Annotated in this window: 48 protein-coding genes (2 of these 48 running past the window's edge); 25 read left to right on the plus strand and 23 right to left on the minus strand. The window is 66.2% G+C overall.

The features are described from left to right. The 10 genes in view from ACQPYR_RS24190 to ACQPYR_RS24235 are tightly spaced (at most 20 nt apart) and all read left to right on the plus strand, a layout consistent with a single transcriptional unit that may run on beyond the window. Nucleotides 1-251, plus strand: the final stretch of a protein-coding gene (locus tag ACQPYR_RS24190) for an ABC transporter permease (RefSeq protein ID WP_433621239.1). The gene continues 601 nt to the left of window position 1, outside the view; the window shows 251 of its 852 coding nt (coding positions 602-852); its start codon lies beyond the left edge, outside the window; it ends in the stop codon at nucleotides 249-251. Nucleotides 252-263: 12 nt separating this feature from the next. After that, the gene (locus tag ACQPYR_RS24195) at nucleotides 264-1,424 is read left to right on the plus strand and encodes an MCE family protein (protein ID WP_433621240.1); all 1,161 of its coding nucleotides are present in this window, start codon (nucleotides 264-266) and stop codon (nucleotides 1,422-1,424) included. Next, a complete protein-coding gene (locus ACQPYR_RS24200) occupies nucleotides 1,421-2,437 on the plus strand; it encodes an MCE family protein (RefSeq protein WP_433621241.1) in 1,017 nt (338 codons plus the stop codon). Before ACQPYR_RS24195 ends, ACQPYR_RS24200 begins: the two co-directional genes overlap by 4 nt. Further along, nucleotides 2,434-3,459 (plus strand): MCE family protein, encoded by a 1,026-nt coding sequence (locus ACQPYR_RS24205; protein WP_433621242.1) that lies wholly within the window; start codon nucleotides 2,434-2,436, stop codon nucleotides 3,457-3,459. The genes ACQPYR_RS24200 and ACQPYR_RS24205 overlap by 4 nt, the downstream gene beginning before the upstream one ends. Then, entirely contained in the window at nucleotides 3,456-4,682 is a 1,227-nt protein-coding gene (locus tag ACQPYR_RS24210) for an MCE family protein (RefSeq protein WP_433621243.1), read from the plus strand. Before ACQPYR_RS24205 ends, ACQPYR_RS24210 begins: the two co-directional genes overlap by 4 nt. After that, complete coding sequence (locus ACQPYR_RS24215) at nucleotides 4,679-5,722, plus strand: MCE family protein (RefSeq protein WP_433621244.1); 1,044 nt, start codon at nucleotides 4,679-4,681, stop codon at nucleotides 5,720-5,722. Before ACQPYR_RS24210 ends, ACQPYR_RS24215 begins: the two co-directional genes overlap by 4 nt. Continuing rightward, a complete protein-coding gene (locus ACQPYR_RS24220) occupies nucleotides 5,719-7,101 on the plus strand; it encodes an MCE family protein (RefSeq protein ID WP_433621245.1) in 1,383 nt (460 codons plus the stop codon). The genes ACQPYR_RS24215 and ACQPYR_RS24220 overlap by 4 nt, the downstream gene beginning before the upstream one ends. Continuing rightward, nucleotides 7,068-7,805 (plus strand): hypothetical protein, encoded by a 738-nt coding sequence (locus ACQPYR_RS24225; protein WP_433621246.1) that lies wholly within the window; start codon nucleotides 7,068-7,070, stop codon nucleotides 7,803-7,805. Before ACQPYR_RS24220 ends, ACQPYR_RS24225 begins: the two co-directional genes overlap by 34 nt. Beyond that, a complete protein-coding gene (locus ACQPYR_RS24230; RefSeq protein WP_433621247.1) occupies nucleotides 7,802-8,311 on the plus strand; it encodes a hypothetical protein in 510 nt (169 codons plus the stop codon). Before ACQPYR_RS24225 ends, ACQPYR_RS24230 begins: the two co-directional genes overlap by 4 nt. A gap of 20 nt (nucleotides 8,312-8,331) precedes the next feature. After that, nucleotides 8,332-9,567, plus strand: a complete 1,236-nt coding sequence (locus ACQPYR_RS24235; protein ID WP_433621248.1) for a CoA transferase — start codon at nucleotides 8,332-8,334, stop codon at nucleotides 9,565-9,567. A 57-nt stretch (nucleotides 9,568-9,624) separates the two neighbouring features. Here ACQPYR_RS24235 and ACQPYR_RS24240 read toward each other — a convergent pair whose 3' ends face one another. The 3 genes from ACQPYR_RS24240 to ACQPYR_RS24250 form a co-directional block, all read right to left on the minus strand. After that, nucleotides 9,625-9,984, minus strand: coding sequence for an Rv2640c family ArsR-like transcriptional regulator (locus ACQPYR_RS24240; protein ID WP_433621249.1), 360 nt, complete (start codon nucleotides 9,982-9,984; stop codon nucleotides 9,625-9,627). A 121-nt stretch (nucleotides 9,985-10,105) separates the two neighbouring features. Beyond that, nucleotides 10,106-10,684, minus strand: a complete 579-nt coding sequence (locus ACQPYR_RS24245; protein WP_433621250.1) for an HdeD family acid-resistance protein — start codon at nucleotides 10,682-10,684, stop codon at nucleotides 10,106-10,108. A 67-nt stretch (nucleotides 10,685-10,751) separates the two neighbouring features. Further along, entirely contained in the window at nucleotides 10,752-11,162 is a 411-nt protein-coding gene (locus ACQPYR_RS24250) for a VOC family protein (protein ID WP_433621251.1), read from the minus strand. Between the two features lie 201 nt (nucleotides 11,163-11,363). Here ACQPYR_RS24250 and ACQPYR_RS24255 point away from each other — a divergent pair, with 201 nt between their 5' ends. Then, nucleotides 11,364-12,350 (plus strand): glycosyltransferase family 9 protein, encoded by a 987-nt coding sequence (locus ACQPYR_RS24255; protein WP_433621252.1) that lies wholly within the window; start codon nucleotides 11,364-11,366, stop codon nucleotides 12,348-12,350. A 10-nt stretch (nucleotides 12,351-12,360) separates the two neighbouring features. Here the strand turns inward: ACQPYR_RS24255 and ACQPYR_RS24260 are convergent, their stop codons facing one another. Further along, nucleotides 12,361-12,684 (minus strand): ArsR/SmtB family transcription factor, encoded by a 324-nt coding sequence (locus ACQPYR_RS24260; protein WP_433621253.1) that lies wholly within the window; start codon nucleotides 12,682-12,684, stop codon nucleotides 12,361-12,363. A gap of 183 nt (nucleotides 12,685-12,867) precedes the next feature. Here ACQPYR_RS24260 and ACQPYR_RS24265 point away from each other — a divergent pair, with 183 nt between their 5' ends. The 3 genes from ACQPYR_RS24265 (at nucleotide 12,868) to ACQPYR_RS24275 (ending at nucleotide 15,364) form a co-directional block, all read left to right on the plus strand. Continuing rightward, nucleotides 12,868-13,554, plus strand: a complete 687-nt coding sequence (locus tag ACQPYR_RS24265; RefSeq protein ID WP_433621254.1) for a M23 family metallopeptidase — start codon at nucleotides 12,868-12,870, stop codon at nucleotides 13,552-13,554. A gap of 165 nt (nucleotides 13,555-13,719) precedes the next feature. Then, nucleotides 13,720-14,796, plus strand: coding sequence for a hypothetical protein (locus tag ACQPYR_RS24270; protein ID WP_433621255.1), 1,077 nt, complete (start codon nucleotides 13,720-13,722; stop codon nucleotides 14,794-14,796). 25 nt (nucleotides 14,797-14,821) lie between these two features. Beyond that, nucleotides 14,822-15,364 (plus strand): YaeQ family protein, encoded by a 543-nt coding sequence (locus tag ACQPYR_RS24275; protein WP_433621256.1) that lies wholly within the window; start codon nucleotides 14,822-14,824, stop codon nucleotides 15,362-15,364. Nucleotides 15,365-15,374: 10 nt separating this feature from the next. On the opposite strand, the gene ACQPYR_RS24280 is transcribed toward ACQPYR_RS24275, so the two are convergent. Next, the gene (locus ACQPYR_RS24280) at nucleotides 15,375-15,701 is read right to left on the minus strand and encodes a hypothetical protein (RefSeq protein WP_063042219.1); all 327 of its coding nucleotides are present in this window, start codon (nucleotides 15,699-15,701) and stop codon (nucleotides 15,375-15,377) included. Nucleotides 15,702-15,958: 257 nt separating this feature from the next. On the opposite strand from ACQPYR_RS24280, the gene ACQPYR_RS24285 reads away from it, so the two are divergent. After that, on the plus strand, nucleotides 15,959-16,294 hold the full coding sequence (locus ACQPYR_RS24285) for an RNA polymerase-binding protein RbpA (protein WP_433621257.1): 336 nt from the start codon (nucleotides 15,959-15,961) through the stop codon (nucleotides 16,292-16,294). 75 nt (nucleotides 16,295-16,369) lie between these two features. Here the strand turns inward: ACQPYR_RS24285 and ACQPYR_RS24290 are convergent, their stop codons facing one another. From ACQPYR_RS24290 to ACQPYR_RS24330, 9 genes are all read right to left on the minus strand, one after another. Further along, a complete protein-coding gene (locus ACQPYR_RS24290; protein ID WP_433621258.1) occupies nucleotides 16,370-17,236 on the minus strand; it encodes an ABC transporter permease in 867 nt (288 codons plus the stop codon). After that, nucleotides 17,236-18,219, minus strand: coding sequence for an ATP-binding cassette domain-containing protein (locus ACQPYR_RS24295; protein WP_433621259.1), 984 nt, complete (start codon nucleotides 18,217-18,219; stop codon nucleotides 17,236-17,238). Before ACQPYR_RS24295 ends, ACQPYR_RS24290 begins: the two co-directional genes overlap by 1 nt. 237 nt (nucleotides 18,220-18,456) lie before the next feature. After that, complete coding sequence (locus ACQPYR_RS24300) at nucleotides 18,457-32,103, minus strand: amino acid adenylation domain-containing protein (RefSeq protein WP_433621260.1); 13,647 nt, start codon at nucleotides 32,101-32,103, stop codon at nucleotides 18,457-18,459. A gap of 387 nt (nucleotides 32,104-32,490) precedes the next feature. Next, nucleotides 32,491-34,185, minus strand: coding sequence for an apolipoprotein N-acyltransferase (lnt, locus tag ACQPYR_RS24305; protein WP_433621261.1), 1,695 nt, complete (start codon nucleotides 34,183-34,185; stop codon nucleotides 32,491-32,493). Continuing rightward, entirely contained in the window at nucleotides 34,175-35,767 is a 1,593-nt protein-coding gene (locus tag ACQPYR_RS24310; protein ID WP_433621262.1) for an amidohydrolase, read from the minus strand. The genes lnt and ACQPYR_RS24310 overlap by 11 nt, the downstream gene beginning before the upstream one ends. 81 nt (nucleotides 35,768-35,848) lie before the next feature. Then, the gene (locus ACQPYR_RS24315) at nucleotides 35,849-36,082 is read right to left on the minus strand and encodes a hypothetical protein (RefSeq protein WP_433520479.1); all 234 of its coding nucleotides are present in this window, start codon (nucleotides 36,080-36,082) and stop codon (nucleotides 35,849-35,851) included. A 129-nt stretch (nucleotides 36,083-36,211) separates the two neighbouring features. Continuing rightward, a complete protein-coding gene (locus ACQPYR_RS24320) occupies nucleotides 36,212-36,688 on the minus strand; it encodes an FxsA family protein (RefSeq protein ID WP_433621263.1) in 477 nt (158 codons plus the stop codon). Between the two features lie 84 nt (nucleotides 36,689-36,772). Next, the gene (locus tag ACQPYR_RS24325) at nucleotides 36,773-37,432 is read right to left on the minus strand and encodes a response regulator (RefSeq protein ID WP_040691387.1); all 660 of its coding nucleotides are present in this window, start codon (nucleotides 37,430-37,432) and stop codon (nucleotides 36,773-36,775) included. 176 nt (nucleotides 37,433-37,608) lie between these two features. Then, on the minus strand, nucleotides 37,609-38,376 hold the full coding sequence (locus ACQPYR_RS24330) for a glucose 1-dehydrogenase (RefSeq protein ID WP_433621264.1): 768 nt from the start codon (nucleotides 38,374-38,376) through the stop codon (nucleotides 37,609-37,611). An 87-nt stretch (nucleotides 38,377-38,463) separates the two neighbouring features. Between ACQPYR_RS24330 and ACQPYR_RS24335 the strand changes: the two genes are divergently transcribed. Next, nucleotides 38,464-38,787, plus strand: a complete 324-nt coding sequence (locus ACQPYR_RS24335) for an ArsR/SmtB family transcription factor (RefSeq protein WP_433621265.1) — start codon at nucleotides 38,464-38,466, stop codon at nucleotides 38,785-38,787. A 76-nt stretch (nucleotides 38,788-38,863) separates the two neighbouring features. Continuing rightward, nucleotides 38,864-39,517, plus strand: a complete 654-nt coding sequence (locus ACQPYR_RS24340) for a TetR/AcrR family transcriptional regulator (protein WP_433621266.1) — start codon at nucleotides 38,864-38,866, stop codon at nucleotides 39,515-39,517. Between the two features lie 5 nt (nucleotides 39,518-39,522). On the opposite strand, the gene ACQPYR_RS24345 is transcribed toward ACQPYR_RS24340, so the two are convergent. Continuing rightward, the gene (locus ACQPYR_RS24345; protein ID WP_433621267.1) at nucleotides 39,523-40,290 is read right to left on the minus strand and encodes a TSUP family transporter; all 768 of its coding nucleotides are present in this window, start codon (nucleotides 40,288-40,290) and stop codon (nucleotides 39,523-39,525) included. Between the two features lie 55 nt (nucleotides 40,291-40,345). Between ACQPYR_RS24345 and ACQPYR_RS24350 the strand changes: the two genes are divergently transcribed. From ACQPYR_RS24350 to ACQPYR_RS24360, 3 genes are read left to right on the plus strand one after another with little or no spacing between them, the layout of a single operon-like run. After that, nucleotides 40,346-41,524: a sensor histidine kinase gene (locus ACQPYR_RS24350; RefSeq protein ID WP_433621268.1), complete on the plus strand. Its 1,179-nt coding sequence runs from the start codon at nucleotides 40,346-40,348 to the stop codon at nucleotides 41,522-41,524. Between the two features lie 55 nt (nucleotides 41,525-41,579). Further along, complete coding sequence (locus tag ACQPYR_RS24355; RefSeq protein ID WP_433621269.1) at nucleotides 41,580-43,109, plus strand: TldD/PmbA family protein; 1,530 nt, start codon at nucleotides 41,580-41,582, stop codon at nucleotides 43,107-43,109. 8 nt (nucleotides 43,110-43,117) lie between these two features. Continuing rightward, complete coding sequence (locus tag ACQPYR_RS24360) at nucleotides 43,118-44,509, plus strand: metallopeptidase TldD-related protein (RefSeq protein ID WP_433635229.1); 1,392 nt, start codon at nucleotides 43,118-43,120, stop codon at nucleotides 44,507-44,509. Here ACQPYR_RS24360 and ACQPYR_RS24365 read toward each other — a convergent pair whose 3' ends face one another. Further along, entirely contained in the window at nucleotides 44,510-44,893 is a 384-nt protein-coding gene (locus tag ACQPYR_RS24365) for a PPOX class F420-dependent oxidoreductase (protein WP_433621270.1), read from the minus strand. It abuts the gene before it with no gap. Nucleotides 44,894-44,936: 43 nt separating this feature from the next. Continuing rightward, nucleotides 44,937-45,485, minus strand: a complete 549-nt coding sequence (locus ACQPYR_RS24370) for a PadR family transcriptional regulator (RefSeq protein WP_433621271.1) — start codon at nucleotides 45,483-45,485, stop codon at nucleotides 44,937-44,939. A gap of 200 nt (nucleotides 45,486-45,685) precedes the next feature. Here ACQPYR_RS24370 and ACQPYR_RS24375 point away from each other — a divergent pair, with 200 nt between their 5' ends. Next, nucleotides 45,686-46,324: a glyoxalase gene (locus ACQPYR_RS24375; protein WP_433621272.1), complete on the plus strand. Its 639-nt coding sequence runs from the start codon at nucleotides 45,686-45,688 to the stop codon at nucleotides 46,322-46,324. A gap of 6 nt (nucleotides 46,325-46,330) precedes the next feature. On the opposite strand, the gene map is transcribed toward ACQPYR_RS24375, so the two are convergent. Then, nucleotides 46,331-47,098, minus strand: coding sequence for a type I methionyl aminopeptidase (gene map / locus ACQPYR_RS24380; protein ID WP_433621273.1), 768 nt, complete (start codon nucleotides 47,096-47,098; stop codon nucleotides 46,331-46,333). Nucleotides 47,099-47,294: 196 nt separating this feature from the next. Between map and ACQPYR_RS24385 the strand changes: the two genes are divergently transcribed. Continuing rightward, entirely contained in the window at nucleotides 47,295-48,923 is a 1,629-nt protein-coding gene (locus ACQPYR_RS24385) for a hypothetical protein (protein ID WP_433621274.1), read from the plus strand. Nucleotides 48,924-48,960: 37 nt separating this feature from the next. Continuing rightward, the gene (locus ACQPYR_RS24390) at nucleotides 48,961-49,224 is read left to right on the plus strand and encodes a helix-turn-helix domain-containing protein (protein ID WP_433602950.1); all 264 of its coding nucleotides are present in this window, start codon (nucleotides 48,961-48,963) and stop codon (nucleotides 49,222-49,224) included. A 1-nt stretch (nucleotide 49,225) separates the two neighbouring features. On the opposite strand, the gene ACQPYR_RS24395 is transcribed toward ACQPYR_RS24390, so the two are convergent. Beyond that, complete coding sequence (locus ACQPYR_RS24395; protein WP_433621275.1) at nucleotides 49,226-49,603, minus strand: PPOX class F420-dependent oxidoreductase; 378 nt, start codon at nucleotides 49,601-49,603, stop codon at nucleotides 49,226-49,228. A 94-nt stretch (nucleotides 49,604-49,697) separates the two neighbouring features. Next, entirely contained in the window at nucleotides 49,698-50,273 is a 576-nt protein-coding gene (locus ACQPYR_RS24400) for a CGNR zinc finger domain-containing protein (RefSeq protein WP_433621276.1), read from the minus strand. Nucleotides 50,274-50,444: 171 nt separating this feature from the next. Here ACQPYR_RS24400 and ACQPYR_RS24405 point away from each other — a divergent pair, with 171 nt between their 5' ends. Continuing rightward, nucleotides 50,445-51,629 (plus strand): epoxide hydrolase family protein, encoded by a 1,185-nt coding sequence (locus ACQPYR_RS24405; protein WP_433621278.1) that lies wholly within the window; start codon nucleotides 50,445-50,447, stop codon nucleotides 51,627-51,629. Between the two features lie 105 nt (nucleotides 51,630-51,734). Here ACQPYR_RS24405 and ACQPYR_RS24410 read toward each other — a convergent pair whose 3' ends face one another. Further along, nucleotides 51,735-52,901, minus strand: coding sequence for an epoxide hydrolase family protein (locus ACQPYR_RS24410; protein ID WP_433621279.1), 1,167 nt, complete (start codon nucleotides 52,899-52,901; stop codon nucleotides 51,735-51,737). Nucleotides 52,902-53,148: 247 nt separating this feature from the next. Here ACQPYR_RS24410 and ACQPYR_RS24415 point away from each other — a divergent pair, with 247 nt between their 5' ends. Further along, on the plus strand, nucleotides 53,149-54,123 hold the full coding sequence (locus ACQPYR_RS24415) for a helix-turn-helix transcriptional regulator (RefSeq protein ID WP_433621280.1): 975 nt from the start codon (nucleotides 53,149-53,151) through the stop codon (nucleotides 54,121-54,123). A gap of 113 nt (nucleotides 54,124-54,236) precedes the next feature. Here the strand turns inward: ACQPYR_RS24415 and ACQPYR_RS24420 are convergent, their stop codons facing one another. Both ACQPYR_RS24420 and cobN read right to left on the minus strand, forming a co-directional pair. Further along, nucleotides 54,237-54,767: a hypothetical protein gene (locus ACQPYR_RS24420; protein WP_433621281.1), complete on the minus strand. Its 531-nt coding sequence runs from the start codon at nucleotides 54,765-54,767 to the stop codon at nucleotides 54,237-54,239. 174 nt (nucleotides 54,768-54,941) lie between these two features. Beyond that, nucleotides 54,942-57,671, minus strand: partial view of a cobaltochelatase subunit CobN gene (gene cobN, locus ACQPYR_RS24425; RefSeq protein ID WP_433621282.1) — the 3' portion only. Its footprint extends 885 nt past the window's final position; 2,730 of the gene's 3,615 nt are visible here — the last part of the coding sequence; its start codon lies beyond the right edge, outside the window; it ends in the stop codon at nucleotides 54,942-54,944.

Here is a 57,671-nt window from a genome sequence, read left to right on the forward strand (position 1 = left end):
ACGACCACTACTTCTCGACCTTTCTCAATCCGATCGACGTGGCGTGGTCGTTCGTGCAGGCACTCGCGATCGCGATGCTGGTGATGCTGATCCATACGCACTACGGATTCACCGCGACCGGCGGTCCGGCGGGCGTCGGTGCCGCGGTCGGGCGCGCGGTGCGGATGTCGCTGATCATGGTGGTCCTCGTCGTGCTCCTGGTGTCACTCGCGTTGTACGGCGGCACCGGCAATTTCCACCTTTCCGGATAGGGCGTGCATGCAATGGTGCAGCAAGCGATGCCGAAGCTGGCGGTACTGGGACTGATTGTGGCGACGGTGGGCGTCGGATGGCTGGTTCGGGGCAGCTACCAGCAGCGCTTCGACGACTGGGCGACGGTGACGGTGGTCGCCGATCGTGCCGGGTTGGTCATGGATCGAGGCGCGAAGGTCACCATGACCGGCGTGGACGTCGGCGAGGTAACCGCGGTCGAGTACCGGCGCGATCAGGCCCGGTTGACCCTGCGGGTGCATCGCGCCGCGCTGGTATCGATTCCGGCCGATGTCACGGCCGAAATCACCTCCAACACCGTCTTCGGCGCGAAGTTCGTCAGCCTCGACGCGCCCCACCCGGCCGTCGCCGACCGGCTGGCCCCCGGTGCGGAGATCGACATTTCGCGCGTCACCGTCGAAATCAATACCGTCTTCGAGCAACTCACCAACCTGCTGCACGTGGTCGATCCCGCCCAACTCGAGGCCACCCTCGGCGCGCTGGCCACGGCGTTGCAGGGCCGCGGTGACCGGCTCGGCGCGGCAATCGACCACGCCGCCGGTGTGCTCGCGCAATTGAATGCCGCCGATCCCGGATTCGCCGAGCTGCTGCGCACGGCCGCACCCACCACGGAGCTCTACGCCGACATCGCACCGGATCTGCTGCGCACGCTGGGCGCGCTGACCACAACGAGCCACTCGGTGGTCGACGAACAGCGTCAACTGTCCGCGCTGCTCGGCAGTACCACGGCAGTGTCCAATACGGGCTCGGATCTGCTGGCGCACAACGGTTCCGGTCTCGCGGACGTGCTGCGGCTGCTGGCCCCCACCACTGCAGTGCTGGCCCTGTACTCGCCCGAGATCCCGTGCGTGTTCAAGGGAATCGCCGCGGGCAACGAGGCCAATCCGGCCGCGTACGCCGGGCAACCGGGCATCAAGATGTTCGCTGGGCTGATACCGGGCGCGACGCCGTATCACTATCCGGAAGATCTGCCCAAGGTGAATGCGACCGGCGGACCGAACTGCATGGGACTGCCCTACACCGACCCGATCGTCAACGTGCCGTACATGGTCACCGACACCGGCGCGAATCCGTACGCCCCTGAACGGCAGGCGGTCGGGCTGCGGACCCAGGACCTCGTCAGCTACCTGCTGGGCCTCGGGGGTGGCCGATGAACTGGTCGCGCGCAGTGAAATTGGGCATCTTCGTGCTGGTCATGCTCCTGGTGAACGGCGCGATGATCCTGGTGTTCACACAGATCGACGCCGGCGGCTCGCGGACCTATCACGCAGTGTTCACCGATGCGTCCGGAATGCGTCCCGGCGCCAAGGTCCGCATCGCGGGGGTTCCGGTCGGATCGGTCGGCGCGGTGCGCTACGGCGCGGACCACCGGGCCCACGTCGACTTCTCGATCACCACGAACGACCGGCCGACCACGTCCACCCGGGCAGCCATCCGCTACGAGGACCTCGTCGGCAACCGCTACCTCGAGCTGCAGCGCGGTCCGGACACCACGCAACTGCCGGTGGGCGGAACCATCCAACCGCCGAACACCGCGCCCGCCCTCGATCTGGACGCCCTGCTCGGCGGATTCCATCCGCTGCTGCAAGCGCTGGACCCGCGACAGGTCAACGAGCTATCGATGGCGTTGCTGAAGATCTTCCAGGGTCGCGCGGGAACCATCACGGATGTGCTGACCCGGGTCGGGTCGGTGACCAGCACGCTGGCCGATCGCGATCAGGTCATCGGGCGGGTGATCACCAACCTGAATACGGTTCTCACCGAAATCGCGTCGCGGGGCGACCAATTCAGCAGCACGCTCGACCATCTGCAGCAGCTGGTGTCGGGTCTGGCGCAGGACCGGGACATTCTCGGGCACGCGGTCGACAGCCTCGACGGCGCGGCCGACACGTTCACCGGACTGCTCGCCGATGTGCGTCCCGACCTGTCCGCGACGGTCAGCCAGTTGAACGCCGCGCTCACACCGACCACCAACCACATCGACACCCTCGACGAGGTGCTCAACAGGCTCCCGGACGATTACCGCAAGCTGATCCGCATGGGCACCTACGGGTCCTTCTTCAACTTCTATCTGTGCGGCCTGTCGTTCAAATTGACCGGCGCGGATGGCCGCCCGGTGGTCATCGATATGACCGACCAGCAGACCGGCAGGTGCGCACGGAAATGAATCGACTCTCCCAGCGCGAAGCCGGTCGCATAGGCCTCATCGGCATCGTCCTCATCGCGGCGATCTGCCTGGTCTCACTGCAATTCGACAAGATCCCGCTGCTCAGCGGCCAGCCCCTGCGATACGGCGCGCTATTCGACGATGCGAGCGGTCTGCACGTCGGCGACGACGTCTCGGCCGCGGGAGTGCGGGTCGGCACCGTCACCGACATCACCGTGGACAGCGGTCACGCGCGCGTCACCTTCGCCGCCGACCCGGATATCGCGCTCGGCGACGCGACCACCGCGACCATCAAGACCACATCTCTATTGGGTCGGCGCGCCGTCGAACTGGCCCCTTCCGGTGTCGGTCGTCTGCGCACCGGCGACACCATCCCACTCGACCGGACCCGTTCTGGCTACACGCTGCCGACCATCCTCAACGAGGCCACCACTGCCATCCGCGATATCGACCTCGACCAGTTGACCCGCGCGCTCGACAGCGCCTCCGACGTCCTCTCGGCGGCCACGCCGCAGGTGCGGCCCGCACTGGACGGGATGCGACGCCTCGCCGAATCGGTCAACCAGCGCGACACCGCGTTGCGTAGCCTGCTCGGCAGCGCCGAACAGGTGACCTCGGCACTTGCGAAGCGCGGGCCACAGCTGAATTCCCTAGTGCTCGACGGCAATTCGCTGCTCGGAGAACTGCAGGCCCGCAGCGGGGCACTGGGCGGACTCATCACGGGAATCGACCAGCTGTCCCGGCAACTGTCCGGCCTGGTGCACGACACCGATGCCGATCTGGCCCCGGCCCTGGACAAGCTCGGGCAGGTCCTCACGGTGCTGAACAACAACCGCGACAACGTGGCGAAGAGCATCCAGGGCTTGTCCACCTATATCGGCACGCTCGGCGACGCCGTCGCCAGCGGGCCCTACTTCTACGCCTACCTGCAGAACCTCGTACCCGCCGACTACACACAGCCCCTCATCAATACGGTGTTCGGTCTCCCACCGGCGCCCCTACCGATCCCACAGGTGCGATGATCGCCCGAATCCGACCCGGTACCTTCCGAATTCGAACCGGCCTCCCCCGCAGACGGTGGCTGCTCCGACTCGCCGCCGCCGCGCTGGCGCTCACCGTCGTGGTCGCGGGATACGACATCGTTCAGCGATCGCGCTACTACACCGTCACCGCGCATTTCACCTCCACCAGCGGCCTGTACGTCGGAGACGAGGTCCGCGTGGTCGGGGTGAAAGTAGGCACCATCGAGGCCATCGAGCCGCACGGCACCGAGCTCACGGTGCGCATGCGACTGCCGCGGTCGCTGCGGTTACCCGTCGACGTGAAGGCCGTGATCATGGCACAGAGCCTGGTCGCCGCGCGATTCATCCAGCTCACCCCCGCCTGGACCAGCGGGCCCAGCGCCGGTCGCGAGGTCGATATCCCGGTCGACCGCACCGCCGTGCCGGTCGAATGGGATCAGGTGGAGGAGCAACTGACGCGGGTCACCAACGCGCTGGCGCCGCGGCCCGATGACCCCACCGGACCCGGCGCCCGATTCCTCGGATCCGCCGCCGCGGCGATGAACGGCAACGGCGACACCCTGCGCGCCAGCCTCGACCAGCTCTCCGCCACCATGGCGACGCTGTCCGCGGGCAGCACGGATCTGTTCGGCACCGTGCGCAACCTGCAGGCGTTCACCACCGCGCTGGCAGGCAGCGAGCAGCAGATCGTCGTATTCCAGGGTCGGCTGGCATCGGTCACCGAGGTGCTGGCAGGCAACCGCAGCGATCTGTCGACCGCGCTGACCACCCTGGACGCCGCCATCGGCGATATCCAGACATTCCTCACCAAGCATCGCGACGGGCTCACCACACAGGTGCGCCAGCTCGTCGACGCCACCGATGTGATCGTGGCCCAGCGCGATGCGCTGGAAACCGTGCTGCACCGCGCGCCCACCGCGCTGTCGAACTACTACAACACCTACAACCCCGGCCAGGGCGCGATGACCGGCGTTCCGGGCCCCCAGAACTTCGGCAACCCCATCAATTTCATCTGCGGCGGCATCGCCGCCCTCGCGAACGCCACCTCCGAGCAAGGAGCCCAGCTGTGCGCGCAATACCTCGGGCCACTACTGAACACGCTGCGGATGAACTACCCGCCGGTGAGCATCAACCCGTCCACCGGCACCAGCGTGGGACCCGGCCAACTCGTCTACAGCCCACCGGAATTGCAGCAGCTCCTGCTGCCGGGACAGCCGCGATGAGGACGGCCCGCCGTCCTATGGCACTGCTGTGCGGAATCGCACTGTGCGCCACGGTGTCCGGATGCCAGTGGACGGGATTGAACTCGCTGCCGCTGCCCGGGACGCAGGGTCACGGCCCCGGCAGCTATCACGTGGTCATCGAGATGCCGGATGTCACCACCATCACCCCGAACTCACCCGTGCTGGTCAACGACGTGGAAGTCGGCACCATCACGACCATCACCACCGAGGACTGGCACGCGCGAGTGACCGTGGCGCTCAACGGTTCCGTCGTACTGCCCGCCAATGCCACCGCCAAAATCGGGCAGACCAGCCTGCTGGGCTCGACCCACATCGAACTGACCGCACCGGCCGACCCGCGCGGCGCGCTGATCGAAGGCAGTGTGATCCCGCTGGAGCGATCGGGCAGCTACCCCACCACCGAACAGACGCTCGCGGCGCTGTCCATGGTGCTCAATGGCGGCGGCCTGGGACATCTGCAGACGATCATCACCGAGGCCACCAAAGCAATTGCCGGACACGAGGATTCGATCGGCAACGTGCTCGACGGGATGAATACGCTACTGGGCGACTTGGATTCGCAGCGTGATGCGATCATCGCAACCCTGGACAATCTCGACAGGTTCGCCGCGCGACTGTCCGGCGACAACGACACGATCGGTCGGGCCGTCGCCGCTATCGACCCCGCGCTCGGCGTACTCAACGCACAGCGGCGCGACCTCACCGATGCCTTCGCCGCACTGGCTCGATTCGGCGACGCCGGTACCGCCCTGGTGCGACAGATCCACGGTGATCTGAAGCAGAACCTGGCCAATCTCGCGCCGACCCTGCAGCAGATCGCCGCAACCGGGGACGATCTCGTCGCCAATATCAACCAGCTCGCCACCTTCCCGTTCCCGCCGGTCGCCATCAAGAACGGCATCCACGGCGACTACATGAACCTGTGGGCGGAAGCGGATCTCACGCTGCCGCGGCTACAGCAGGGCCTGCTGTTCGGTACCCCGTTTTCTGCCCCACCGACGACCGGAGGCGGCCGATGAGTACAGACTCCACGACGCCTTGGCGTACTTCTCGCCTCGTGCGCAACCAGCTGATCATCTTCACGATCATCGCGCTGGTGTCTACCACCTTCACCGGCATCTACTATCTTCGGATTCCCGCGTCGCTCGATATCGGCCGCTACCGTGTCACCGTCGAATTACCAAGGGCCGGAGGGCTTTATCGCAATGCCAATGTCACCTACGACGGACATACGATCGGCCGCGTCACCTCCGTCGACCTGGCACCCACCGGAGTCACCGCCACCCTGTCGCTCATCGACTCGGTCGCCGTCCCCGCCGACCTGACCGCACGGGTACGCAGCATGTCGGCGATCGGCGAACAGTACGTCGATCTGCAACCCGCGGTCGCGCACGGACCATTCCTGCACGATGGCGATACGATCGCCGTCGACCGCGTGCGGGTCGCCGACCAGATCGGTCCCATCCTGGAGCAGACCCGCGCAATCCTCGCCTCGCTCCCACCCGATACCCTGCATACGGTGCTCGACGAGTCCGCGCGCGGATTCGGCGGTGCGGGAAAGGATCTCGCGAGCCTGCTGGACTCCACCGTCACCTTCGTCGACGCCATGGCCGCCAACGGCGACGCTCTCACCACCCTCGTTCAGCAACTCACGCCGCTGCTGAACACTCAGGTGGTCAGCAGCGCCGAAATCCGCGATTGGGCCGCGAATCTGGCCTATCTCACCGAACAGCTCCGCACCGCCGACCCCGCCGTGCGCAATATCTTGGAACGCGGACCGGCCGCGGCCGACGATGCCAACCAGCTGTTCCAGAACCTGGCACCGACACTGCCACTGCTGCTGGCCAATCTGACCACCGTGGGACAGGTCGCCCTGACCTACAACCCCGCGATCGAGCAGATCCTGGTCCTGCTGCCGCCCCTGATCGCCGCCGAGAACACCTCTGGCGCACGCGGTGCCGCCGACGGCGGCGCCAATGTCGTCTTCTCCGTGGAGGTTCAGGATCCCGCCGCCTGCACCACCGGCTATCTCTCCGCCGACGAACGCCGCAGCCCCACCGACACCAGCACACCCGATACCCCGCCCAATCTGTACTGCAATGTCCCGCAGGATTCACAGTTCGCCGTGCGCGGCACGCGGAACCTGCCGTGCCTGGAAAATCCGGGCGTCCGCGCCGCCACCCCCGAGCAGTGCCGCAACGGGGTGGTACCGCCCTCCGGAAATAACGGGCCGTTCGAGTCGAGCCCCTCGCCCGCGCCCGCGGGTGTCGCCCACTATCTGCCCGGCAGCCCCATGTATCTGGCACCGGACGGAAATCCCTACCGCCACATCGACATCAACCAACCACCCCCTCAGGAAGCGTCATGGACCTCACTGTTGACCGCTCCGATTCCCTGACCGACTCTTCGATCACGACCGCGTTGGTGACCGAGCCGCCGCGGCGTCGGCGGGCCACTCGCCCGACCGGTCCGCCGACCGAGTCCCCGGAGCATCCGGACGCCGAGGTAAGCATCGATACAACGCCACCTACGGGCAAACGACCGCCGGAGCCGAAAAGACCCCCTATCCCGCGATCGCGGTTCCCTCGTCCCAAGCTGGAGCGCAAAGGTTTTCGAATCGCCGCGGTCGTACTCGTCGTCGCGGCCCTCGTCTACGCGACGGTGACGGCACTGGCGCTGCACGAGCATCGGCGGACCGAGGCCACCGCGAACCATCAGGCCGCCATTGTCGACACCGCCCGGCGCGGTGTAACCGCCCTGATCAATATCCGCCGCGACAGCGCCGATTCGGACTTCGCGCGCCTCAGCGATATCACCACCGCACCGTTCGCGGACGAACTGCACAGCCAGTCAGGGAACTACCTGAAGGCCATCCGAGATGCAGACGTGCTGTCCACCGGCGAGGTCGTCGCCGCGGCCATCGCAGCCGACGACGGCGCCGAGGCTCCGGACGACGGCACGGTCACCGTCATAGTCGCCGCGAACGCACAGGTCACCAATACGCAGACCCGGCAACAGGAACAACGCTCCTACCGGTTCAGTGTGAAGATCAAGGAAGTCGACGGCACCCCGAAGGTGTCCAACGTGGAGTTCGTGCCGTGAATGATCGATCCGTAATCGTCCTGCGAAAGATTCTGCGGCTCAGCGTGATTCCGCTGCTCACAGCCGTTGTCGTGGCACTCACTGTGGCTGCGGTGCTGCTAGTGCGAGACAACCGGCACGACGCGGCCACGGCCGCCGCGCGCCGGGACGCACCGACCGCCGCCCGGGAAACAGTCGCGGCAATGCTCAGTTACACCTCGGCCACGGTCGACAAGGATGTCGCCGCCGTGGCGGGCCTCACCGGCTCGTTCCAGGACGACTACCGCAATCTGGTGAACAAGACGATCGCGCCGGTAGCCAAGGAGAAGGGCGTGACCACCAGAGCGCGGGTCGTATCGGCGGGCGTACTGTCGGCCTCCACCGACCGTGTGACGGTGCTGATGTTCATCGACCAGGTGACCATCAGTACGGCCGTGCCCGCACCGGCTACCAGTTCGAGCCGGGTGACCGTCACCGTCGAGAAGCACGACGACCACTGGCTCGTCAGCGGCATGACACCGCTGTAGCCCGCGAGAGGATGATTTAGATGCCGAATCCCGCGACCTCTGCGGTGCAACCGCTGGCTGGTGTGCGCATCGTGGAGATCTCCAGCTTCGTCGCCGCTCCGCTGGCGGGTATGACGCTGGCACAGCTCGGCGCGGAGGTCATCCGGATCGACCCGATCGGCGGTGCGGCCGACTACCGCCGCTGGCCGCTCACCGACGGCGGCGAGAGCATCTACTGGACCGGACTCAACAAGGGGAAGCGCTCCGTCACAGCCGATTTGCGCGCACCGGCCGGGCAACAGCTCGTCACCCGCCTGATCACCGGCGGCGGCATCCTGCTCACCAACGCCGCCGGACGGGATTGGCTCGACTACGACACGCTCACCGCTACGCGGCCCGACCTGATCCGGCTGGAGATACTGGGCCGCGCCGACGGTTCGGCCGCCGTCGACTACACCGTCAATGCTGCCACGGGTTTTCCGCTCGTCACCGGGCCCGCAGACCACGAGGGCCCGATCAATCATGTACTGCCGGCATGGGATCTGCTCTGCGGTGTGTACGCGGCGCTGGCGATCACCGCTGCGGTGCGCCACCGCGACGCGACCGGACAGGGCAGCCGGATCACCCTCCCTCTGGAGGACGTCGCGCTGGCCACGGTCGGCAACCTCGGCTTCCTCACCGAGGCGGCACTGTGCGGGCGGCAGCGCCCGCGCTTGGGCAATGCCATCTACGGCCAGTACGGTCAGCATTTCACCAGCGCCGACGGCGTCTCCTTCATGGTGGTCGCCCTGACCCCCAGGCACTTTCGTGACCTCACCGAGCTGACCGGCAGCACCGCGGCAGTCGACGCGCTGGCCACCGCGCTGGCGGCGGACTTCACCGATGAGGGCAAGCGTTACCGTCATCGCGACGTACTGACCGGACTGTTCACCCCGTGGTTCCGCGACCGCCCCGCCGAGGAGATCGGCACCGCTCTGGCGCAAACATCGGTGCTCTGGGAGCGCTACCGCAGTTTCGACGAACTCGCGACCGACCCGCGCATCACGGCGAACCCCCTGTTCACCCTGCTCCATCAACCCGAGATCGGCGAATACCTCGCCCCCGGTTCCCCGATCTCGGTGAACGGCACGCACGTCCCGGCCCGCCCCGCACCCCGACTCGGGGAACATACCGAATCCGTGCTGCGAAATCGGCTCGGGCTGTCCACCGAATCGATTGCGGCACTGCACATGTCGTCGATCGTCGCGAACGAGCCCCCGGAACGAACCGCCCGATGATTCCGCCCGGAGACCGACAGCAGATCGCCCGCGGCAGCCGAATCGCGCGGCATCACGCTAGCGACAGCACTCCGGGTCGAGTACGAAACACAAGGCGGACAACGCATCCCGGCGTGCCGCATGCTGCACGGTCATGCCCTGACGCACCGATTCCACCAGACCGGCGGCGCGCAATTGGCCAAGATGGTGGCTCACCGTCGACTCCGCCAGCGCTACCACGGCGGCCAGCTCGCGGGTATTGACCGTGCCGTCCCGCTCGGCCAACAGCAGCGACATCAATTTCACTCGCACCGGATCCGCCAGTGCCTTCAACCGCAACGCCACTTCCAGCGCGACCCGATCGTCGACCGGGGCTGCCGCCACCGGCGCGCAACAGATCGGCGCGGACACATCCAGCGCGGGCAGCGTCTTCGGCATCCCTACATCGTGGCATAAATCGAAAGGCCCGAGCCGCGCCGCCACAGCGAAAGCATCAGTCCCCCACCGGAAATACGCCTGCGGCCGCCGCCGCGAGCGACGACCGCAGGAGTCGGAGATCTCAGATCTCGGCGAGCTTCTTCGCATCCTTGCGCACGCCGAACGAGGTGACGATTTCCATGATGCCCAGGATGACCAGCCACCACCCCGCGACCAACGCGAGCGTCGCCACCGACGCGACCGGCCACACGATCAGCACCACACCACCGATCGCGGTGATGATTCCGAAGAAGGCCTCCCAGCCCCGACCCGGCAGCGCAGGCTCGGAGATCGCCGCCATCAACAGCGCGACACCGCGGAACAGCCAGCCGATACCGATCCACAGGCCGAGCAGAAGTATCGATTCCAACTCGTCACGGAAGCAGAAGATACCGATGATGATCGACAACACACCGCTGATGAACGCGAGCACCCGGATTCCGGTGCTGGTGTGCGTGCCGAATGCGGCCACCAACTGCAGGAAGCCACTCACCACCAGATAGATGCCGAAGATGATGCCTGCGGCCACCAATGTCACATCGGGCCAGACCAGGATCATCACACCGAGGATCACCGACAGGATGCCGGTGACCAGCACCGATTGCCACGCACTGCGCGCAACCCGTTGCAGAGGACCCTCTAGCACGCTGTTTGTCGTCATAGCGTGATGCTATGCCTCACGTCAGCGGTTTTCTGAACATTCGCTCGAACGGGTCGAGCGCCGCGCCCTAGGCGGGTGTCGCGATATTTACCATCCACGCGATACCGAAACGATCCAGGCACATGCCGAATTCGTCGCCCCACATCTGCTTCTCCAGCGGCACGGTCACGGTGCCACCGGCAGACAGCTTGTCCCAGTAGCCGCGCAGTTCATCGGGGGCGTCACCGCTGAGACTGATCGAAATGCTGCTTCCTGGTTTGTACTCCATACCCGGCGGGGTATCCGAAGCCATCAGCGTGAACCCGCTCGGCGTTTCCAGCATGCCGTGCATGATCAGATCCGCGCCGGGCGCGTCCTTATCCCCCATATCCCCGAAAGTCTGCATGGTCAGCGAGCCGTCGAACACATCTCGATAGAACTCCAACGCGGTGCGCGCCGAGTCGGAAAAACTGATGTACGGGTTGAGTCGGGAGGTCATGGGAACGCTCCTTGGTGGTAGTGGCCGCCATCGCCGAGGTTAGTCCTCCGACTCGGACAGTGGGCTCGATAACGAGCTACTCGCTCACGTTTATGGCCGAGAGGGCTCGGGTAGTCATCCCTAAGTGGCTCTCGTCGTGTGCATCCATGGGGTGAAGCGGGTGGGTCGGGTTCGCGAGTCTCGGGTGGCTAGGAGAAGAGGGTGGCGGTTGTTCTCGTGCTGCAGGCACGTGGCCTCGGTGATCTACTCACCGCGGTTCCCGCGTTGCGCGCGCTGCGACGGGCGAAACCGCACGATCAGATCGTCCTCGCCGCTCCGCATCGCCTGAAGCCGATCGTCGACCTCATCGCCTCCGTCGACTCCATGATCCCCACCTCCGACCTCGGTGACCTGCGCTGGGACGCTCCCGAACCCGGACTGGCGGTGAATCTGCACGGCCCGAGCGCCGAGAGCATCGTCGCGCTCACCAAGACCGATCCCGGACGCATCCTCTCCTACCGCAATCCCGCCTTTCCGGAGCTGGAGGGCCCGGAGTGGCAGACGGATATGCATCACGTCGAGCGCTGGTGCCATCTGCTCGAATCCGACGGCATCGTGGCCGATCGTCGCAATCTGGGGCTCGTCCCACCGGTCGCGACCACCAGTCGCCGCAATTGCATCGCGGTGCACGTGGGAGCGGGCGCACCGGCCCGCCGCTGGCCGCCGGACCGGTTCGCCGCGGTCGTACGGCATCTGCTGGTACTCGGTCGCGAAGTGGTCCTCACCGGTGACGAGTCCGAGCGCGATATCGCGCTGAATATCGCCGCCCGCGCGGGCCTATCCGGTGGCCGGGTGCTCGCGGGCGAGCAGAACCTCATCGAACTCGCCGCCACCGTCGCCGAGGCCGCGCTCGTGATCTGCGGTGATACCGGCGTCGCACATCTGGCCACCGCCTTTGGAACCCGGACCGTATTGCTGTTCGGACCGACACCGCCGCGCTGGGGCGGGCCCCCACCGCATCTCCTCGGCAGGCATGCGGTGCTGTGGGCCGGCCAGCTCGGCGATCCCACGGCCGATTCGCCCGACCCCGGTTTGCTGCGAATCGGCGTCACCGAGGTGATCAGCGCGGTCGACAAGCAGCTCGCCAAGCTGGCATGGCCGGCCAGCGGAAACAATCGCGGGCGAACGGCATATCGCCGCGTGGGTTGACCACGAGCATTCAGCTGTTGCCCTCGGAGCGAGCATTGCTCAAAGCCGCTGCGTAGGCCGCCAGCGCGCTGGGCCAGAACTGTTCCAGATAGTCGCGCGCATCGCCCAGTCCGCGCGGATCCAGGAAGTACAACCGCCGATTGCCCTCCGGACGCATCATCACGAGCCGGGCCTCGCGCAGCACACGTAGATGCTGGGAGGCCGCCGAGCTGGTTACGCCGACGAGTTTCGCGAGATCGCCGACCGACAGCGGCGCGGTCGGCAATGCCTCGAAAATGGCCCGGCGGGTCGGGTCGGCGAGCGCCTCGATGGCATGAACTCCATTAGTCGCCACTGAAACAGTGTGAGCGACCGGCGTCTTGCCGGTCAACTCCGCGTCATACGGCATCACGCCAGGTCGACAATGCATACACAGCGTGTCGTTATCGAGCCGTAACCAACCAACTGGGCTTTTGCGTACCTGTGACGGTTGGCACAGGATTACGGAAGCCGAATGGCGGTCCCGTACGTTCTAGCCATGCCCGTGACCGTATCGTTACCTTATCGTCTCGGCGCGACCCGCTCACGCCGCAACCGCGCCACAACTCGAGTCGTCGCCGCGGCCGCCGTCGTCAGCGCCTCGCTCGGCGTCATGGCCGCCGTGGAACCCGACGCACTGGCCGGGAAGACGGACCAGTCGGCCGACCGGATCAGTGGCGCTGTCGCCTTCACCGCGTTCACCCCGCGCGAGGCCCAGATGCCGCAGACCGTGCCCGAAGCCGTGATATGGGAGCAGACCCGCATCGCCACCGAGGCGGCCCGGCCGCGCACCGTTCGCCCCATCGAGGGTGTGCTGACATCCAACTTCGGCATGCGCTGGGGTGCGCTGCACGCCGGACTCGATTTCGCCGACGCCATCGGGACCCCGATCGCCGCCGTCACCGACGGCACCGTCATCGAGGCGGGCCCGGCCTCCGGCTTCGGCCTCTGGGTGCGGGTGCAGCAGGATGACGGCACCATCGGCATCTACGGCCATGTGAACGACATTCTCGCCACCGTCGGTCAGCAGGTGCGCGCGGGCGATGTCATCGCTACCGTCGGCAACCGTGGCTTCTCCACCGGCCCGCACCTGCACTACGAAATCCACTCGGGCGCGGGCGCACCGATCGATCCGATGCCCTGGCTCGGCGCGCGCGGCATCGCCGTCGGCATCGCCCCGGAGTAAACGAGCCCGCCGCCGCTCCGCGTGAGATTCGGCCACCAGCGCATTCGCGATTCGACGAGGGGATCGCGAATGCATCCGGTGTTCGGTTTCTAGTACCTCGGTATTACCCGCGAATGGCGCTGCGGCGGGACGTGGCCGAGCATTGTCGATTCCTACCGTCGGATCATGCCGACGATCGATACCCTTTCCGCCCCTGGCGATTCCGTGCGCCACCGCCGCGCCGTCACATCGGACCTGCCGGGCGGCAGTCACCTCCATCGCCCGCTGCTGTGGATGGTGGCCACGATGGGTGCGCTCGTCCTGTTCTCGGCCGGTGGCATGGTGTTCGACGACCGGATGCTGCTCGACGAATCCGTATGGCTCAAACCGTTCAAGTTCGGGCTCGCTTTCGTGCTCTATGGGATCACCCTGGCATGGCTGCTGTCGTTGCCGCACAGGGGGAGTCGCGTCACCTGGTGGATGGGGACGGTGTTCGCGATCACCGGATTCGTGGACGTCGGATTCATCGTGGTGCAGGCCGCGCGCGGGACCTACAGCCATTTCAACAGCGAGGCCGACGCGGTGAATTCGATCGGTCAGATGGTGTTCGCGTCCGGCGTGCCCGGCCTGTTCTTCGCGAATCTCGTTATCGTGCTGATCCTTTCGTGGCAGCGGCTGGTGGACCGGCCGACCGCTCGGGCCATTCACGCCGGACTCGGTCTCGCCGTGGTCGGGATGGCGCTCGGGTACCTGATGGGGTTTACCGGGAAACAGCTGGTGCGCGATGCCGACGGCAATGTGGTCGAGTTGGTGGCCGGCCATACCGTCCTGGACAACCCGTCACTCGAGGCGCGTGACGGTGTCGGCGGCATGCCGATCACGCACTGGAGCACCATCGGCGGCGATCTGCGGATCCCGCATTTTCTCGGGCTACACGCCATTCAGGTCTTGCTGCTCGCCGTTGTCGCACTGGCCTGGTTGGCGCCGCGCTACCCGTGGCTGCGGAGCGAACGCACGCGCGCCGCGTTGATCGGTGTGCTCGCAGCGGGCTATGCCGGGCTGCTCGCGATCGTGTTCTGGCAGGCGATGCGAGCCCAGTCGCTGGTGCATCCGGACGGTCGGACGCTGTTCGCCGTGGGTGTATTGATCTGGGTGGTTGCTCTACTGACCCTCGCTGTCTACTGGCAGGCGCGCGCCCACGGCCGCAACGCCCCAAGTGCCGCGCGACTGTTCGCCGCGGGCACGCGCGCCCGCGGCCAGTAGCGGCGTTCACTAAGCTCTTGCTCCTATGGCCCTCAGCGCAACACTGCACAACTTCGCCGTCCAACTCGCCGATGTCGACCGTGGCGTGTACCAGGAGTTGGAGTTGCGGGTTGCGCGCCACCCGTCCGAAACCGCCGAGTTCATGCTGACGCGATTGCTCGCCTACTGCCTCGAGTACGAGGAAGGCATCGCCTTCAGCGACGGCGGAGTGTCGTCCACCGACGAGCCCGCGGTGCTGGTGCGCGATCTCACCGGACGGCTCACCGCCTGGATCGAGGTCGGTGCACCCGATGCCGATCGCGTGCACCGCGGCAGCAAATCGGCTGAGCGCGTTGCCATCTACACCCATCGCGACCCGGCCAAGGTGCTCGCACAGTTCACCGGTAAACGGGTCCACCGCGCCGAAGCGATCCCGCTGTACAGCTTCGATCGCGACTTCATCGATGCCGCGGTAGCCGCGATCGAACGCCGCAACACGGTCACGGTGTCGATCACCGAGCGACTGCTCTACCTGGATCTCAATGGGACGAACCTGAGCACGTCGATCGAAGAGCGCAGGCTCGGCTAGCGGTTGACGCTCACCGCAGCCGTTCTGCCTCGCGGGTGAGGGTCAACAGTGTCGCGCTCAACGCCTTCAACTCTTCGGTGTCGGCGCCCTCACCGATGGCAGTGGCGACATCCTCGGCGGCGCAGCGGGCGGCGAACCAGCGGTCGGCCAGATCGGCCGCCTCCTGGGCGCTCAGTACCACCGAATCCGCCGGAATTCCGGTTCCCTTCAAGCTGTTGCGGTGTTCGTAGGCGCGTTGGCGACAGGACTGACGGCAGTACCGGCGACGACGTCCGGCCTCCGATTCGACGATCTCCCGCCCACACCACAGGCAGCAGGACAGCACGCGGCGCGACATGACGCAGAACCCTAATGGTTGTGCCGACCGAATGGCACTCCCGACCCCGGTTCAGCGGCGCGGCGTGGGCGTGGCGGAGGGTGGCCGGGACACCGACTACAATGGAACGGTTCGCCAGTACGCCGATGGGGAACTATTGGCGCAGGCACGATCGTTACATCTAAGGTCCAGCGAGCGTCACGCGTTCATCCGGCACTGACCGATGAAGGACGCGGTCGCGGCGCAACAAGACTCGAGCACACAGGGAGAGGCACACCATGGCAGATCGCGTACTCCGGGGCAGTCGGCTCGGAGCGGTGAGCTACGAAACCGATCGCGACCACGACCTGGCCCCGCGACGGATTGCTCGGTACCGGACCGATAACGGCGAGGAGTTCGACGTCCCCTTCGCCGACGACGCCGAGATCCCCCCGACCTGGCTGTGCCGCAACGGCCAGGAGGGCACCCTCATGGAGGGCACCACCCAGGAGACCAAAAAGGTCAAGCCGCCGCGCACCCACTGGGACATGCTGCTGGAGCGTCGCAGCAAGGAAGAGCTGGAGGACCTGCTGAAGGAGCGGCTGGATCTGCTCAAGACGCGGCGTCGGGTCTAGGTTTCATCACGCGAAAGAAGGCCGCTTGCACCGACTGGGGCAAGCGGCCTTTCTCCTGCGGTGAACCGACCGACACTACTTACTAGCGACCTTGCGGTAGCGCAGCAGAGCCAACGGCACGACCACTACCAGGATGGCCAGGGAACAAGCCACCGCGTAGAGGATGCAGTGGTCGGCGGGCCAACCGGTCGGGGTGCCGAAGCTCGGGGGTGCGCCGTTGTCGAAGAGCTTGCGTCCGGCGGCGGAAACGGCGGTGATGGGGTTCCATTCGGCGACGGTGCGCAGCGGACCGGGCAGCGATTCCGCGGAGATGAAGGCCGAGGAGATGAACGTCAACGGGAACAGCCAGATCAGGCCCGCGCTCTGGGCGACTTCGACGGTGGGTGAAAACAGACCGGTGATGGCCCCGACCCAGGACATGGCAAACGCGAACAGCAGAATTATCGCGAAAGCCAGTACAGCATCGATGATCCCGCCGTTGATCCGCCAGCCGACGATGTACCCGCAACCGACCATGACGGCCAGGCTCAGGATATTCACCGCCAGATCCGAGAGTGTGCGCCCCATCAGCACCGCCAGCCGCGACATCGGCAGCGTCCGCATGCGGTCGATGATTCCCTTCTCCAGATCACCCGCCAAGCCGACCGTGGTGAAGGCGGCGTTGAAAGCGACTGTCTGGGTGAAGATTCCGGCGAGCAGGAACTCGCGATACTGGCCGCCGCCGAGTGAGGCACCGAAGATGTAGGCGAACAGGAAAACGAACATCAGCGGCTGGATCGTCGCGGTCACCAGTAGGGTCGGGACCCGCAGGATGGTCAGCAGATTCCGGTACGCCACGATGGCGCTGTCCCGGATGACCCGGACGTGTGGCTGCCGAATCTCCGGTGGGGTTTCGGGTTTCGTGGCCGATTCCGCTTCGGTGCGCGCGACCGCGGTGCTCATCAAGACAAGATCTCCTCTTGTACATCGATTTCCGGCTCGACTGCGTGCGCGGAGGTGCCGGTGAGGGACAGGAAAACGTCGTCGAGGCTGGGCCGGTGCACGCCGGCGTCGATCACGCACACCCCGGCGTCGTCGAGCCTGCGCAGCGCTTCGACCATGGTGCGGGAGCCGTCGGCGACCACGATGGAGACCTCGTCCGCGCCCAGATCGTGGGTCGGCTCACCGATACCGACCTGCGCGAGGATCGTCAGCGCGGGCAGCACGTCCTGGCCCGGGGCCAGCGTGACGGTGAGCCGGTCGCCGCCGATGGAGGTCTTCAACTCATCGGCCGAACCATTGGCGATGACCCGTCCGCGATCGATGACGGTGATGCGGTCGGCGAGCTGATCGGCCTCTTCCAGATACTGGGTGGTGAGCAGCACCGTCGTGCCGTCGTCGACGAGATCGCCGATGACGCGCCACATATCGAGACGGCCACGCGGATCCAGGCCGGTGGTCGGCTCGTCGAGCACCACCACCGCGGGCCGAGCCACCAATGCCCCGGCGAGGTCGAGCCGCCGCGCCATGCCGCCGGAATAAGTACCGGCACGACGGTGCGCCGCATGGTCCAGACCGAAAGTGCTCAGCAATTCCGTCGCACGAGATGCGGCCTGCCGCTGCGACATTCCGTACAGCCGCGCCACCATGCGCAGATTCTCATAGCCGGTCAGGTTGGCGTCGACCGCCGCGTACTGACCGGACAGCCCGATGCGCCGCCGCGCGGTCGCCGGATCGCGCAAGACGTCGATACCCGCCACCCGCACCGATCCGGCGCAGGGCCGCAGCAGGGTGGTCACGATACGCACCGTGGTCGTTTTGCCCGCGCCATTGGGCCCGAGCAGTGCCATCACCGTGCCCGCCGGAATCTGTAGGTCGACCTCGTCCAGCACCCGCACCCGGCCGTAAGTCTTGACCAGGCCGCGCACCTCCACCGCCAGACTCACGACACAACCTGCCCAGCCCTGGCCCCCGGCGCCCGCACTCTCGCCGAGCCTGCTACCGATTGCTCACAGCCGGTCGATTCATCGCATTCGTTCACGACTCGCTCCTGTTCCGCCCCTCGGCACCGGCGTCCCGGCCCGCGCGGTCGTCGGCGATATCTCGCGCGAATCCGCCTCGGTAACACCGGGTTTCGTCGATGCGTGCGGGTGCTGTGTCGATGGATTGTTCGAAACGCTCTCTCACGACCGTGCCTCCTGCCTCGATGCGCCTTCCAGGTGCTCGTCGAGCACCGGACCGATGACGGCGAGTGATTCCGGTGTCGTCATGGCCGAGTGTTTGCAAGGCAGGTCGTGGTTGTGAATGCTGCCGGTGACGAAGGGCGCCCATGCCGCGGCGCGGCGGATCGGGTCGGTGTGGTTGATCTCGTCATCGGCCGCGGTGAAGAAGAGCAGATCACCGTCGAAGGTCCTGGGGCGGAAGCCGTGGGCCAGGACAGTGCCATTGGTGTAGCCCGCGTAGAGGCGCTCCAGATGTTCGATGGTCAGGGTGGCGAACGGGCCGGGGCGCGAGCTCAGCAGTTCGGCGGCGTCGCGCAGGGTCATGCGCGGGTCGAGTTCGACGTCATCGGCGTCATTGCCGAATTCGCCGATGATCTCGGCCACCGTGGGAATCGCATGCTCGAGCCATTCGTCGGTGAGCTGGTAGCTGTCCATCATCGACAGCAGCGCGACCTGTTCGCCCGCCTCCTGCAACTGGACCGCCACCTCGTGCGCGATCAGGCCGCCCAGCGACCAGCCGAGCAGGTGGTAGGGCCCTTCGGGCTGGACCGACTTGATATGCGCCACATAGTTTTCCGCGGCCTCGCCGATCGAATCGAACCCGTCCTCGCCCGCGACGTGCGGTGCCTGCAAGCCGTACACCGGACGGTCCGCAGCCAGATGCGCGAGCAGACCCGAGTAGCACCAGGACAGCCCGATCGCGGGATGGATGCAGAACAGCGGGGCCCGGCTCGCGGTAGTGCGGGCCCGGATCGGCAGTAGCGGCTCCAGTGTCGCGGCGATGGCCGCGCCGGGGTGACCGGCTCCGTCCAGCCGGGTCGCGATGGCGGCCGGGGTGGAGTCGCCGAACATCAGCTGCACCGGGAGATCGATTCCATTGGCGCGCAGCTCCGCCACGACCTTCGTGGCCAGCAACGAGTTGCCGCCGAGTTCGAAGAATCCGTCGTCGACACCCACCGTTTCGACACCGAGCACCGTCGCGAAGGCTGCGCACAGCCGCACCTCGGTCGGGGTGGTCGGCGCCCGATAGCCTTCGCTCGCGCTGAAGACCGGTTCCGGCAGCGCGTCGCGGTCGAGCTTGCCGACCGGACTGAGCGGGACCTGGTCGATCAGCATGATCGATTGGGGCACCATGTAATTCGGCACCCGCGCCGCGAGGTGTTCGGTGAGCTCGGCCGCGTTCAGCGTATTTCCCTCGCACGGCTTCACATACGACACCAATGCCGTCGCACCGGCTGGGGTCCGATGACCGATGGTCGTCGAGAACTCGACCGCGTCGTGCCGCGCGAGCGCGGCGTCGATTTCCCCGAGCTCGATGCGGAATCCGCGGATCTTCACCTGATGGTCGGTGCGGCCGAGGTATTCGATTTCGCGGGCCGAGTCGGAGCCGCGCCCGAACCAGCGCACGAGATCGCCGGTGCGATACATCCTTTCCCCCGGCTTGCCGTAGGGGTTCGCGATGAACCGCTGCGCCGTCAGCCCCGGACGGTTGAGATAGCCCCGTGCCAGGGCACTACCCGCCAGGTGCAGTTCACCGGTCACCCCGACCGGCGCGGGATGCAGCCGTCCATCGACGATGGTGGCGTTCACGCCGCGGATCGGCCCGCCGATCGTGATCGGCTCGCCCGGTGCCATGGGCTGGGAGATCACCGTGACAATGGTGGTCTCGGTCGGCCCGTACACGTTGTACAGATTGCGGCCGGGCGCCCAGCGCGTGACCAGCTCCGGCGGCAGCGCCTCACCGCCCACCAGCACATGCGCCAGTTCGGTGACGCCGGTCGGATCGACCGTGCCGAGTGCCGAGGTGGTGATGAACGCGTGCGTTATCCCCTCCTCGATGAACACCCTGCCCAGTTCGGCGCCGCCGACCACACCCGGTGGCGTGATCACCAGCGTCGCCGCACCACCGAGTGCGAGCAGCAGGTCGAGCATGGCGGCGTCGAAGCTCGGCGTCGCGAAATGCAGGACCCGGCAACCGGGGTGCACCTCGAACCGCTCGGCGGTCTCCGCGGCGAAGTTCGACAGGCCACCGTGGGTGACCACGACACCCTTCGGTGTGCCGGTCGAGCCGGACGTGTAGATGACGTATGCCGGATTGTCCACCCGCAGCGCCCTGATCCGCTCGCCCGTCCTGATCGGCGCATCGGACGTATCCAGCACCCGCCCACGGAATTCGGCATCATCGAGCACGATCCACTCGGCGTCGCCCGGCATCTGGTCGCGGTGCTCGGCCAGCGTGATGCCCAGTGCCGCACCGGAATCGGTGAGCATGTGGGAGATCCGCTGCGCCGGATACAGCGGGTCGACCGGCACGAATGCCGCACCCGCCTTGGCCACCGCGAGCATCGTCGCCACCGATTCGACCGAGCGCGGAATCCCCAGCGCCACAAGTGTTTCCGGGCCGACCCCGCGTTCGATGAGCACCCGTGCCAGCCGGTTGGTCCACCGGTCGAGCGCGTCGTAGCTCACCTGGGTATCGCCCGAGCACAGTGCGATGGCCTTGCGATCGACATTCGCCGCGTTCTCGAACACCTCGGGGAAGGTGGCCGGCCGGTCCGCCTCCGCCCCGCGCACCGGAGCCAACCCGGACCATTCGGCGGGATCGAGCAGCTCCAGATCACCCACGGCGGTGGTCGGATTCGCTGCGACACCGGCGAGCAGCCGGACCAATCGCCTGCCGAGCCGCTGCGCGGTCTGCTCGTCGAACAGATCGCTCGCGTAGTTGACCGACAGGTTGATTCCGCCGGGTTCCCTTGTCCCGGTGTGTGATTCGGTAAGCGTGAACTGCAGATCGAACTTCGCGATACCGGTGTCGATATCCTCCGACTCGATGCGCAGCCCGGGCAGGTCGAGCACCCGCACCGGGTGGTTCTGCACCGAGAGCATCACCTGGAACATCGGGTGATGGGCCTGCGAGCGGGCCGGATTCAGTACCTCGACGAGTCGCTCGAACGGCAGGTCCGCATGCGCGAACGCATCCAGATCGATGTCGCGCACGGCGTGCAGCAGGTCGGTGAACCTGGCGTCCGGATCGATCCGGGTGCGCAGTACCAACGTGTTGACGAACATACCGACCATTCGATCCAGCTCCGGATGGCCACCGCGACCGGCGATCGGCGTGCCGACGGTGATGTCGTCGGTCGCGGTCATCCGATGCAGCAGCACCGCCAGCGCGGCGTGTAGCAGCATGAACATGCTGACGTTATTGCTGGTGGCGATCGTGCGCAGTTCTCGATGGGTCAATGCGTCGATCGGGCACTCCACGATGCCCCCGCGATAGCTCGGCGCGGGCGGGCGCGGCCGGTCCGCCGGCAGGTTCAGCAGCTCAGGAATTCCGTTCAGGGTCTCGCGCCAGTAGTCGAGCTGGCGATGGACCAGCGAATCGGGATCGTCCTCGGTGCCGAGCGTGTCCTGTTGCCAGAGCGCGTAATCGGCGTACTGGATCTCCGATTCCGGCCAGTCGGGCGTCTTCGCCTCGCATGCTGCTGCATAGGCGATGGCCACATCGGTGGCCAGGGGTGCCAGCGACCAGCCGTCCATCGCGATGTGGTGGACGACGAGCACCAGCACATGCTCGGTCGATGCCCCTGATTTCGCGTCGGTGGATCCATTGCGGTCGACCGTGAACAGCGCGGCCCGCAGCGGCACGGTCGAGGCGAGATCGAATCCCGGAGTCGCGGAATTTTGTACCGCATCTGGTATTTCCGACGGCGGCAGGGTCGTGACGAACATCGAGACGGCCGCATCGGCCGGATCGAGAACGCGCTGCGTGGGAACCCCATCGACCTCCGGGAATACCGTCCGCAGCGTCTCGTGCCGCTGCTGTACGGCGTGCAATGCCCGCATCAGCGCATCGGCATCCAGCTCGCCGCGCATGCGCAGCACCACCGGGACGTTGTAGGCCCCGCTGGCCTCACCTGTGCCGTCTCCGACCTGGTTGAACCGGTTCAGGAACCACAGTCGATACTGGGCCGCCGACAACGGAATCCGCTCCGGCCGATCGCGGCGCACCAACTCCGGCCGAGCGTCGGCACCGGAACCGGCATCGAGCAGCATCGCGATTTCGGCGACCGTCGGCCTGGTGAAGACGGTGCGCACCTCGAGCCGGGTATTGGTCGCCGCGGCCAGCCGGGCCACGAGTTGGGTTGCCAGCAGCGAATTTCCGCCGATATCGAAGAAACTGTCCTCGGCGCTCACACCCTCGACACCCACCAACTCGCCCATCACCTCGGCCACCAGCCGCTCGGCGTCGGTCGCTGGTGCCCGCTGGGCCGTGCGCAACGTCAGCTGCGGTTCGGGCAGTGCGGCGACATCCAGTTTGCCCGTCGGGGTCAGCGGGATCCTGTCCAGCACGGTGATACTCGCCGGAACCATATGCGCGGGAAGCTGTTCGGCGACATGGGCGCGCACCGCATCGATATCCGGTGCGGCGTCCTCGGCGGGCTGGATGAACGAGACGATCCGATCCACGCCCGCGATATGGCGCACCTCGGTGTGCGCGAACCGCACGTGCTCATGTGCGGCGAGCGCGTTGGTGATCTCGCCGAGTTCGATGCGGAAGCCGCGCACCTTGACCTGATGGTCACTGCGTCCGAGGTAGACGATATCGCCCACGGCATTCCAGCGCACCACATCACCACTGCGGTACATCCGCGACCCCGCCGGTCCGAAAGGGTCGGCGACGAATCGTGTAGCGGTGAGTTCGAACCTGTCGAAATACCCACGCGAGACACCGAATCCGCCGAGGTATAGATCGCCGGGAACCCCGACCGGGACCGGACGCAGCCGCTCATCGAGTACCAGCGCCCGCGCACCGCGCACCGGGGTTCCGATGGTGATCGGTTCGCCGATCGCCAGCGGCGCGGAGATCGTGGTGACGATGGTGGTCTCGGTCGGCCCGTAGACGTTGTGCATCTGCCGTCCCGAGGCCCAGCGGGCCACCAACCCCGGACTCAAGGCCTCGCCACCCACCATGAGCGCACGCAGGCACGGCAATGACCAGCGCTCCCGATCGATGGTGGCCAACGCGGCCGGTGTGATGAACGTGTGGGTGACACGCTCGCGCTCCATCAGCGCGGCCAGTTCATCGCCGCCGTAGATATCGGTCGGGACGATCACCATGGTCGCGCCGGAGCCGATCGCGAGCAGCAGATCCAGAATCGCCGCGTCGAAGCTCGGGGAGGAAAAGTGCAGCGTGCGCGAATCCTTGTCGACCCGCATCCGCTCGCGGAGTTCGTCGCCGAAGTTCGACAGCCCGCTGTGCGTGACGCCCACGCCCTTGGGTTTGCCGGTCGAGCCCGAGGTGTAGATCACATAGGCCAGATCGGCGATCTCGATGGGACGATGGCGTTCGTAGTCGTCGACCAGGCAGTCGTCGAATTCGTCCAGTTCCTCGATGAATTCAGGCGCGTCGAGCAGCAGCCAGTCCGTGCCCGCGGTCGCGGGCAGCCGATCGGCGTGCTCGGCCAGCGTGACGCCCACTTCGCACCCGGAGTCGACCAGCATGTGCCGCACGCGGTCGGCCGGATAGTTCGGATCCACCGGCACGAATGCGGCACCGGACTTGGTGACCGCGAGCATCGTGATGACCGAGTCGATCGAGCGGGTCAGGCCGAGTGCCACTCGGTCACCCGGACCGAGCCCGCGCTCGATCAGCGCCCGTGCCAACCGATTCGAGCGCGCGTCGACCGCGGTGTAGGTCAGCGAGGTGCCATTCGAGCGGATCGCCGTGCGCTGCGGATGCATATGCGCGGTGGCGGTGAAGTAGGCGGCCAGCGTGCACTGCGGCGTGGTCGGGCCGCCGGTGGCCGGGGTGAGTTGTCGTCGCTCGAATTCGGTGCGCACGTCGATATCGCGGACCAGCACCTGCGGTGCCGCGGTAATGGCCGCCAACACCGCCTGGAACCGATCGGCCATCGTTTTGACCGTCGCCGCATCGAAAAGCTCTGCGGCATAGGCGAATTCGAAGGTACGCGCCGACGCGCCCGGTCCGGCGTCGCGGCTGCCGGTACCGACCCGCAGTTCCAGATCGAATTTGGCCAGCGCGATATCCAATTCCTCGGCATGCAAGGCGAGGCCGGGCAGTTCGAGCGCGGGAACCGGACCGTCCTGCACCGTCAGCGCCACCTGGAACAGCGGATGGCGACCGCTGCCGCGCCCGTCGCTGCCCAACTCGTTGACGATGCGCTCGAAGGGGATATCCGTGTGCGCCATGGCGGCCAGCTCGTTATCGCGATCCGCGCGCAGCAGCGTCGCGAACGGAATATCCGGGTCGACATCCGAGCGCAGCACCAGCGTGTTGACGAACATGCCGACCAGCTCGTCGAGCTTGGTATCGGTGCGCCCCGCGACCGGCGTGCCGATCACGATATCCCGACCGCCGGTGATGAACCGCAGCATGACCGCGAGGGCCGAGCGCAGCACCATGAACATGCTGACGCCCTGTTCGCGCGCAAATTCGGCAAGTGCCCGCTGCACCGGCTCGGGCACGCTGAAGCGCACCGAACCCGCCTCCTGCGTCGGCGCGGCCGGCCGCAGCCGATCGTAGGGCAGCGGCAGTTCGTCGTGCAGATCCGCCAGTGCGCTGCGCCAGTAGGCGAGTTGCTCGGCTGCGAGACTGTCCGGATCGGCCTCGTCACCGAGGTAGGCGCGCTGCCACAGCCCGAAATCGGCGTACTGCACCGGAAGTGGTGTCCAATCGGGTGCACCACCTGCACGCCTTGCCACGTAAGCAGCGGCCAAATCCCGGGTCAGCGGGCCGAGCGACCAACCGTCGGCGGCGATGTGGTGCAACACGATGCCCAGCAGATGACGCCGAGAGTCGGTGCGCAGCAAGCTGATCCGCAGCGGAATGTCCTTGGTGAGATCGAATCCGGTGCGGGCCATAGCGCGCAGTGTCTGCTCGGCGGCGCCTTCGTCGGTCGCCACCGGCTCGACCACCGGCATGGACTTGGCGGTCGGCAGCACCGACTGCCGGGCGCCGAGATTGTCCTCCGGGAACACCGTGCGCAGTATCTCGTGCCGCTCGACCAGATCGGTCAGCGCCGCGCGCAGGGCCGCCGCATCCAGATCGCCGTCGATCCGAATGACGAATGCGATGTTATAGGCGCTCGATTCGGGTGAGAATCGATTGAGGAACCACAGTCGCTGCTGGGGCAGCGACAATGGAATGCGTCCCGGACGCGGGGTATGCACAGCCAGCGCCACCCGTTGCGTCCGGGGCGCTTCCGTTATCCGTTCCGCGACACCGGCCACCGTCGGCGCCTCGAAGATCAGCCGCACCGGCAGGTCGACGCCGAATTCCGCGTGCAGTGCGGCGGCGAGGCGGGTGGCGAGCAGCGAGTTGCCGCCCACCTCGAAGAAACTGTCCTCCGCGCCCGTCATCGGATGGCCGAGGATTTCACCGAACGCGGCGGCTACGCGCTGCTCCAGCAGCGTGCTCGGCGCACGCGAGGTACCCGCGGCCGCGAAAACCGGTGCGGGCAGGGCCTTTCGGTCGAGCTTGCCGGCCTGGGTGACGGGCATCTCGTCGAGTACGGCGATCGAGGCAGGCACCATGTAGCCGGGCAGCCGCTGACGCGCGGTTTCGGCAATGGCGGCGGCCTCGATCGGTTCGTCCGCGGTCACATAGGCGACCAGGCGGGGCTGGCCGTGTTCGTCGGTGTGCACGACGGTGAGCGCGGCGCGCACACCCGGATGGGCGCGCAGCACATGGTCGATTTCGCGCAGTTCGATGCGGAAGCCGCGAATCTTGATCTGGTCGTCGGCGCGGCCGAGGAAGCGCAGCTGTCCGGTGGGATCCGAGACCACGAGATCGCCGGTGCGGTACATCCTTTCACCGCGCCTACCGTGTGGGTTGGCCGGGAAGCTCTGTGCCGTAAGGCCGTATCGGCCCAGGTAGCCGCGGGCCAGTCCCGGGCCGGACAGGTAGAGCTCGCCCGGGGTGCCCGGTGGCACCGGATGCAGTCGACCGTCCAGCACGAACAGTCGCATACCGCGCACCGGCATGCCGAGCGGCACCGGACGGCCCGCCTGCATCGGACCGCTGGCGGTGGCGGCGACGGTCGCCTCGGAAGGGCCGTACATATTGTGGATACGGTGCCCGGCCGACCACCGTTCGACCAGTTCCTCCGAGCACGCCTCACCGCCGACGATGACGGCCTCGAGCTCGTCGAGCCCCTCCTCCGGCACGGTGGCCAGCGCGGCCGGGGTGATGAACGCATGGGTCACCCGCTCCGTGCGCAGCAGATCGGCGAGTTCCATACCGCCGTACATGCCCGCGGGTGCGACGACGATGGTGGCGCCCGCCGCGAACCCGAGCAGGATCTCCAGCACCGACGCGTCGAAGCTGGGCGAGGAGAAGTGCAGCGTGCGTGCCGAATCCGTGACACCGAACAGATGCATCTGCTCCTGTGCCAGCGATGCGATACCGGCGTGGGTGACGACGACGGCCTTGGGCTTTCCGGTGGAACCCGAGGTGTAGATCAGGTAGGCCGGATACCCGGTGCGCATCGGATAGTGGCGGTCCGCATCGGTAACGGGATCGGTTGAGTAGCGAGCGGATTCGGTGGCCAGTTCATCCGAGCCGAGTACCAGCCAATCGACATAATGCTTGCGGTGCTTACCGCCTGCGGCAGGCCATGCGGGCATGGTGGCCAGGGATTCCGGCACGGTCAGTCCGAGCATGGCACCGGAATCGGCGATCATATGCCCGATCCGCTCAGCCGGGTAACTCGGATCGATCGGCACATATGCCGCACCGGTTTTCGCCACGGCCCAGATGGCCGCGATGGAATCGAGGCTGCGCGGCAAGGCGATCGCCACTACTACCTCGGGTCCGGCGCCGTGTTCGATCAGCGTGCGCGCCAGGCGGTTCGACATCTCGTCGAGTTCGCGGTAGCTGGTGTCGACGCCCTCGTACCGCACGGCCGTCGCATCCGGCAGCCGCTCGGCGATGTCGGTGAACAGCTGCGCCAAGGTGATCGAGGGCTCACCCGGAGCACCGGCGATCGGCGCGAGCTTCGCCGCCTCGCGCCGGTCCAGGATCTGCAGATCGCCGACCGGTCGATTCGGCTCGGCGACGACGGCACTGAGCACGGCGATGAACCGGCGGGCGAGCGATTCGACCGTGCGCTTGTCGAAAACATCGGTGGCATAGCCGAATTCGGCGTGCAGCGGGCCGTCGGCGATACCGTCGTGCAGTTCCAGCTGCAGATCGAATTTGGCGATATCGGCGGCGATCGGCAGCACCCGCGCCCGCACCCCGGGCAGATCGATGCTCAGATCCGGTGCACGGTCATACGAAAGCATCACCTGGAACAGCGGATGCCTGGCGGCGGAGCGCTCCGGGTTGACGAGTTCGACCAGCCGCTCGAACGGCACATCCGCATTGGCGAAGGCGTTCAGATCGGTTTCGCGAACCACATCGAGCATCTGGTCGAACCCGGCGGCCGGATCGACCTCGGTCCGCAACACCAGCGTGTTGACGAACATGCCGACCAGATCGTCGAGCGCCGGATCCGAACGGCCCGCGATCGGGGTGCCGATGGCGATATCGGTGCTCGTGCACAGCCGCGCGAGCAGCGTGGCCAGTACCGCGTGCAGCACCATGAACATGCTGACACCCCGACTGGCCGCGAGTTCGCCTGCGGCGCGGCGGATCTCGGGTGCAATAGTGAACTCGACCCGCCCGCCTTCGATCGAGCGACGCAGCGGGCGCGGACGATCCAGCGGCAGGTCGAGCTGATCGGGCAGACCAGTGAGGGCCGCGCGCCAGTAGGCGAGCTGACGGCTCAGCGCACTCGCCGGATCGGCTTCGTCGCCGAGCAGTTCGCGCTGCCACAGGGAGAAATCAGCGTACTGCACCGGCAGCGGAGTCCACTGCGGTGCGATGCCCTTCGCGCGCATGGCCACCGCGGCCATCAGATCCCTGGCCAGCGGTGCGATCGACCAGCCGTCGCCGCAGATGTGGTGCAGCACGATGAGGAATACGTGCCGATTCGCTCCGGTGGTCCACAGCGCCACCCGAATCGGGGCCTGACTGCGCAGATCGAAGCCGTATCCGGCGAACTCCTCGGCCAGTTCCCGCACATCGGCGCCGGTCGCGTCGATCGGGTCCAGGGTGAGCGGGATATCGGTGGCCGGATGCACGAACTGGTACGGACCTTCCGGTGCATCCGGGAAGGTGGTGCGCAAGGATTCGTGCCGTTCGATTACATCGATGAGTCCGGCACGCAGCGCCACGAGATCGATGGGTCCGTCGATCTCGACGGCAAGCGGCATGTTGTAGGCGGCGGCATGTTCGGCGAAGCGATTGAGGATCCACAGCCGCTGCTGAGCCAGCGACAGCGGAATCCGTTGCGGCCGTTCGGCAGGTACCAGCTTCGGAGACGACGCGTCCGGATTGTGGGCGGCGAAGCGCTCGATCAACGCGGTGATGGTCGAGGCCTCGAACAGGTCGCGGATAGTCAGCCCGGTACCGAGGGCGGCATTGATCCGCGCGACCGCGCGGGCGGCGATCAGCGAATTGCCGCCGAGATCGAAAAAGCCGTCCTCGACACCGATTCCGTCGATACCGAGAACTTCGGCGAAGACACCGGCGAGTACCCGCTCCACCTCGGTGCGGGGCTCGGACGTGAGATGGCCGGACGGGCGGGTGGCATCGGGTTCCGGCAGCGCCTTGCGGTCGATCTTGCCGTTCGCGCTCAACGGTAGTTCGGCGAGCACCATCAGCACTGCAGGCACCATGTAGCTGGGCAGCGTGCGACGCAAGGCATTCAGCAACGCGGTGCTGTCCAAATGGTCCGAAAAGGCCGGGGCGGCAACGACATAGGCTACGAGTTCGTCGCCGGTGCGGCCGCGATGGGCGACGCAGACCGCGCGGGCGACCCGCTCGTCAGCCAGCAGCGCCGCCTCGATCTCACCGAGTTCGATGCGCAGACCGCGGATCTTCACCTGGAAGTCGCTGCGACCCAGGTATTCGAGGATCCCTCGAGCCGAATTGCCCCGGTGGCCGCCGAGATCCGGCTCGCCCTGCCAGCGCGCCAGATCGCCGGTGCGGTACATCCGGGCGCCCGGAGTGAACGGGTTGGCCACGAAACGATCAGCGGTCAACCGAGGTTGGCCGAGGTAACCGCGCGCCAGTTGGACACCCGCGAGATACAGCTCGCCGACGACCCCCGGAGGCACCGGCTGCAGACGTGCGTCCAAGACGTAGGTCTGGGTGTTCCACACCGGCGCGCCGATCGGCACGGTATCCGGGTCGGCCGGGCACGGCCAGTAGGTGACATCGACGGCGGCCTCGGTCGGCCCGTACAGATTGTGCAGTTCCGGCCCGTGCATGGCGGCGTGGAAATCACGGACGGTGGCCGCGGGCAACGCCTCACCGCTGCAGAACACCCGGCGCAGCGTGGTGCAGCCGCGTACATCGGTATCGGAGACGAATACCGAAAGCATCGACGGCACGAAATGGGCTACAGTGATGGACTTTTCGGCGATCGTCCGGGCGAGGTAGCCGGGATCGCGGTGACCGTCGGGCGTCGCGACGACGAGTCGCGCTCCGATCTGTAAGGGCCAGAAGAATTCCCAGACCGAGACGTCGAAGGTGTCCGGGGTCTTCTGCAGCACCGCGTCGGTGCCGTCCAGCGGATATTCGTGCTGCATCCAGCGCAGCCGGTTGACGATCGCGGCGTGAGTTACGCCGACGCCCTTGGGTTTTCCGGTCGATCCCGAGGTGAAGATCACGTACGCGAGATGATCGGCACGCAGTGGAGAGAGGCGGTCGGTGTCGGTGATCGGGTGGGCGTCGAAATCCGTGAGGTCTGCGGTATCGATCGCGACCGTGTCCGCGCCCGCAGACAGCGCGAGTTCGTCTCGGGCCGTGGTCAATACACAGACCGGATCGGCCCGTTCGAGGATCTGTTCGATCCGCTCGACCGGATGATCGGAATCCAGCGGCAGGTACGCCGCGCCCGCCTTGATGATCGCGTAGATGCCCACGACGAGTTCGACGCTGCGCCGCAGGTACAGCCCGACAACCTGCTCGGGTCCCGCGCCACGGGCGATGAGCAGTCTGGCCAGCTGGTTGGCACGCTCGTCGAGTTCGCGGTAAGTCAGTGTCTCGTCACCGAATTCGAGCGCGACCGCATCCGGGCAGATCATCGCGCGATCGGCGAACAGGCCGGACAAGGTCCCCTGCTGCGGCGCGGTCTCGGTGGCATTCCAGGTGTGCAGCACGCGCTCGCGCTCGTCATCGGTGATGGCGATCAGACTCTCGGCGTGCATATCGGGATCGGCGGCGAGGAACCGGGTCAGGAAGTTCAGGAACCGGCCGTGGTGCGCCTGGACCTCGGACTCCGCGTAGAGCCGCGGATTGGCCTCGAAGTCGACATGGATGCGACCGCCCTCGCCGTTGTACAGATTGATGGACAGGTCCTCGACCGGGCCGGTGGCGAGCACATGCAGCGAGCCGAGCAGACTGCCGAACTTCAGCTCGTCGTGGAACAGCATGATGTTGACCATCGGGCCGAAGAATCCGCGCGCATCGCGGGAGTAGCCGCAGTCGCGGCGGATGTCGTCGTGCCGGTAGAGCTGGTGTCGCAGCGCGCCGGTGATCTGCAATTCGGCCGCGCGCACCACATCGCGGACGGTGGTATCGGCATCGAAGCGCACCCGGATCGGTACCACATTCGAGACCACGCCGGCGGCGCGGCGCAGCGCGACCGTGGTCCGCGCCGATACCGGCAGGCTCAGCACCACGTCGGAATTGCCGGTCACCGAGCGCACATAGGCGGCCAGCGCGGCGACGAACATCGTCGAGCTCTGGGTCTCGAGTTCGGCCGTGGCCGCGTTCATGGCCGCCTCGGCGCGTTCGTCGAGGACCGCGCAAGCACGCCGCCGCCCCGCATCCGGGGCGGCGGTGAGGCCGTTCACGTTGGACAGAGTCATCGGTCCACCCGCGCCCGCTAATTGCTCGAGCCAATAGTCGCGGTCGTTGCGGAACCGGCCGGAGTCGCGGTACGTGGATTCGTCCGCATAGATTTTCGCCAGCGGTGTAGCTCGGGATGCCTCCGGTTCGGTGCGATTCTCCACCGCCGTATAGATCTCCGCGGTGCGGGTGAGTGCGTTCATCGCGCCGTAGCCGTCGATCACGATGTGATGGCCGCGTGCGTACCAGATGTAGTCGGATTCGCCGGTCCGCAGCACGATGTTCGTGGTAAGCGGATCCCGTTCGAAGTCGATCGGCGAACTGGCGTGCTCATTCATCCAGCGCAGCGCGGCAGCGTGCGGATCAGGCTCGTCGCGCAGATCGATCCGGCCCCAGCCCGGGCGGCGGGTGTGGTCGATCACCTGATGCGGGACACCGTCGATCTCGATCAGACGCACATGTCCGACCTGCGTTTCGACACCGAACCGTTCGATGGAGTACAGCAGGCGTCCGACGTCCAGGTCGCCGTGGATCTCGACATACTGCGCAATGGTCAGCGGGACATCCGGGCGGATACGTTGGGCGTACCAGAGGGCTGTTTGCGCTGGCGACAGAGCGAATGGTTGTGCCGAGAATTCACCGGAAGAGCATTGGTCGACGCGATCCGTGGCCAATGACTTCATCAATCACTCCTTCTGCCGCTGTTGATGCACAACTCCCCGAGCACCGCCACCGCAGGCGCGCACGCGCCAGCCGTAGGACGTGATCCACGCCCATAGATTCGGAGCATCGAATGCAACGGATGGCCAGCGTTGCGGATTTGTTTCACTTCGAACGACGTTGGCAGTAAGGCGCTTTCGCAAGCAACATTTCCGCAAACTCTCCAAATTTGCGGCTTGAGCGGCGGAAAACACTGAAAACGAACCGACCTACGCCAGACTCGATTGCAATCTGGCGAACTGCACGCTAACGCTCAGGGCAAACCGAAAGATGGTTTCGAAGCCCCGAAACATACCGATTGTTTGGTTAGGGGAACGCCCTATTCCTCGCGCTCAACCGATCTGGCGAGCTCAGCCGACCGGCTGGTCCATGGTGGCCTGGTCGTTCACACACCTACCGCGGGTCTTTCGCCGCCGGATAACCGCCACCACGACGGCAGCACCGGACAGAATAACCGAGAGCAGTTCCGCTTCGGCGCCGAATCGGGTCGCGAGCGTCGTATTGCTCCGCAACGGCAGTTCGGCGACCAGCGCGGCGGGTACGAACTTGGGTGTCTGCTGCTGGACTGCGCCGTCCGCGGTGATGATGGCGCTGACACCGGAGGTGGCGGCGACCACGAGGGCGCGGCCGTGTTCGACGGCACGGACCCGGGACATGGCCAGCTGCTGATAGGTCATCTCGCTGTCACCGAAGGTGGCGTTGTTGGTGGGCACGGTCAGCAATTGCGCGCCGGCATGCATGGAATCGCGGAAGGCGCGGTCGAAGGCGACCTCGTAGCAGGTCGCGACGCCGATATCGATGCCGCCGTCGCGACTGCTTGCAGGTCGCTCGAAAGGGTCGGCGCGGACAGTGCCGTCGCCGTGGCCCGGGACGAAGTATCCGGCGCGGTCGGCGTACTCGGAGAACAGGCGGAAGAAGCTGCGCATCGGCAGGTATTCACCGAACGGCTGGATGATCTTCTTGTCGTGCCGCTCCCCCGGACCGGCCGCACCATTCCAGACGATGACCGAGTTCGTCGTCGTGCGATCGCCGTTCACCAGTACGGCGCCGACGAGTATCGGCGCGCCGATCTGCTCGGACGCCTCGGTGATCTCCGCGGCCGCGTCGGCATTGCGCAGCGGGTCGATATCCGATGAGTTCTCCGGCCAGATCACCACGTCCGGCTTGCGCGCCTGCCCCTGCGCGACTGCTCGAGCCAATTCCTCGGTGCGCCGGACATGGTTGTCGAGTACAGCGCGTCGCTGGGCATTGAAGTCCAGCCCGAGCCGCGGCACGCTGCCCTGGATGGCAGCGACCGTGATCGTGCGGTCGCCCTCCTGCGGGCCGGGCAGCGCGGTCCGCAGGATCGCTCCGGTGACCGGGATGGTAACCAAGGTCGCCGCCGCGGCGATAATTCCGATGCGGGTCGTGGTGGTACGACCCGACTCGGCGGGCGACCGATCGTCTGTCGGCACGACCGTCACGCGGTTCCATACGTACACCAGTACTGCCGCCGCCGCGGTTCCGGTGAGCGCCACCGCGAATCCGATGAGCGGCGCGCCCCCTACGATGGCCAGCGAGAGGTACCATCCGTCGGCCTGGCCGAACGCCAAACGCCCCCACGGGAATCCGCCGAACGGAAAGCTCGATCGCAGCCACTCGGCGGCCGTCCACGTCAACGCCACCCACACCGGCCATCCCGGCAGCGAAAACAACAACCGTGCCAGTAGCCCGAACAGTCCCATATATAAGGCACACACCGTCGACAACGCGAGCCACGGCACCGGCCCGACGTAGATCCCGGTCCACGGCAACAGCGGCACGAAGAACGCCAGCCCCGCCAGGAACCCGTACCCGAACCCTCCACGCATCCGCGCAGCGCCGCGTGTGGTCAGCGTCAGCACCACGATCCCGATAGGCGCAAGAAACCAGAACGGCCGCGGCGGAAAGCTCCCGAAAATCAACAACCCCGACAGCACCGCCGCGACGGACCGACTCAGCACCGGATACCGACCGAGCGCGACGGCCACGCGGCGCAGAGCCGCGCCGGGTGTTTCAGGCTTCATGGATGGTGACTCCGCGGTGGACGGTGCGCAGGCAGGTGGGCAGGGACGCGTCGGGGTCGAGCGGGGGTAGGCCAGGGACTCGGGAGCGCGGATCGGTGGACCAGCGCTGGACGGTATCGGCGGCTGCTGCGACGACGAGGTCGGCGGCGTCCCAGACCGCGTAGGAGGCGGGAGCTCCCGGGACCAAGGTGCCCGCGACGCCGTCGCGGATGCCGCCCGCGCGCCAGGCCCCCCGGGTGGCAGCGGCAAAGGCGGCACGAGGGGAGAGACCGTGGCCCGGGGTGCGGTGGTTGACCGCGGCGCGCACCGCCGACCAGGGATCGAGTGCGGTAACCGGCGCGTCCGAGCCGATGGCGAGGGCGATGCCCGCCGCGGCCATGGCCGCGAAGGGATTCAGGGTGGCGGCGCGTTCGGAGCCGAGGCGAGTGGCGTACATGCCCTCCGGGCCGCCCCAGGTCGCGTCGAAACCCGGTTGGACACTGGCGATTACGCCCCAAGCGGCCAGTTTCGCGATCTGATCGGCATCGATCATCTCCGCATGCTCGACGCGGTGCGCGCGGGATGCGACGGCCGGGCCGCCGAGTTCGTCGACCACCCGTCCGAATCCGGCGACGACAGCATCCATCGCGGCATCACCGATAACGTGGAATCCGGCCTGAATGCCCGCCTCGGTGCAGGCACGCACATGTGCGGCGATCGTCTCGGCGTCGAGGTAGCCGAGACCGGTTCCGGCGTCATCGGCGTAAGACGCGCGCAACCGGGCGCTGTGCGAGCCGATCGAGCCGTCCACGAACAGATCGCCGCCGAGCGCTTGCACCCCGAGTTCGGCGACCAATGCCCGCGCCTCGTCCGCGGTGCGCACCGCCTCACCCCAATAGGTCCGGACTTCCACACCGTGCTCGAAGTCGAGTAACTCACGAATATCGGTGCGCCCGGCGATCTCCGGTCCCCCGCATTCGTGCACCGCCACGACACCGTGCGCGGCCGCCGTATCCAGTGCGGCCTTGCGTGCCCGATCCCGTTGTGCGCGATCCAATCCCGAGAGAACCGCGGTGCGCACCAGATGGTGCGCGTCGGCGCGCAGGGGCGCATCGGGGGTGAAACCTGCCGCGGCGGTGACTTCCGCAGTCAACAACCCCGACGACACCACCGCCGAATGCGCGTCCACCCGTGACAGATAGACCCGCCGCCCCGGCTGCACCGCCGCGTCGAGTTCCTCGACCGTCGGCGGCCGACGTTCCGGCCATCCGGTCTCGTCCCAGCCGTCACCGAGAATCGCGCCGTCGGGATGCGACGCCGCGAACGCGCGCAGCAGTTGCAGGCAGTGTTCGAGTGAACGCGCCACCGACAGATCGAGGCCGGTCAGTTTCAAGCCCAGCGCCGTCACATGCACGTGCGGATCGACGAATGCCGGTGCCACGAAAGCACCGTCGAGGTCGATGATCTCCGCATCCGGATGCAGCGCGCGTCCCGGTTGCTCGGCGCCCAGCCACACCACAGTGCCGTCGGTCACGGCCATTGCCGTCGCGTCGGGTGAACTCGAACTGTAGAAACGACCGCCGATCAGCAACTGGGTACTCACGAGAGACCAGTCTGCCGCATGGGTGTTTCAGTCCGTCGAGTCGGACAGCCTCCGCTGCGTAGCGGCTGCTTGCGGGCCGCGCTAGATGGTCGGTGGCGAAACGTCCGCGGGTTGTGCGAGCACTGCCATGACCTCCGCGTATCTCGGCGGCGCGCCACCGGGTGCGGCTCGCATACCCGCCTCCACCGCGATCAGTTCCAGCCGCAGTGCCGCGGCCGTGAATCCGGAAATCGACTGTCCCGCAGCCGCCGCGGCCTGCCGCACCGCCGCTGCCAGCTCCTCACTCACCGTGACGGTGAGCTCTTCGGTCGCCATCCGGCCACCCTAGTCCTTTGATCCGTCTTACGAAATGGGCACGAGGGTGACAGACGGCACGTTTGCGGAAGCGGCCAGACGTGAACCCGATCAGCCGGCTGACACTGTCGCGGGATCTGCAAGCAATCGCTACGGAAGAGCCGGGCGAGTCGAGGGCCGGGGGTCGTCGTACCACTCGCTGACGACCGCGCCGTCGACCACATCGTCACCGTCGATGATCACGCCGCGATACGGCATCGCGGCGGCCAGACGGCTGAAGCGACGCGCGGCGAACGCGGCGACCAGCGGACGGACCAGGAAGCGGGTCGGCGGCAGCAGCAGGAGCAGCCCGAAGAACGAGGTGACCAGGCCCGGGATGAACATCAGGAACCCGCCCGCAGCGACGAGCGCGCCGTCCGCGACCGCGGTGCCCGGGTTGATCTCCCCGCGTCCGGCGCGCCGGAATTGTTCGAAGACGCGACGGCCTTGGGAGCCGATGAGCAGCATGCCCGCGGCGGACCCGGCGATGAGCAGCAGGATGGTCGGCATCACACCGATGAGCTGGCCGACGCCGATCAGCGCGGCGATCTCGACGATGACGTAGAACACGAACAGTACGGCGGGCATGGCGATCCTTTCGGACGATCTACCCGGTTCAACGTCACACGGTCCGAATTTTCTCCCGATCCAGCCTGATAGGTCGCTGAGATCTCACCCGCCGGGTCGCACCAACCCGGTCTCGTAGGCCAGCACGACCGCTTGAACCCGGTCGCGCAGACCGAGTTTCGTCAGCACCCGCCCGACGTGCGTCTTCACGGTGGCCTCGGACAGGTACAACTGCTCGGCGATCTCGGCATTGGACCGCCCCGCCGCGATCTGCTCGAGCACCTCACGCTCACGCGCGGTCAGCACCTCGAGTACCGCCGGATCCCGCATACCACCCGGGTCGTCGGCGATGAGCCGGTCCAGCAGTCGCTTGGTCACCTTCGGCGAAACCACCGCATCACCGCCGGCCACACTCCGGATCGCCGAGACCAGATCCTCGGGCGGCGTGTCCTTCAACAGGAATCCGCTCGCACCCGCTCGCAGCGCGCCCAATGCGTGTTCGTCGAGATCGAAGGTCGTCATCACGAGCACCTTGCAGCCGTCACCGGCCTCGACGATGCGCTGCGTGGCGGATACCCCGTCGACGACCGGCATCCGCACATCCATCAGCACCACATCCGGCCGCAACTCCTTGGCCCGAGATATCGCGGCGGCACCGTTCTCGGCCTCTCCGATCACCTCGATGTCCGGGTGCGCACCGAGCACCATCTTCAATCCCATACGCATGAGTTCTTGATCGTCGACAACGAGAACGGTAATCGGCACGTCCCTAATCTATCGGCCCCGTCCAGCGCGTTTTCCGCACCGTGCGCACGGCCGCAGCGGATGCGATCTTGCATGGCACTCGTGGGCAGTCGGCCATAGAGCCACCTCACGGTTTCCGCCGCGTTGTGTCATCGTGCATTGGCTGCATCCCACACGAAAAGCCCAGTGGTGCAGCGCTACACCATCGCCGCAGGGGTCGCGGCGACGAGACCGCCGTCGATGAGCAGGTCCTGGCCGTTGATGTATGACGCCTCATCGGAGGCAAGAAAAGCGACCGCGGCGGCAACATCCTCCGCGGTACCGATACGCCCCGCGGCCACGGTGGCTACGGCGGCGGCCCGCACTTCCGGTGACGCTTCGGCATAGAACGCGGGCGTCCCGGTGTAACCCGGGCTCACCGAGTTGACCCGGATTCGCCTCGGTGCCAGCTCGGCCGCCAGCGCCCGCGCCAGGTTGTGCACCGCCGCCTTCGTCGCCGAATAGAGCGCCGCGCCGGGCCCACCCCGATGCAGTGCGAATGATGCGTTGATCACGATCGCGCCGCCATCGACCAGCAGGGGGAGGGTGTGCTGGATGGTGAAGAACGCGGCCTTGAAGTTGATATCGACAACCCGGTAGAACTCGGCCTCGGTGACGTCGCCGACCGCCTGGAACGCGCCGACGCCCGCATTGGCGAAAACGATGTCGAGGCGTCCGTAACGGTCCCGGACTGCGGCCGTCAACGCTTCCAGATCGGCGAGACTCGCTGCGTCGCCGGGGATTCCGAGGACGCGATCGCCACCGTTCAACTCTTCGAGCGCGACGTCCAAACGGGTCTTGTCACGCCCGGTGATGACAACCCGCCCGCCCTCGTCGAGCAGCCTGCGCGCGGTGGCCAACCCCATACCGCTGGTTCCGCCGGTGATCAGCGCGATCTTGTCGTCGAATCGGGAATTGCCCACCATGGCACGACCTCTCATACAGTTGGATAGTTCAAGAACATATGAACAGTTCGACTGTATGTCAACAATCGAGCTATTCTGGTCGATGTGATGACGGCACATCCCGAGCGGGACCGGATCGAGTTGGCGAATGTGTTCGCCGCACTGGGAAATCCATTGCGCCTGCGGATCGTTCGCGTACTCGCCGATGGGGCGGAGCACACCTGCGGTTCGATCGTCGACGGTGTGCCCAAATCCAATCTGACGCACCACTATCGGGTGCTGCGCGATGCGGGGATCATCTGGCAGCGGCCGTCCGGACGGGAAACCTTGCAGTCGTTACGCCGTGACGATCTCGATGCGCGGTTCCCGGGTTTGCTGGATTCGGTGATCGAAGCAGCCCGCCGGGAGCAGTCGCACGCGACCCGAACTTGATCACGGTTTGGCCGCATGGCGCGCGCGAAAGTCGTGGTTACCGTACCCAAGTCGGGTTATGCCGTACTGTGCCCGCGTGCCGCCATCCGCCCTCCGCGATCGCAAACGAGAACGTACCCGCCGTGCCCTCCTCGAGGCAGCCGTCGAGCTTTTCGAGAACAGAGGCTATGAGGAAACCACGGTGGCCGATATCGCCGCCGCGGCCGAGGTCGGCACCCGGACCTTCTTCAACTACTTTGCCAGCAAGGAAGAGTTGCTCTTCCCGGAACAGGACGAGCGGGTGCGCGCCGCGGTGGCTGCCATCGCGAGCCGTCGGCCCGGCGAGCGGCCCGTGGAAGTGCTGCTGCGCGCGTTGCGAGCGGCGGGCGATAATCCGGGCGAACACCTCGTCGATGATCTGAGTGCGCGCGTTGCCGCACTGCGCGCACAGGTTTCGCGCACCGTGCCCGCGGTGAGCGGGCGGGCCGCGCATGCGCAGTTGGTCGCGCAGCGCGAGATCGCGCGACAGTTACATATGGCATTTCCCGCCGAATTGGACGATGTCGGCGCCGCCGCGCTGGTCGGTGCCGTGGTCGGCGCGGTTTCCGGTGCGTTGACGGTGCTGTTCCAGAGTCCGGTGGCGGGCGTGGACGGCGAGCGGTTGCATCGCCAGATCCACGAAACGACCTCACGGGTGCTGCAGCCCTGGCTCGCCTCGAATTCCAAGATGCATGTCGGACCCGTGCACTGATCGCCTCAGCCGAATTGCTGCCAGCCCAAACGGATCACCATGCCGATGACGACGACCAGCAGTACGACGCGTACGAACTCCGCGCCCTTGCGTAATGCCATGTGCGAGCCGATGATCGCGCCCGCCACATTGCCGACCGCCATGGCCGCGCCCAGCGCGAACATGATGTGGCCGGTGACACCGAAGTAGAGCAGCGCACCGAAATTGGACCCGCAGTTGATCACCTTCGCCATCGCGGCCGCGCGCACGAATTCGGTGCCGAGCAGGGTGGCGAAGGTGATGATCAGGAAGGTGCCCGTGCCGGGGCCGAGCAGTCCGTCGTAGAAGCCGATCAATCCGGCAGCCAGGGCGATCACGAGCACGAACTTGCGCCGGGTCGGCGGGTGCGTGGCCAGGGTGATGCCGATCGATGGGCGCAGCGTGACGAAGACGGCGACGCCGACCAGCACGACCATCACGATCGGGATGAACAGGTCGCGATCGATCAGCGACACCGCCGCCGCACCGGTCGCCGCGGCGACCGCCGCGATCGCCGCCGCGGGCAGCAGCGTGCGCCACTGTATGGGAACTTTGCGCGCGAATGTCATCACCGATGCGCTGGTGCCCGCGACCGCGGCGAGCTTGTTGGTGCCGAGTGCGGTTTGTGGCGTGATGCCTGGTGCGACGAGGAACAGCGTCGGCAGGATGATCAATCCGCCGCCGCCGACCACCGCATCCACCCAGCCCGCGGCGGTCGCGGCTGTCAACAAGGCCGCCCAGTCTGCAAAATCCACCCGGCCAGCCAACCAGATGGTTGGATCGGGGCCGTCCGCACCTAGGCTGATATTCGTGCGCCGGTTCAGTCTGTGGCTTCGCGGCAAGCCCCTCATCTCGGATTCGATGCTGGCCGCCGCCCTGCTGCTGCTCGAGATTCTCGGGGTCGGCAATTCCGACAGCAAGCTGGCATACCTGGGAATCGGAGTGTTGTTGCCGGTACCGGTCGCGTTTCGCCGGCTCTATCCGCGGGCGATGGCGGCCGCGATGCTCGGACTCTCGATCGCCTCGACGCTGGTGAGCTACGCGTCCGAGGACAAGGCCGACCATATCGCGCTGTTCGGGCTCGGCATCATGTTGTACACGCTGGTCGCGTATGTCGGTCGCAAGGAAGGAGTCTGGTACGCGCTCGGCCTTATCGCCGACTGCACCAGCTCATTTCTGTTGCTGCACAAGCCGGCCGGTTCGGATCTGATCTTCACCGCGATGTTCTATGCGCTGTGCTGGACACTGGCCGAGTTCATCGGCGCGCGTCACGCCTACGACCAAGAGGTGGCGGCGCGGCTCGCGGTCGCCGACTACGACCGGGAACGTCGCGCGCACGATGCCGTGTCCGCCGAACGCACCCGCATCGCCCGCGAATTACACGACGTCGTCGCCCACGCGGTGAGCGTGATCATCGTGCAGGCCGACGGCGCGAAGTACGCGCTGCGGCGCGATCCGGACGCGGCCGAGCGTGCATTGACCACGATCGCGAGCACCGGCCGCGAGGCCCTGCGGGAATTGCGCCGAACCGTGGCGCTGCTGCGTATCGAGCACGCCCCGGATCAGTTGCCGCAGCACGGAACCGCGGGTCTGGCGAAGGTGGTCGAGATGATGCGCGATACCGGACTCGCGGTCGAACTCGAAATGACCGGTGAACTCGACGATATCGCTCCCGAGGTGAGTCTCGGCATGCACCGCATCGTGGCCGAGTCACTGACCAACACGCTGCGGCACGCGGGTTCGCATCCCAAGGCATGGGTGCGGGTGCAGCGCCGCGAAACCGATGTGGTCATCGAAGTCACCGATACCGGCGGAGTTCCGGTGCAGGAGCAGGCCGCGAGTCCGATCGTCGGCGGCGGTATGGGACTGGTCGGCATGCGCGAACGCATCGCCGTACTCAGCGGCACGCTGGAAGCGGGCCGCACCTCCGATGGCGCCTGGCGGGTATACGCGACCATCCCACTGGTGCGCGGCAACGAAAATGGTTAGCCGAGTGGCATTCCAGTGCAGAACACGTTGAGCGAGACGCTGTAGGTTGGAGCGGGTGAGCATCGCGACTTCCAAAGATGTGGACGCCGAGTTCCTTGCGTTACCACTGCACACGCTCGCCGACGCCGCACTGTCCGCGGCGCGGACGGCGGGCGCGCAGCATGCCGATTTGCGCGTGCATCGGCTGGTCACCCAGTCGATCCGGCTGCGCGACGGCCGGGTCGAGGCGATCAGCAATGCCACCGACCTCGGCTTCGCCGTGCGCGTGATCGTCGACGGCACCTGGGGTTTCGCCTCGCATGCCGCGCTCACTCCCGAGACCGCGGCCGAGGTGGCGCGGCGGGCGGTCACGGTGGCGACGACCCTGCGCGCGCTCAATCGTGAGCGCGTCGAACTCGCCGACGAGCCGCGATACGACAATGCGCACTGGGTTTCGGCCTACGACCTGGACCCGTTCACGGTGCCGACCGCCGACAAGGTCGCTGTGCTGCAGGATTATTCGGGCCGCCTGTCCGCCGCCGACGGCGTCGATCACGTCACCGCCTCGGTGCTGCAGGTCAAGGAGCAGACCTTCTACGCCGATACCGCAGGCTCCGCGATCACTCAGCAGCGCGTGCGCCTGCACCCGCAGTTGGAGGCGATCACCGTGGACACGGCGGCGGGCGTCTTCGAGACCATGCGTACCCTCGCCGCACCGGCCGGACGCGGGTGGGAGTACGTCACCGGTGCGGACGGAATCTGGGACTGGAGCGAGGAACTCGCGCGGATCCCGGGATGGCTGGCCGAGAAGGTGAAGGCGCCCAGCGTCGACGCGGGACCCACCGACCTGGTGATCGACCCGACCAATCTGTGGCTGACCATCCACGAATCCATCGGCCACGCCACCGAATACGACCGCGCCATCGGCTACGAATCCGCCTATGCGGGTACCTCGTTCGCAACCCCTGACAAGCTCGGCACGCTGAAGTACGGAACGCCGATCATGCACGTCACCGGTGACCGCACCGAGGTGCACGGTCTGGCCTCGGTCGGCTATGACGACGAGGGCGTCGCCGGACAGCGCTGGGATCTGGTGCGCGACGGCGTTCTGGTCGGCTATCAACTCGACCGTGTCTTCGCCCCGCGCCTGGGCCTGGAACGCTCCAACGGCTGCTCCTACGCGGACTCACCGCACCATGTGCCGATCCAGCGCATGGCCAATGTCTCGCTGCAACCGGATCCCGAAAACGACACCACTACCGCCGAACTCATCTCCCGGGTCGAGAACGGCATCTATATCGTCGGCGACAAGTCGTGGTCGATCGATATGCAGCGCTACAACTTCCAGTTCACCGGCCAGCGGTTCTTCCGCATTCGCGACGGCAAGCTCGACGGCCAGCTGCGCGATGTCGCCTATCAGGCCACCACCACCGACTTCTGGGGTGCGATGGAGGCGGTCGGCGGGCCGTCCACTTGGCGCCTCGGCGGCGCGTTCAACTGTGGTAAGGCGCAACCCGGCCAGGTTGCCGCGGTCAGCCACGGCTGCCCGTCGATCCTGGTGCGCGGCATCAACATTCTCAACACCCGGACGGAGGCAGGTCAGTGATCGAGGTGATGATGCCCGCTGGCGCGGTCGTCGAGCAGGCGCTGGCGCTCTCGCATGCGGACGAGGCGATGGTCATCGTCACCGATGCGCACGAGGCGTCGCTGCGCTGGGCGGGCAACTCGATGACCACCAATGGTTCCTCGATTTCCCGGGACTGGGCGGTCATTTCGATCTTCCGCGACGGCCCGAACTCCGCCCGCGTCGGCAGCATCAGCTCCACCAGCGTCGACCCGGCCGAGCTCGAGCAGGTGGTCCGCGCCAGCGAGGCGGCGGCCCGCACCGCCGAACCTGCGAAGGATGCGATGCCGCTGCTGACTCCGGATTCGGATGGTCTGCCCGACGCCGGGAGTGAGTGGGCGTCCGCACCGGGCAGCACTGGGATCGAAGTCTTTACCGACCTCGCACGCGACTTGGCGGGCGGATTCGACGGCGCCGATCGGCTCTATGGTTTCGCCTACCACCAGATGCATACGACATGGCTCGGCACCTCCACCGGTATTCGCCGCCGCTTCGTGCAGCCCACCGGTTCGGTGGAGATCAACGGAAAGCGCGGCGAGGGTGCGGATCTCGCGAGCGCGTGGGTCGGTGTCGGCAGCGCGGACTTCGCCGATGTCGACGTACCCGGACTGTTCACCGAATTGTCGCGGCGGCTGGATTGGTCCAAACGCCGGGTCGAGCTGCCCGCGGGTCGCTACGAAACCCTGCTGCCGCCCTCGGCGGTCGCGGACCTGATGATCTACCTGGCCTGGTCCATGGAGGGCCGGGGCGCGCACGAAGGACACAGCGCCTTCGCAAAGGCGGGCGGCACTCGAATCGGTGAGCGGCTCAGCGACATTCCATTGACGCTCTACTCCGATCCGAGCGCGGGCGGACTCGAATATCGTCCGTTCGTGGTGACTTCGTCGTCCTCGGAATCGCTGTCGGTCTTCGACAATGGTCTTGCGGCCCGGCGCGTGGACTGGCTGCGTGACGGGGTCATCGAATCGCTGGTCTACCCGCGTGCCACCGCCGCCGAATTCGACGCTCCCACCACGGTTCCCGGCGATAACCTACTGCTGACCGGCGGCTCGGGCGCGAGTATCGACGCGATGATCGCGAATACCGAGCGCGGCCTGCTGCTGACCACGCTCTGGTACATCCGCGAGGTCGATCCCGCGACCTTGCTGCTCACCGGTCTCACCCGCGACGGCGTCTACCTGGTCGAAAACGGCGAAGTCACCGCGGCGGTCAACAACTTCCGCTTCAACGAAAGCCCCATCGACCTGCTGCGCCGCACCACCGAGGCCGGCGCCACCGAGACCACCCTCCCCCGGGAATGGAAGGACTGGTTCACCCGAACCGCCATGCCGCCCTTGCGCATCCCGGACTTCCACATGTCCTCGGTGAGCCAGGCGACCTGACTATGCGGCCGGGGTGATCTCGAGGCCGATGGTGCCGGACTTGCCGCGGCGAATACTGCTCGCGGTGACCAGAATCGGGCCGAGGAGCCAGTACTTCTTCTTGATCAGCTTGCGTACCCGTTCGGTGTCGGCGGCATCGAGCACCCGGCCGGTGCCTTCGATGACCTCACCGCGCGGCTTGCCCGACGGGTTGCACGGTTGGAGGGTGACGGCGGGATTTTTGCGCAGCCGCTTGACCTTCCAACTGTTGGTTTCGGTCCACACATACAACTTGCCGTCGTCCTCGGCGGCCCATACGGCGGTGCCGACCGGTGTGCCGTCCTTGCGGAAGGTCGTCAGCAGCACATAGTCGGCCTTGCCGATCGCACCCAGCGTGTTCGTCATGTGGGCAGCCTATCCGCGATCGGACCGGCGGGCGCCCCTGCCATCAGTCCGGCATCCGGTATTCACCGGCCTCCAGGCGCTCGAGAACGCCGCCGGTCCAGTTCGACAGGTTGTCGAACACGCCGCTCCACAGCTCGAGCAGATCGGTCGCATGCGGTGGTTCGTACCGGCCGGGGAAGGTCGGGATCATGGCGATCAGATCATCGCGAACCGCCGCGGCATTGCGGCGTTGTTCGCGCAACTTCTCGATGACGTGCGCGCGCGGCAAGGCATCCATGAACGCGATACCCGCGCCCAGCACTTCCATATCGACGCTGACCAGCGCCTCGTCCATGAGCTTGCGGAACTCGGCCTCCCCCGCCTCGGTCAGTTCGAACAGGGTCCGCCCCGGCCCCTCGGTACTGCCCTGGGTGCCGAACGCACTCAATTTCCCTTCCTGCGTGAGCTGTTTCAGCGCGTGATAAATCGACCCCGGCTTCACACTGGTCCAGGTTTCGGCACGCCAGGACAGCAGTTCGCGACGCACGGCATAGCCGTAGGTGGGCTGACGCAACCGCATCACGCCGAGGACGAGTAGGCGCACAGCCGACATTCGGACTTCCCTTCTCCCGAAACGGCCATACTACTCAAATTTGACTTCCGACATTTCACCGCCCTAACCTCGGGTAGTCAAAATTGATTACCGCTAGCGAGGCAGAGCGATGACAGGCGATACGGCGGTTCCGGTGTTGTGGAGCGGCGATCTGAAGGACACCCTCGACTTCTACCGAGCGCTGGGCGCTGGGCTACACGGTGACCCACGAGCAGACCAGGCCATACCCCTACGGCGCGATCGAGGCCAACGGCTGTGCGGTCCATTTCGCCGCCGCACCGCCGGGCATCGAACTGCCCACCGAACAGGTCGGCTGCCTGATCATGCTCGACGACGTCGCCGAGCGACACGGCGCATTTACCGCCGCGCTGCGCAAGCGCTATGGGAAGGTGCCCGCGAAAGGTTGTCCACGCATCACCCGGTTCCGCCCCGGCCAGAGCAGATTCAGCGTGGTCGACCCGGTCGGCAATACCATCATCTACATCCAGCGCGACGAGCCCGAGGATGTCGACTACGGCGGCTCCCGCGAACTCGACGGCCTGGCACGAGTTTTGGACAATGTCCGCATCCTGCGCGATTTCAAGAATGACGATGCGACCGCGGTCCGGGTGCTCGATGTCGGTCTCCGTCGCTACGGCGCGCAAGCATCGGCCGCCGACAAGGCTCGGGCACTTGCGGCACTGGCCGAATTGGCCGTCGCCACCGGCGATTCCGAGCGGGCCGAGAAGGTACGCGTTGAACTCAGGGGCATATCGCTTTCGAAAGCCGAGCGCGCGAGCGTCGCGGCCGAGTTACGCGCCGCCACCGATCTCGCGGATTGGCTCACCGAAACGGATTGAGACGGGTTATGCGGCGGCGGTCAAAACCCGCGGTCCGTCCGCGGTGATCGCGACCGTGTGTTCGGAGTGCGCGGTCCGCGAGCCATCCGCCGAGCGGATCGTCCAACCATCCGGATCGGTGTAGATCCGGTCGGTCGTGCGCGCGAACCACGGCTCGATCGCGATGGTCAAACCGGGTCGCAGCGGATACCCGCGACCGGCGCGTCCCATATTCGGCACATGTGGATCCTCGTGCATCGTCCGTCCCAGTCCGTGCCCGCCGAATTCGGTATTCACCGGGTAGCCATTCGCCCGCGCGACAGCCGCGATGGCGGCAGAGATGTCGCCGATCCGGTTGCCTGGCAACGCAACCGCGACGGCAGCCGCCAACGCATCCTCGGTGGCCTTGATCAGCCGCAGATCCTCCGCATCGGCGGTGCCGACGATCATGCTGGTGGCCGAATCGGCGACCCACCCATTGATGCCCAGCGCCAGATCCATACTGAGGACATCCCCGTCGCGCAGCGCATAGTCGAACGGAAGTCCGTGCAGGACAGCATCATTCACCGAGAGGCAGATCGTATTCCGAAATGGTCCACGCCCGAACGACGGTGCATAGTCCCAGTAGCACGACACCGCGCCGCGCTCCTGAATCCGCTGCCGCACATGCTGTTCCAGCTCCAGCAGATTCACTCCCACCCGGGCCAGCGCACGCAGTTCCGCCAGGATCTCAGCGACGAAGCGCCCAGCCACCCGCATGCGTTCGATCTCTCCCGGCGACTTCAACTCCACCATGCCCGAACCTCCACCTTGGTATTTTTATACCGAGCATAGCTTCGATCGGTATAAAAATACCAATCACCCCGCGTGACCAGGCGATGTGTTATGTTCGCGAACGCGAAAGAGCACTGGTTTGTTTGGTTGTTCGCCGCTCCGAGCGGCATGCGTTCCGCCCGATCGACTCCCGATAGCGAACGTAGAGGAGCAAGCGATGCGCCCGCGCCACAAGGCACTCGTCGTCGCCGTCGCGCTGGCCGTGGCCCTGGCAATCCCCGCCTGCGGCGGCGGTTCGGCGAAGAAGGAAAACCAGTCGGGCACCGCCGCAGGCCCCGCCCGCAATCCCTACCTCGCCGCCGCGACCTATGGGCTCACCCATATCGATCCCGGCCAGTCCGACACCTTCCCGTACCAAACGCCGCAGGGCGAATTCCATATCGACCCGAAGCAGCAGCAGCGCATCACCTCGGGACCGGTCAATATCATGACGCTCGCCGCCACCGATCCGGACCACATGTGGGTCTCCTCTACCCAGGGCGTGGTCTATGTCCAGGTCGGCAACGGCATGTTCCACGAAATCGCGCGTGCGGACGCCCCGGGCGTGAAACCGATACCGTCGCAAGCGTTGGACCAGGTGCTCGGCCAGAACTTCACCGACCCGGGTCAGGTGGAGGCCGCCGTGCACAACGACTGGGGCATCGATTGGACGCGCATCACCAATGGCGTATACAGCCTGGTGGACAAGGACAATCGGGTCTACTACGTCACGCAGAACGCGCAGATCGTCGTGTTCGGCTTGACGAATGCGAACAATCCCGAAGCGGGCGTACGGGTTCTGCGCACCCTCGACTTCAAACCCTGGCTCGGCAGCGGTCCTGGTCTGAGCGGTCAACCCGAGTCCATCGTCGGCCTGAATATGACCTATGACGGCAAATTGGCCGTGCTCAGCACCCGCGGGCTGTCGATCATCGACCGCAGCCTGCAGGGCGAACCGCAGCAGGTCCATTTCGGCGCGGACGAGGTGGTCTCGAATGCGATGGCCGTGGACGACAAGGGCGGGATCTACGCCGCCTCGGACAAGATCATGCGCAAGATCGTCTGGACCGGATCCAAACTCTCGACCGCCGCCACCGACGGCGCATGGGCATCACCATACGATTTCGGCCGACAGCCACCTGCGGTGAAGTTCGGCATCGGCACCGGCTCGACACCCACCCTGATGGGCTACGGCAATGACGACCGGCTCGTGGTGATCACCGACGGCGCCGATCGGATGAAACTGGTCGCTTTCTGGCGCGACGCGATTCCGGACGGCTTCCAACCGAAGCCGGGCACCACATCCAACCGGATCGCCGACCAGATCCAGGTGACGGCCGGGCTGAATCCGCAGCCCGAATTCATCCAGAGCGAGCAGTCGGTCGTGGTGGACGGCTACGGCGCATTCGTGGTCAACAATGCCCGGCCGCAAGGCGCGCCGGACCGGCTCATCGATGTGCTCGCGGGCGGCCCGGTATTCGCGCCACCGTCGGGTATCGAGCGGTTCCAATGGGATCCGGCCAACCACAGCTGGTCATCGGTGTGGTCGCGCGCCGATGTGGTCTCCACGAGCATGGTACCCACGGAGAGCAGCAAATCCGGTGTGGTTTTCGTCAACGGCTATACCAAGACCGACGGCTGGGAGGTGACCGGTCTGGACTGGAATTCCGGAAAGACAGTGCACCGCACCATCTTCGGGCAGAGCAATCTCGGTAACGGCGCCTACGCGCTGATCCAGTTCTTTCCGAATGGGGATCTGCTGTTCAACAGTGTCGGCGGACCGTTCCGGGTGAAGTACAACGGTTGAGCTTGCGGTATTTAAATACCGCCCATAGTCTGGGCACATGGTCCGACTTCCGCTGACTCCCGCCCAGGTCGAGGCCGGTCGCCGTCTCGGAGCGCGGCTGCGGGCCGCGCGGGCCGATCGCGACCCGGCCCTTATCGCCCAGGCCGCCGGAATTTCACCTGAGACGCTGCGCAAGATCGAGACCGGACGGCTGCCGACGCCCGCATTCGGCACGATCGTGTCGCTGGCGGCTGCCCTGGACATTCCGCTGCAGGAACTCGCCGATACCTGGCGCTCGGCCGGCCTCGCGGAATCGGCCTGACCTACGCCGGTGTAATCGCGATGCCGATGGATCCGTCCGCGCCCCTGAACAGCTTGTGCAGACGGATCAGCACGGTGCCGATGATCCCGTATTTGCGCGAGACGAGATCGCGCACTCGCTGCGTTCCCGCGGCATCGAGCAACTCGGCCTTGCCCGCGACCTTCTCCTCGTTCTTCGGGCGGCCACGACCGTCGCATATCTGCAGGGTCACCGCCGGATTGCGGCGAATACGCTTGACCTTCCAGGTCTTCGGATTGGTCCACACCACGATCCGCTCGCCGTCCGGAGCCACCCATACGGGGGCGCCGACCGGCGTGCCGTCCTTCTTGTAGGTGGTCAGCAGGGCGAAACTGCTCGTGCTCACTTCGTTCCACGTCATACCCGAAACGGTAGGCCGGGGCGCCGACCACGACATCCGTATGCGGACAGACTCGCGCGTACGCCTGACGACGTAATGGGTCGAGCCTGCGGGATCACTTTGCTGGTCTGGGGTTTTTGCGCTGGTTGGCATTGAAGCGCGCCTTCTTCTGACGATTCCCGCACGTGTTCATGTCACACCATTTGCGGGTGCGACTTTGGCTGGTGTCGAAGAAGGCGGCTCGGCAGGTCGGCGATGCGCACAAGGCCAATTTTCCGTCTCGTTCGCCTGCGATGATGCTGATCGCGTCGGCGGCGATCACCCCTAGGGCATCTTCTACGCGGGAAGCCGAGCTGAGTCGCCATCGCCGATTGCCCTCGGGCGTCAAGATAGCCGCGGCTCGACCCTGAACGCTGCAGTCATTGATGACTTGGACAGCAGACGTGGGGAGAGCGTCTTGGATCGCGGCCGCTGTCGCGGCGGCGTGAATCGATTCCCTCAGTTCCCGAGCGAGTTCGAGCTGCGCGGTGGTGCAGGAGTCCACGGCTAGGCCGTTCACTGCCAGCCAGTCGACGAGTCGCTGAGGCGTGGGAATGCGCTCCACAGCATCGCCGCGACGCTCCGTCAGAGTCGCGGTGAAGCTGGTTGCTAGCACGTTACCGAGACGGAATTCAGGAAACCGAGCAGGCATGGAACCACCTTAGAAGGTTGCAAGCCGGCACAGAACCATGTTAGAACCGCCTTAGCCGGTTCCACGATGACCAGGAGGTCTCATGCCCACACATTGGTTCGTCACCGACGCAGCACCCGCCATAGATCGCGGCGTCGTCACCACGGCAGCTCACTTCGGCGGCGGCATCTCATGAACCGTCCAACCAGCGACGTGCAAGCATTCGAAGCCCACGCCACGGACGCCGTCCTCGACGATCTGCGCGCGCGATTAGCCGCGGCACGCCTGCCGGAAGCTGAGACGGTCTATCGCGCCGCACCCGACCCTCGCCGATGGGAGCAGGGCGTTCCTCTCGCCGACCTCGTCGATGTCGTGAACTACTGGCGCACCGGGTACAACTGGCGGTCGTTCGAAGCGCGCCTCAACCGGATCGGCCAGTTCCGCACGACCATTGACGATCTGGGAATCCACTTCCTACACCGCCGATCCGCGCGCGCAGATGCCACTCCTCTGCTCATGACGCACGGCTGGCCAGGCAGTATTGCCGAGTTCATCGATGTCGTAGACGAGCTGGCAGATCCGAAAGATGCAGACACGCCGGCGTTCCACGTCGTGGCCCCGTCGTTGCCGGGCTTCGGTTACAGCGACAAGCCGGCCACCACCGGGTGGGGAACCGAAAAGATCGCGGCCGCATGGGTGGAACTGATGGGAAGGCTCGGATACAACAAGTTCGCGGCCCACGGCGGCGACTGGGGAGGAAATATCACCACCGTTCTCGGTGGCAGGTTCCCCGCGCACGTTCTCGGCATCCACACCCTGTTCGCGGAGGGACCGCCCGGGTTGACAACGGACGGGCTGACGGCGGCCGAGCGCAAATGGACCGAGGAGACCCGCGATTTCTGGGGCGGATCGGCGACGCGCCACCGCGCGGCGTACGCGAAGCAGCAGGCGACCCGACCACAGACCATCGGCTACTCGCTCGTCGACTCACCAGTCGGGCTTCTCGCCTGGATCCTCGACAAGTTCGCTGAGTGGAGCGATACCGAAGACAGCCCGTTCGAAACGATTTCCAGAGACCGCATCCTCGACGACGTCACCCTGTATTGGCTGACGCGCACCGGCGCATCGTCGGCCCGCATCTATTACGAAAGCCACAACTCGCTCGACCCCGAACTTCGGGTCGACGTCCCGTCAGCAATCACTATGTATCCCCGCGACATCGGGAAGTGTCCGCGCCCCTGGGCACAGCAGCGGTACCGACAGATCGTCCGATGGAACTCGCCCGAAACCGGTGGACATTTCCCGTCGCTGGAGGTTCCCGAGTATTTCGTCAAGGATCTGCAAGCAGGCCTCGCGGCAGTGCTGGCCGCCAATTAGTGAACCCCGCCGCCCCGACCGTCACGGGCAGTGCGCCGCGGCCGGCGCCGCACAAGCTGCTTGCCGCGCTGATGGTCGGGGCGCGCTCCGCCCCATTTCACCTGATCAGCCGCGATAGGCGCGGAAGAACGTACGGAGATCGTTTACGAGGAGTTGCGGCTGCTCCAGCGCAGCGAAATGACCGCCCTCGGCGTACTCGCTGAAGTGCTCGATATACCCGTCCGGATTCATCAGCCGACGCATCAGCGGATCGGTATTGAATACCGCCCACCCCTGCGGCACACCCGACGACGCCACCCAATCCATGCCGGAATGCGCTGTCTCCCAGAGGAATTGCGCGGCCGAAGCGCCACTGCGCGTGAACCAGTAGATGCTGATATTGGTCAGCAGCAGGTCGCGGTCCACCGCCTCGCCGGTTGCGCGGGTCGGATCGGTCCAGACCTGGAACTTCTCCGCGATCCACGCCAGTTGCGCGATCGGCGAATCGGTCAGCGCGGCGGCGATGGCATTGGGCTGGGTGGACTGCAGGACCAGATAGCCCTTCTGCTGATTCCACCTGGCCTGCGCGGCCTGGATGGCGGCCAGTTCGTCCTCGGTCAAACCATCGGGCATCGGCAGTTGCTCGCCCACCAGACCGAGTGAGCCCCGGTCACTGTTCACATGCGTCGCGATGACCCGCTCCGGATGAGTGGCGGCCAAACGCCCGGTCACACCCGCACCGATATCACCACCCTGAGCAACGAACTTCTCGTAGCCGAGCCGAGACATGAGCTCGGCGAAAGCCTCGGTGGTGCGCGCCAACTCCCATCCGGTCGATGCGAGCGGCGTGGAGAACCCGAAACCCGGCAGCGACGGAATCACGACATGGAACGCGTCCGCCGGATCCCCACCGTGCGCCCTCGGATCGGTCAACGGGCCGATCAGCTCGAGGAACTCGACAACCGAACTCGGGTACCCGTGCGTGATCAGCAGTGGCACCGCATCCGGCTCGGGCGAACGCACATGGAAGAAATGCAGGGTCTGCCCATCGATCTCGGTCGTGAACTGGTCATACGCATTGAGCTTTGCTTCCTGCGCCCGCCAATCGAACCCGTCCCGCCAATACTCGGCCAGCTCCCGCAGGTACCCCGGCGCAATGCCACGCCCCCAATCGGATTCCGTGCCGGGCACCGAATGCGGCAATCGTGCGCTCGCGAGCCGCGCACGCAACTCGTCGAGTTCAACCTGCGGAATGTCGATCCGGAAGGGGCGAATAGGCTCTGTTTTCGTCATGAGAACCACTCTCGACCCCATTGCGGAAGACTTTGTTCCGCATTTCCGAATCAGATTCGGAATGGAATGCGCCGGTGCAGTCGAGCCGGATCGCCGGCGAGCGCACTGGACCCGATCCGGAATCAGCGGTTTTCGGTGCCGGCGGTGGTGAGGGTACCGCGACTCGGCAACGGCCGCATACCGGTGCAGCATCGCGCCCGGTCGATTACGGAAGGTTTCCTTCCGCAATTCCTGAGATGATCGACCGATGTTGGAGACTTCGGCGCGGTTGTTGCGGTTGTTGTCGTTGCTGCAGATGCATCGGGATTGGACCGGGCCCGCGTTGGCTGAGCGGCTCGGGGTTTCGACGCGGACTATTCGTACGGATATCGAGCGGTTGCGCAGGCTCGGGTATCCGGTGGATGCGACGCCGGGGGTTGCGGGTGGGTATCGACTGGGAGCCGGATCTTCGCTGCCGCCATTGCTTTTGGATGACGAGGAGGCCGTGGCGGTGGCGGTGGGGTTGGCGACGGCGGCCAATGGGGCGGTGACCGGGATCGAGGAGACTTCGGTGCGGGCGCTGGCCAAGCTGGAGCAGGTGCTGCCATCACGGCTGCGGCACCGGGTGCAGGCGCTGACGGCCGCCACCGTGCACGTGCCGCATCCGGGTCAGACGAATGTGGACGCGGGAGTGCTGACCGCCATCGCCGCGGCGATCCGAGCGAGCGAGCGGCTGCGGTTCGATTACGAAACCCATTCGGACGCAATCGAGCAACGATCGCCCACGCGGCGTGAGGTGGAACCGCATCGGCTCGCGCATTGGAACGGCCGCTGGTATCTGGTGGCGTGGGATATCGGACGCGCGGACTGGCGCACGTTCCGGGTCGACCGGATGACACCGCGGACACCGAACGGTGCGCGCTTCACCCCGCGCAGTGTTGCGGAAACCGACGTGGCCGAACGTATACAGCGCGGCGTCGGCGCCGCGACGTGGCGCTACCGCGCCACGGTGCGGGTAGCGGCCCCGGCTACCGCCGTGCGCACGCGTCTGCCCGCCGCCGTGACGGTAGCACCCGATGGCCCGAACCACTGTGTGATCCAGGTCGGTTCGGACACGCCCCATTCGTTGACGTTGTATCTCGGCCTGCTCGATGTCGATTTCGAAGTCCTGGACGCTCCGGAACTCGCCACGTATCTCCGAGCAACCGCCGAACGTTTTCGGAAAGCGGCGGGCGAGAATTGAAACGCGATGTGCCCTGCATTTCGGTGAGCGGCAACCCCGGTCGGGCGAATTCGACGGAATGCCCGGCCGGGAGTACCCGTTCGAGACTTACTCGAACAGCTCGAATTACCTCATTACTGATTGGCGCCGGCGATACCGCCGATGATTCCCCCGATGACGCATCCGGGCAGGAATCCGACGACGAAGAACAGCAGCCCGATCAGCGCACCGACGGCGCATCCGATCAACACACCGGCGACCGTGGTGCCCGCATCACCGATGAACTGCAACGGGGCCGATTGCGCTGCCGGCGCGTTGACCGGCGTCAGCGTCAATGTCGTTGCCGTGGCGTCGACTTCGGGCGTGACCTGCACCTGCTGACCCGCCACCGGCTGCAGTGTGGTCGGTACGGTGGCGACCACGGAGCCGTCGGGTGCGAGCACCGTAACGCCCGCATCGGGCGTCAGGACGAATTTGCCCGCCGCCAGTGTGATGGTGGCATCGGAGCGGTCCGTCGCCACCGCAGCGGTGTATTGGACGCCGTGATCAACGCCGTTGAGAACTGTTTCCGACGATACTTCGGGCGAGCCGTAGGCGGTGGCCGCGGTGATGCCTGTCGCGGCAACGGTCAAAACCGTTGTCACTACCAACTTTTTGATCTTCATTATGATTTCCAATCATCCAGCCGATTCGATCGATGTTCCCGAGAAACGGACATCGGACATCAATCATCATGCGCCCTCGACACACTCGGTGTCGCGGAAATCAGGAAAATCGAATTACGTTGCAAGATCAAATAATTGGAAATACCCAAAGGAACTGGGGTATTGCTTTTCCAGCTATTCCAGTTCGCCCTCGGTCTCCAGGTAGATCTGACGCAATCGGTCCAGTGTTGCCTGCTCCGGATGCTCCCACAACTCCCGTTGCGCCGCCTCAAGCAGACGCTCCGCAATGCCGTGCAGCGCCCACGGGTTGGACTGTTCCATGAACTTTCGATTCACGTCATCGAAAACGTAACTCTCCGCGAGCTTTTCGTACATCCAGTCGGCCACGACATCGGTGGTGGCGTCGTAGCCGAAGAGGTAGTCGACGGTGGCAGCCATTTCGAATGCACCCTTATAGCCGTGGCGGCGCATCGCTTCGAGCCAGCGCGGATTCACCACTCGGGCACGGAAGACGCGTGCGGTCTCCTCCGAGAGCGTGCGGGTGCGCACGGCGTCGGGGCGGGTGCTGTCGCCGATGTAGGCCTCGGGGTTCTTGCCGGTCAGCGCGCGCACGGTGGCGACCATGCCGCCGTGGTACTGGAAGTAGTCGTCGGAGTCGGCGATATCGTGTTCGCGGGTATCGGTGTTCTTGGCGGCCACCGTGATCCGGCGGTACGCGGTGCGCATATCGTCGGCGGCGGGTGCGCCGTCGAGGTCGCGACCATAGGCGAAGCCGCCCCATGCGGTGTACACCTGCGCGAGGTCGTCGTCGGTGCGCCAGCTCTTGGAGTCGATCAATTGCAGCAGGCCCGCGCCGTAGGTGCCGGGTTTGGAGCCGAAAATGCGGGTGGTGGCGCGGCGCTTGTCGCCGTGTTCGGCGAGGTCGTTCTGGGCGTGCGCGCGAACGTAATTCGACTCGGCGGGTTCGTCGAGGTCGGCGACGAGGCGGACCGCGTCATCGAGCAGCGCGAGCACATGCGGGAAAGCGTCGCGGAAGAAGCCGCTGATACGGACCGTCACGTCGATGCGTGGACGGTCCAGTTCCGCGAGCGGTATCACCTCCAAGGTGGTGACCCGGCGGCTCGCCTCGTCCCAGACCGGGCGGACGCCCAGCAGCGCAAGGACTTCCGCGATGTCGTCGCCGGAGGTGCGCATGGCGGAGGTGCCCCACACCGACAGTCCGACCGAGCGCGGATACTCACCGTGATCGGCCTTGTATCGATCGAGCAGCGAATCCGCCATGGCCTGCCCGGTCTCCCAGGCCAGTCTGGACGGAACCGCCTTCGGGTCGACCGAGTAGAAGTTCCGACCGGTCGGCAGGACGTTGATCAGGCCGCGCAATGGGGATCCGCTGGGCCCGGCCGGGATGAAACCGCCGTTGAGCGCGTGCAGGATTCGGTCGATCTCGATGCCGGTCTGGCGCAGGCGAGGCACGACCTCGGTCGCGGCGAAGCGCAGCACAGTTCGCACCCCAGCCAACGTCGGGGCGGGGACGTCCAGTGAATCGACGATTCCGTCGACGGCGTCTACGGACCAGTCGGCAGCTTGCAGTGCGGCCAGCAGCCCACGCGCTTGGGTCTCCACTGCGTCGACTCGTTCGCGCACCTCGGTACCGGATTCGTTCAGCCCCAGGGCTTCCCGCAGACCGGGCACATTCCGCTCGCCACCCCACAGCTGGCGCGCGCGCAGCATGGCCAGGACCAGATCGAGTTCGGTCTCCCCCGCCGGCGCCTGCCCGAGGACGTGCAGACCGTCGCGGATCTGTACATCCTTGATCTCGCACAGCCAGCCGTCGACGTGCAGCAGCATATCGTCGAAGACATCCTCGTCAGGGCGCTCGGCGAGGCCGAGGTCGTGGTCCATTTCGGCCGCGCGCATGAGCGTCCAGATCTGCTGGCGGATGGCGGGCAGTTTGGCCGGGTCGAGGGTCGAGATATTGGCGTGCTCGTCGAGCAACTGCTCCAAACGCGAGATATCGCCGTAGCTTTCGGCGCGGGCCATGGGCGGAATGAGGTGGTCGACGAGGGTCGCGTGGGCGCGGCGCTTGGCCTGGGTACCCTCGCCCGGGTCGTTGACCAGGAACGGATAGATCAGCGGCAGCTCACCGAGCGCGGCGTCGGTGCCGCAGGAGGCGGACATGCCGAGGGTCTTGCCGGGCAGCCATTCCAGATTGCCGTGCTTGCCGAGGTGCACCATGGCGTCGGCGGCGAAACCGTCCGGCGCGGCGATCCAGCGATACGCGGCGAGATAATGGTGGCTGGGCGGCAGGTCCGGGTCGTGGTAGATGGCGACCGGGTTCTCGCCGAAGCCGCGCGGCGGCTGCACCATCAATACGATATTGCCGAAACGCAGTGCGGCGATCACGATTTCGCCCTTGGGATCGGCGGAGCGGTCGACGTAGAGTTCGCCGGGCGGCGGTCCCCACGCCTCGACCACGGCTTCACGCAGATCATCGGGCAGGGTGTCGAACCAGCTGGTGTACTGGTCGGCGCTGATGCGGATCGGGTTGCCTTCGAGCTGTTCGGCGGTGAGCCAGTCCGGATCCTGACCGCCCGCGGCGATCAGCGCGTGGATCAGCGCGTCTCCGTCGCGTTCGGTTAGTCCCGGCACCTCGCTCTCGTCGCCGAGATCGTAACCGGCAGTGCGCATCTCGGTGAGGAGCCGGATCGCGCTGGCAGGGGTGTCCAGGCCGACTGCGTTGCCGATGCGCGCATGTTTGGTCGGGTAGGCCGACATCATGATGGCGATGCGTCGCCGTTCGGCCGGGATGTGGCGCAACCGTGCGTGTCGGACCGCGATACCGGCGACGCGAGCCGCGCGCTCGGGATCCGGCACGTAGGTGGACAGTCCGTCGGCGTCGAATTC

Source organism: Nocardia sp. CA-120079 (genome assembly GCF_050955745.1).
Taxonomy (GTDB): Bacteria; Actinomycetota; Actinomycetes; order Mycobacteriales; family Mycobacteriaceae; genus Nocardia.

Coding starts and splice junctions, on each gene's coding strand:
- ACQPYR_RS24225 (WP_433621246.1), top strand. CDS start 7,068: ATGGACCTCACTGTTGACCGCTCCGATTCCCTGACCGACTCTTCGATC.
- ACQPYR_RS24370 (WP_433621271.1), bottom strand. CDS start 45,485: ATGTCGGCTGTGCGCCTACTCGTCCTCGGCGTGATGCGGTTGCGTCAG.
- ACQPYR_RS24210 (WP_433621243.1), top strand. CDS start 3,456: ATGATCGCCCGAATCCGACCCGGTACCTTCCGAATTCGAACCGGCCTC.
- ACQPYR_RS24215 (WP_433621244.1), top strand. CDS start 4,679: ATGAGGACGGCCCGCCGTCCTATGGCACTGCTGTGCGGAATCGCACTG.
- ACQPYR_RS24280 (WP_063042219.1), bottom strand. CDS start 15,701: ATGTCGCGCCGCGTGCTGTCCTGCTGCCTGTGGTGTGGGCGGGAGATC.
- ACQPYR_RS24405 (WP_433621278.1), top strand. CDS start 50,445: ATGAACCGTCCAACCAGCGACGTGCAAGCATTCGAAGCCCACGCCACG.
- ACQPYR_RS24240 (WP_433621249.1), bottom strand. CDS start 9,984: ATGCCGAAGACGCTGCCCGCGCTGGATGTGTCCGCGCCGATCTGTTGC.
- ACQPYR_RS24360 (WP_433635229.1), top strand. CDS start 43,118: ATGATGCCCGCTGGCGCGGTCGTCGAGCAGGCGCTGGCGCTCTCGCAT.
- ACQPYR_RS24265 (WP_433621254.1), top strand. CDS start 12,868: ATGCCCGTGACCGTATCGTTACCTTATCGTCTCGGCGCGACCCGCTCA.
- ACQPYR_RS24270 (WP_433621255.1), top strand. CDS start 13,720: ATGCCGACGATCGATACCCTTTCCGCCCCTGGCGATTCCGTGCGCCAC.
- ACQPYR_RS24365 (WP_433621270.1), bottom strand. CDS start 44,893: ATGACGAACACGCTGGGTGCGATCGGCAAGGCCGACTATGTGCTGCTG.
- ACQPYR_RS24300 (WP_433621260.1), bottom strand. CDS start 32,103: ATGAAGTCATTGGCCACGGATCGCGTCGACCAATGCTCTTCCGGTGAA.
- ACQPYR_RS24250 (WP_433621251.1), bottom strand. CDS start 11,162: ATGACCTCCCGACTCAACCCGTACATCAGTTTTTCCGACTCGGCGCGC.
- ACQPYR_RS24415 (WP_433621280.1), top strand. CDS start 53,149: ATGTTGGAGACTTCGGCGCGGTTGTTGCGGTTGTTGTCGTTGCTGCAG.
- ACQPYR_RS24275 (WP_433621256.1), top strand. CDS start 14,822: ATGGCCCTCAGCGCAACACTGCACAACTTCGCCGTCCAACTCGCCGAT.
- ACQPYR_RS24220 (WP_433621245.1), top strand. CDS start 5,719: ATGAGTACAGACTCCACGACGCCTTGGCGTACTTCTCGCCTCGTGCGC.
- ACQPYR_RS24200 (WP_433621241.1), top strand. CDS start 1,421: ATGAACTGGTCGCGCGCAGTGAAATTGGGCATCTTCGTGCTGGTCATG.
- ACQPYR_RS24315 (WP_433520479.1), bottom strand. CDS start 36,082: ATGGCGACCGAAGAGCTCACCGTCACGGTGAGTGAGGAGCTGGCAGCG.
- ACQPYR_RS24395 (WP_433621275.1), bottom strand. CDS start 49,603: ATGACGTGGAACGAAGTGAGCACGAGCAGTTTCGCCCTGCTGACCACC.
- ACQPYR_RS24205 (WP_433621242.1), top strand. CDS start 2,434: ATGAATCGACTCTCCCAGCGCGAAGCCGGTCGCATAGGCCTCATCGGC.
- ACQPYR_RS24320 (WP_433621263.1), bottom strand. CDS start 36,688: ATGCCCGCCGTACTGTTCGTGTTCTACGTCATCGTCGAGATCGCCGCG.
- ACQPYR_RS24235 (WP_433621248.1), top strand. CDS start 8,332: ATGCCGAATCCCGCGACCTCTGCGGTGCAACCGCTGGCTGGTGTGCGC.
- ACQPYR_RS24390 (WP_433602950.1), top strand. CDS start 48,961: ATGGTCCGACTTCCGCTGACTCCCGCCCAGGTCGAGGCCGGTCGCCGT.
- ACQPYR_RS24290 (WP_433621258.1), bottom strand. CDS start 17,236: ATGAGCACCGCGGTCGCGCGCACCGAAGCGGAATCGGCCACGAAACCC.
- map (WP_433621273.1), bottom strand. CDS start 47,098: ATGGTGGAGTTGAAGTCGCCGGGAGAGATCGAACGCATGCGGGTGGCT.
- ACQPYR_RS24335 (WP_433621265.1), top strand. CDS start 38,464: ATGACGGCACATCCCGAGCGGGACCGGATCGAGTTGGCGAATGTGTTC.
- ACQPYR_RS24420 (WP_433621281.1), bottom strand. CDS start 54,767: ATGAAGATCAAAAAGTTGGTAGTGACAACGGTTTTGACCGTTGCCGCG.
- ACQPYR_RS24400 (WP_433621276.1), bottom strand. CDS start 50,273: ATGCCTGCTCGGTTTCCTGAATTCCGTCTCGGTAACGTGCTAGCAACC.
- ACQPYR_RS24330 (WP_433621264.1), bottom strand. CDS start 38,376: ATGGTGGGCAATTCCCGATTCGACGACAAGATCGCGCTGATCACCGGC.
- ACQPYR_RS24285 (WP_433621257.1), top strand. CDS start 15,959: ATGGCAGATCGCGTACTCCGGGGCAGTCGGCTCGGAGCGGTGAGCTAC.
- ACQPYR_RS24245 (WP_433621250.1), bottom strand. CDS start 10,684: ATGACGACAAACAGCGTGCTAGAGGGTCCTCTGCAACGGGTTGCGCGC.
- ACQPYR_RS24195 (WP_433621240.1), top strand. CDS start 264: ATGGTGCAGCAAGCGATGCCGAAGCTGGCGGTACTGGGACTGATTGTG.
- ACQPYR_RS24410 (WP_433621279.1), bottom strand. CDS start 52,901: ATGACGAAAACAGAGCCTATTCGCCCCTTCCGGATCGACATTCCGCAG.
- lnt (WP_433621261.1), bottom strand. CDS start 34,185: ATGAAGCCTGAAACACCCGGCGCGGCTCTGCGCCGCGTGGCCGTCGCG.
- ACQPYR_RS24385 (WP_433621274.1), top strand. CDS start 47,295: ATGCGCCCGCGCCACAAGGCACTCGTCGTCGCCGTCGCGCTGGCCGTG.